General features: G+C 71.6%; 55 protein-coding genes (2 of these 55 only partly in view). 36 read left to right on the forward strand and 19 right to left on the reverse strand.

Annotated features, from left to right (window positions below; genetic code table 11):
• Positions 1-649 carry the 5' portion of a nicotinate-nucleotide--dimethylbenzimidazole phosphoribosyltransferase gene (locus FFT09_RS17100; RefSeq protein WP_138383320.1) on the reverse strand. Its footprint begins 323 nt before the window's first position, so the window shows 649 of its 972 coding nt (coding positions 1-649); its start codon is at positions 647-649; the stop codon falls past the left edge of the window.
• 80 nt (positions 650-729) lie between these two features.
• On the opposite strand from FFT09_RS17100, the gene FFT09_RS17105 reads away from it, so the two are divergent.
• Positions 730-1,452, forward strand: a complete 723-nt coding sequence (locus FFT09_RS17105) for an IspD/TarI family cytidylyltransferase (RefSeq protein WP_138383321.1) — start codon at positions 730-732, stop codon at positions 1,450-1,452.
• 25 nt (positions 1,453-1,477) lie between these two features.
• On the opposite strand, the gene FFT09_RS17110 is transcribed toward FFT09_RS17105, so the two are convergent.
• A complete protein-coding gene (locus FFT09_RS17110) occupies positions 1,478-2,476 on the reverse strand; it encodes an aldo/keto reductase family protein (RefSeq protein ID WP_081194673.1) in 999 nt (332 codons plus the stop codon).
• Between the two features lie 161 nt (positions 2,477-2,637).
• Here FFT09_RS17110 and FFT09_RS17115 point away from each other — a divergent pair, with 161 nt between their 5' ends.
• The gene (locus FFT09_RS17115) at positions 2,638-3,120 is read left to right on the forward strand and encodes a hypothetical protein (protein WP_081194675.1); all 483 of its coding nucleotides are present in this window, start codon (positions 2,638-2,640) and stop codon (positions 3,118-3,120) included.
• 10 nt (positions 3,121-3,130) lie between these two features.
• On the opposite strand, the gene FFT09_RS17120 is transcribed toward FFT09_RS17115, so the two are convergent.
• Positions 3,131-3,802 (reverse strand): DUF3043 domain-containing protein, encoded by a 672-nt coding sequence (locus FFT09_RS17120; RefSeq protein WP_081194677.1) that lies wholly within the window; start codon positions 3,800-3,802, stop codon positions 3,131-3,133.
• A 136-nt stretch (positions 3,803-3,938) separates the two neighbouring features.
• Here FFT09_RS17120 and FFT09_RS17125 point away from each other — a divergent pair, with 136 nt between their 5' ends.
• The 3 genes from FFT09_RS17125 to FFT09_RS17135 all read left to right on the forward strand — a co-directional run bounded on the left by FFT09_RS17125 (position 3,939) and on the right by FFT09_RS17135 (position 6,896).
• Entirely contained in the window at positions 3,939-4,316 is a 378-nt protein-coding gene (locus FFT09_RS17125; RefSeq protein ID WP_024876101.1) for a HesB/IscA family protein, read from the forward strand.
• A 167-nt stretch (positions 4,317-4,483) separates the two neighbouring features.
• Positions 4,484-5,437 carry a carbohydrate kinase family protein gene (locus FFT09_RS17130; protein ID WP_138383563.1) on the forward strand — a complete coding sequence of 318 codons (954 nt, stop codon included), beginning with the start codon at positions 4,484-4,486 and terminating at the stop codon, positions 5,435-5,437.
• Positions 5,438-5,489: 52 nt separating this feature from the next.
• Positions 5,490-6,896 (forward strand): FAD-binding oxidoreductase, encoded by a 1,407-nt coding sequence (locus tag FFT09_RS17135; protein WP_138383322.1) that lies wholly within the window; start codon positions 5,490-5,492, stop codon positions 6,894-6,896.
• Positions 6,897-6,905: 9 nt separating this feature from the next.
• Here the strand turns inward: FFT09_RS17135 and FFT09_RS17140 are convergent, their stop codons facing one another.
• Positions 6,906-7,988 carry an AfsR/SARP family transcriptional regulator gene (locus FFT09_RS17140; RefSeq protein ID WP_138383323.1) on the reverse strand — a complete coding sequence of 361 codons (1,083 nt, stop codon included), beginning with the start codon at positions 7,986-7,988 and terminating at the stop codon, positions 6,906-6,908.
• A 111-nt stretch (positions 7,989-8,099) separates the two neighbouring features.
• Here FFT09_RS17140 and FFT09_RS17145 point away from each other — a divergent pair, with 111 nt between their 5' ends.
• The 3 genes from FFT09_RS17145 to FFT09_RS17155 all read left to right on the forward strand — a co-directional run bounded on the left by FFT09_RS17145 (position 8,100) and on the right by FFT09_RS17155 (position 11,796).
• Entirely contained in the window at positions 8,100-10,496 is a 2,397-nt protein-coding gene (locus FFT09_RS17145) for a helix-turn-helix domain-containing protein (RefSeq protein ID WP_244231400.1), read from the forward strand.
• Between the two features lie 74 nt (positions 10,497-10,570).
• Entirely contained in the window at positions 10,571-11,515 is a 945-nt protein-coding gene (locus FFT09_RS17150; protein ID WP_138383324.1) for a PE-PPE domain-containing protein, read from the forward strand.
• Between the two features lie 29 nt (positions 11,516-11,544).
• Positions 11,545-11,796, forward strand: a complete 252-nt coding sequence (locus tag FFT09_RS17155; RefSeq protein WP_138383325.1) for a hypothetical protein — start codon at positions 11,545-11,547, stop codon at positions 11,794-11,796.
• Here the strand turns inward: FFT09_RS17155 and asnB are convergent.
• Positions 11,793-13,721 (reverse strand): asparagine synthase (glutamine-hydrolyzing), encoded by a 1,929-nt coding sequence (gene asnB / locus FFT09_RS17160; protein ID WP_138383326.1) that lies wholly within the window; start codon positions 13,719-13,721, stop codon positions 11,793-11,795. The two genes, FFT09_RS17155 and asnB, sit on opposite strands and share 4 nt — an antisense overlap.
• 138 nt (positions 13,722-13,859) lie before the next feature.
• Here asnB and ctaC point away from each other — a divergent pair, with 138 nt between their 5' ends.
• Both ctaC and FFT09_RS17170 read left to right on the forward strand, forming a co-directional pair.
• Positions 13,860-14,807 (forward strand): aa3-type cytochrome oxidase subunit II, encoded by a 948-nt coding sequence (gene ctaC, locus FFT09_RS17165; RefSeq protein WP_081194687.1) that lies wholly within the window; start codon positions 13,860-13,862, stop codon positions 14,805-14,807.
• A 48-nt stretch (positions 14,808-14,855) separates the two neighbouring features.
• Positions 14,856-15,275 (forward strand): cytochrome c oxidase subunit 4, encoded by a 420-nt coding sequence (locus FFT09_RS17170; RefSeq protein WP_081194689.1) that lies wholly within the window; start codon positions 14,856-14,858, stop codon positions 15,273-15,275.
• Positions 15,276-15,345: 70 nt separating this feature from the next.
• On the opposite strand, the gene trpD is transcribed toward FFT09_RS17170, so the two are convergent.
• Together trpD and FFT09_RS17180 are read right to left on the reverse strand one after the other, a co-directional pair.
• Entirely contained in the window at positions 15,346-16,371 is a 1,026-nt protein-coding gene (gene trpD, locus FFT09_RS17175; RefSeq protein WP_081194691.1) for an anthranilate phosphoribosyltransferase, read from the reverse strand.
• 116 nt (positions 16,372-16,487) lie between these two features.
• Positions 16,488-16,907 (reverse strand): hypothetical protein, encoded by a 420-nt coding sequence (locus FFT09_RS17180; RefSeq protein WP_024876092.1) that lies wholly within the window; start codon positions 16,905-16,907, stop codon positions 16,488-16,490.
• A gap of 157 nt (positions 16,908-17,064) precedes the next feature.
• Between FFT09_RS17180 and ctaE the strand changes: the two genes are divergently transcribed.
• The 4 genes from ctaE (at position 17,065) to qcrB (ending at position 21,454) form a co-directional block, all read left to right on the forward strand.
• Complete coding sequence (gene ctaE / locus FFT09_RS17185) at positions 17,065-17,694, forward strand: aa3-type cytochrome oxidase subunit III (protein WP_138383327.1); 630 nt, start codon at positions 17,065-17,067, stop codon at positions 17,692-17,694.
• Positions 17,695-17,739: 45 nt separating this feature from the next.
• A complete protein-coding gene (gene qcrC / locus FFT09_RS17190; protein ID WP_081194693.1) occupies positions 17,740-18,567 on the forward strand; it encodes a cytochrome bc1 complex diheme cytochrome c subunit in 828 nt (275 codons plus the stop codon).
• 80 nt (positions 18,568-18,647) lie between these two features.
• Positions 18,648-19,793 carry a cytochrome bc1 complex Rieske iron-sulfur subunit gene (qcrA, locus tag FFT09_RS17195; RefSeq protein WP_081194695.1) on the forward strand — a complete coding sequence of 382 codons (1,146 nt, stop codon included), beginning with the start codon at positions 18,648-18,650 and terminating at the stop codon, positions 19,791-19,793.
• Positions 19,790-21,454, forward strand: a complete 1,665-nt coding sequence (qcrB, locus tag FFT09_RS23075; protein WP_138383328.1) for a cytochrome bc1 complex cytochrome b subunit — start codon at positions 19,790-19,792, stop codon at positions 21,452-21,454. The genes qcrA and qcrB overlap by 4 nt, the downstream gene beginning before the upstream one ends.
• Positions 21,455-21,539: 85 nt before the next feature.
• Here qcrB and FFT09_RS17205 read toward each other — a convergent pair whose 3' ends face one another.
• Positions 21,540-21,824 (reverse strand): Lrp/AsnC family transcriptional regulator, encoded by a 285-nt coding sequence (locus tag FFT09_RS17205; RefSeq protein WP_024876087.1) that lies wholly within the window; start codon positions 21,822-21,824, stop codon positions 21,540-21,542.
• Between the two features lie 73 nt (positions 21,825-21,897).
• Positions 21,898-23,601 (reverse strand): DEDD exonuclease domain-containing protein, encoded by a 1,704-nt coding sequence (locus FFT09_RS17210; protein ID WP_138383329.1) that lies wholly within the window; start codon positions 23,599-23,601, stop codon positions 21,898-21,900.
• 140 nt (positions 23,602-23,741) lie between these two features.
• Between FFT09_RS17210 and FFT09_RS17215 the strand changes: the two genes are divergently transcribed.
• The 5 genes from FFT09_RS17215 to FFT09_RS17235 all read left to right on the forward strand — a co-directional run bounded on the left by FFT09_RS17215 (position 23,742) and on the right by FFT09_RS17235 (position 29,437).
• Entirely contained in the window at positions 23,742-25,136 is a 1,395-nt protein-coding gene (locus FFT09_RS17215; protein WP_138383330.1) for an NYN domain-containing protein, read from the forward strand.
• A 56-nt stretch (positions 25,137-25,192) separates the two neighbouring features.
• Complete coding sequence (locus FFT09_RS17220; RefSeq protein WP_138383331.1) at positions 25,193-26,368, forward strand: M15 family metallopeptidase; 1,176 nt, start codon at positions 25,193-25,195, stop codon at positions 26,366-26,368.
• Between the two features lie 77 nt (positions 26,369-26,445).
• Positions 26,446-26,679 (forward strand): hypothetical protein, encoded by a 234-nt coding sequence (locus tag FFT09_RS17225; RefSeq protein ID WP_138383332.1) that lies wholly within the window; start codon positions 26,446-26,448, stop codon positions 26,677-26,679.
• A gap of 465 nt (positions 26,680-27,144) precedes the next feature.
• Entirely contained in the window at positions 27,145-28,197 is a 1,053-nt protein-coding gene (locus FFT09_RS17230) for a C40 family peptidase (RefSeq protein ID WP_208544447.1), read from the forward strand.
• 43 nt (positions 28,198-28,240) lie between these two features.
• Complete coding sequence (locus FFT09_RS17235; protein WP_138383333.1) at positions 28,241-29,437, forward strand: glycosyltransferase family 4 protein; 1,197 nt, start codon at positions 28,241-28,243, stop codon at positions 29,435-29,437.
• An 18-nt stretch (positions 29,438-29,455) separates the two neighbouring features.
• Here FFT09_RS17235 and FFT09_RS17240 read toward each other — a convergent pair whose 3' ends face one another.
• Positions 29,456-30,100 (reverse strand): nucleoside/nucleotide kinase family protein, encoded by a 645-nt coding sequence (locus FFT09_RS17240; protein ID WP_138383334.1) that lies wholly within the window; start codon positions 30,098-30,100, stop codon positions 29,456-29,458.
• Between the two features lie 37 nt (positions 30,101-30,137).
• Between FFT09_RS17240 and FFT09_RS17245 the strand changes: the two genes are divergently transcribed.
• The 6 genes from FFT09_RS17245 (at position 30,138) to FFT09_RS17270 (ending at position 36,704) form a co-directional block, all read left to right on the forward strand.
• Positions 30,138-31,430 (forward strand): adenosylmethionine--8-amino-7-oxononanoate transaminase, encoded by a 1,293-nt coding sequence (locus tag FFT09_RS17245; protein ID WP_138383335.1) that lies wholly within the window; start codon positions 30,138-30,140, stop codon positions 31,428-31,430.
• Positions 31,431-31,742: 312 nt separating this feature from the next.
• Positions 31,743-34,019: a SulP family inorganic anion transporter gene (locus FFT09_RS17250; protein WP_138383336.1), complete on the forward strand. Its 2,277-nt coding sequence runs from the start codon at positions 31,743-31,745 to the stop codon at positions 34,017-34,019.
• 50 nt (positions 34,020-34,069) lie between these two features.
• Positions 34,070-34,783 (forward strand): dethiobiotin synthase, encoded by a 714-nt coding sequence (gene bioD, locus FFT09_RS17255; RefSeq protein ID WP_176218367.1) that lies wholly within the window; start codon positions 34,070-34,072, stop codon positions 34,781-34,783.
• Between the two features lie 68 nt (positions 34,784-34,851).
• Positions 34,852-35,868 carry a biotin synthase BioB gene (gene bioB, locus FFT09_RS17260; protein WP_024876076.1) on the forward strand — a complete coding sequence of 339 codons (1,017 nt, stop codon included), beginning with the start codon at positions 34,852-34,854 and terminating at the stop codon, positions 35,866-35,868.
• A gap of 7 nt (positions 35,869-35,875) precedes the next feature.
• Positions 35,876-36,085, forward strand: a complete 210-nt coding sequence (gene bsaP / locus FFT09_RS23340) for a biotin synthase auxiliary protein BsaP (RefSeq protein WP_081194714.1) — start codon at positions 35,876-35,878, stop codon at positions 36,083-36,085.
• Positions 36,086-36,131: 46 nt separating this feature from the next.
• Positions 36,132-36,704, forward strand: a complete 573-nt coding sequence (locus FFT09_RS17270; protein ID WP_024876075.1) for a DUF2567 domain-containing protein — start codon at positions 36,132-36,134, stop codon at positions 36,702-36,704.
• Positions 36,705-36,722: 18 nt separating this feature from the next.
• Here FFT09_RS17270 and FFT09_RS17275 read toward each other — a convergent pair whose 3' ends face one another.
• Positions 36,723-37,445 (reverse strand): LON peptidase substrate-binding domain-containing protein, encoded by a 723-nt coding sequence (locus FFT09_RS17275; protein WP_081194716.1) that lies wholly within the window; start codon positions 37,443-37,445, stop codon positions 36,723-36,725.
• 16 nt (positions 37,446-37,461) lie between these two features.
• Positions 37,462-38,172, reverse strand: a complete 711-nt coding sequence (locus tag FFT09_RS17280) for an NUDIX hydrolase (RefSeq protein ID WP_138383565.1) — start codon at positions 38,170-38,172, stop codon at positions 37,462-37,464.
• A 102-nt stretch (positions 38,173-38,274) separates the two neighbouring features.
• On the opposite strand from FFT09_RS17280, the gene nadA reads away from it, so the two are divergent.
• The 3 genes from nadA to nadC are packed head-to-tail and all read left to right on the forward strand — an operon-like array spanning position 38,275 to position 41,776.
• Positions 38,275-39,282, forward strand: coding sequence for a quinolinate synthase NadA (nadA, locus tag FFT09_RS17285; RefSeq protein ID WP_024876073.1), 1,008 nt, complete (start codon positions 38,275-38,277; stop codon positions 39,280-39,282).
• Complete coding sequence (locus FFT09_RS17290) at positions 39,279-40,919, forward strand: L-aspartate oxidase (protein WP_138383337.1); 1,641 nt, start codon at positions 39,279-39,281, stop codon at positions 40,917-40,919. Before nadA ends, FFT09_RS17290 begins: the two co-directional genes overlap by 4 nt.
• Positions 40,916-41,776: a carboxylating nicotinate-nucleotide diphosphorylase gene (gene nadC / locus FFT09_RS17295; protein ID WP_138383338.1), complete on the forward strand. Its 861-nt coding sequence runs from the start codon at positions 40,916-40,918 to the stop codon at positions 41,774-41,776. Before FFT09_RS17290 ends, nadC begins: the two co-directional genes overlap by 4 nt.
• A gap of 22 nt (positions 41,777-41,798) precedes the next feature.
• Here the strand turns inward: nadC and FFT09_RS17300 are convergent, their stop codons facing one another.
• Positions 41,799-42,590, reverse strand: coding sequence for a carbon-nitrogen hydrolase family protein (locus tag FFT09_RS17300; RefSeq protein WP_081194724.1), 792 nt, complete (start codon positions 42,588-42,590; stop codon positions 41,799-41,801).
• A 48-nt stretch (positions 42,591-42,638) separates the two neighbouring features.
• Between FFT09_RS17300 and hisD the strand changes: the two genes are divergently transcribed.
• The 4 genes from hisD to FFT09_RS22965 are packed head-to-tail and all read left to right on the forward strand — an operon-like array spanning position 42,639 to position 45,819.
• Positions 42,639-43,964, forward strand: coding sequence for a histidinol dehydrogenase (gene hisD, locus FFT09_RS17305; protein WP_081194726.1), 1,326 nt, complete (start codon positions 42,639-42,641; stop codon positions 43,962-43,964).
• Positions 43,961-45,067, forward strand: coding sequence for a histidinol-phosphate transaminase (locus FFT09_RS17310; protein WP_138383339.1), 1,107 nt, complete (start codon positions 43,961-43,963; stop codon positions 45,065-45,067). The genes hisD and FFT09_RS17310 overlap by 4 nt, the downstream gene beginning before the upstream one ends.
• Complete coding sequence (hisB, locus tag FFT09_RS17315) at positions 45,064-45,663, forward strand: imidazoleglycerol-phosphate dehydratase HisB (protein ID WP_138383340.1); 600 nt, start codon at positions 45,064-45,066, stop codon at positions 45,661-45,663. The genes FFT09_RS17310 and hisB overlap by 4 nt, the downstream gene beginning before the upstream one ends.
• Complete coding sequence (locus FFT09_RS22965; protein ID WP_167305397.1) at positions 45,664-45,819, forward strand: hypothetical protein; 156 nt, start codon at positions 45,664-45,666, stop codon at positions 45,817-45,819. It abuts the gene before it with no gap.
• A gap of 10 nt (positions 45,820-45,829) precedes the next feature.
• Here the strand turns inward: FFT09_RS22965 and FFT09_RS17320 are convergent, their stop codons facing one another.
• Positions 45,830-47,998 (reverse strand): MMPL family transporter, encoded by a 2,169-nt coding sequence (locus FFT09_RS17320; RefSeq protein ID WP_081194732.1) that lies wholly within the window; start codon positions 47,996-47,998, stop codon positions 45,830-45,832.
• A 185-nt stretch (positions 47,999-48,183) separates the two neighbouring features.
• On the opposite strand from FFT09_RS17320, the gene FFT09_RS17325 reads away from it, so the two are divergent.
• Entirely contained in the window at positions 48,184-48,810 is a 627-nt protein-coding gene (locus FFT09_RS17325; protein ID WP_138383341.1) for a TetR/AcrR family transcriptional regulator, read from the forward strand.
• Positions 48,811-48,846: 36 nt separating this feature from the next.
• On the opposite strand, the gene soxR is transcribed toward FFT09_RS17325, so the two are convergent.
• The 5 genes from soxR to FFT09_RS17350 form a co-directional block, all read right to left on the reverse strand.
• Positions 48,847-49,308: a redox-sensitive transcriptional activator SoxR gene (soxR, locus tag FFT09_RS17330; RefSeq protein ID WP_081194736.1), complete on the reverse strand. Its 462-nt coding sequence runs from the start codon at positions 49,306-49,308 to the stop codon at positions 48,847-48,849.
• Positions 49,309-49,365: 57 nt separating this feature from the next.
• Positions 49,366-50,175: a sugar phosphate isomerase/epimerase family protein gene (locus FFT09_RS17335; RefSeq protein ID WP_081194738.1), complete on the reverse strand. Its 810-nt coding sequence runs from the start codon at positions 50,173-50,175 to the stop codon at positions 49,366-49,368.
• Positions 50,172-51,332 (reverse strand): dihydrodipicolinate synthase family protein, encoded by a 1,161-nt coding sequence (locus FFT09_RS17340; RefSeq protein ID WP_138383342.1) that lies wholly within the window; start codon positions 51,330-51,332, stop codon positions 50,172-50,174. Before FFT09_RS17340 ends, FFT09_RS17335 begins: the two co-directional genes overlap by 4 nt.
• An 81-nt stretch (positions 51,333-51,413) precedes the next feature.
• Positions 51,414-52,556 carry a mandelate racemase/muconate lactonizing enzyme family protein gene (locus FFT09_RS17345; protein WP_138383343.1) on the reverse strand — a complete coding sequence of 381 codons (1,143 nt, stop codon included), beginning with the start codon at positions 52,554-52,556 and terminating at the stop codon, positions 51,414-51,416.
• On the reverse strand, positions 52,553-53,587 hold the full coding sequence (locus tag FFT09_RS17350) for a LacI family DNA-binding transcriptional regulator (RefSeq protein WP_081194744.1): 1,035 nt from the start codon (positions 53,585-53,587) through the stop codon (positions 52,553-52,555). The genes FFT09_RS17345 and FFT09_RS17350 overlap by 4 nt, the downstream gene beginning before the upstream one ends.
• Positions 53,588-53,733: 146 nt before the next feature.
• On the opposite strand from FFT09_RS17350, the gene FFT09_RS17355 reads away from it, so the two are divergent.
• The 3 genes in view from FFT09_RS17355 to FFT09_RS17365 are tightly spaced (at most 46 nt apart) and all read left to right on the forward strand, a layout consistent with a single transcriptional unit that may run on beyond the window.
• Positions 53,734-54,624 (forward strand): ABC transporter permease, encoded by an 891-nt coding sequence (locus FFT09_RS17355; RefSeq protein WP_024876059.1) that lies wholly within the window; start codon positions 53,734-53,736, stop codon positions 54,622-54,624.
• 46 nt (positions 54,625-54,670) lie between these two features.
• Positions 54,671-55,687, forward strand: a complete 1,017-nt coding sequence (locus FFT09_RS17360; RefSeq protein WP_081194746.1) for an ABC transporter substrate-binding protein — start codon at positions 54,671-54,673, stop codon at positions 55,685-55,687.
• Between the two features lie 8 nt (positions 55,688-55,695).
• Positions 55,696-56,466: the 5' portion of an ABC transporter ATP-binding protein gene (locus FFT09_RS17365; protein ID WP_081194748.1), read on the forward strand. 15 nt of this gene lie beyond the right edge of the window; only the first 771 of its 786 coding nucleotides appear in the window; it begins with the start codon at positions 55,696-55,698; the stop codon falls past the right edge of the window.

The following is a 56,466-nucleotide window of genomic DNA, read 5'->3' on the forward strand; positions in this document are numbered from 1 at the left end:
CGGTGAGCACGGGCCGCGCCCGCCGCAGCGCGTCGCGCACCGCGCGGGTCTTGCGCATCCAGGCGTGGTCGTCGATGCCGGAGCCACGGCCGACGACGGCGACGGGCTCGGTGCCCGTCAGCGCGGCCACCAGCACCGAGGCGGGGGTGGTGGCACCGACACCCAGTTCGGCGGGCACGAGCAGGTCGGCGCCCGAGTCCACCTCGTCGTCGGCGACTCGCGCACCCGCCCGCACGGCCCGCTCGGCCTCGTCGCCGGTGAGCGCGTCCTCGGTGTCGATCGCCCCCGAGCCGCGCCGGACCGTGAACTCGCCGGCCTCGGCGGCCTCGGCACTGTCGATGCCGACGTCGACCACCCGGATCGCGGTGCCGCTCACGTCCGCCAGCACACCGAGGGGCGTGCCTCCCTGCTCGAGTGCCGCGGCCAGCGCCGGGGTCTGTCCCGGTGTGCGCGCGGAGACGCCGCGCGCCGCGATGCCGTGGTCGGCGGCGAAGACGACGATCCGGGCGCGGCGCGGCGGGGTGGCGTGAGTGGCTCCCTGGCGGGCGGCGAGCCAGTCCCCGAGCGCGTCGAGCGCGCCGAACCGGGGCCGGGTGGTGCTGCGGGGCGTGTCGTCGGGCTGGGTGATCTCGGCGAACTCGATAGGCACCCGCTCACCGTACCGAGCGCGCCGGGTGCCACCGGTGCCGCGCGGGCACCGAGCCCCGGCGGGAGTTCTAGGATCGCGGGATGGCGGAACGGGTTCCGGGGGCGGCGGGTGTGGTGCTGGCCAGCGGTGCGGGCACGCGTGTGGGTGCCGCGACCAACAAGGTGTACCTCCCGCTGGCGGGACGCGCGGTCGTGTCGTGGTCGCTCCGGGCGTTCGCGCGGGTGGCCGGACTCGACACGCTGGTGCTGGTGACCCGGCCGGACGACGACGACCTCGTGCGGCGGGTGTTGCGCGAGGACTTCGACGGCGACATCGAGGTCGAGGTCGTCCACGGTGGATCGACCCGGCAGCGGTCCGAGCTCGCGGCGCTGCGGCACCTGCGTGGGCGCATCGAGTCGGGCGCGATCGACGTCGTGCTGCTTCACGACGGCGCCCGCCCCCTCGTCGGCACCGGGCTGATCGCGGAGGTACTCCGCGTCGCGCGGGAGCACGGGGGTGCGCTGCCCGCTCTGCGCGACGACGACCTCGTGGCGCTGGCCGGTCAGGGTGGGCAGTCGGTGACGGCGGTGGGCGACGACACCCTGGTGCGGGCACAGACTCCCCAGGGCTTCCGCGCCGCCGCCGTACTGGCCGCCTACGAGCGCGCGGAGGCCGAAGGGTTCGTGGGCACCGACACGGCCTCCTGCATGGAGCGCTTCGGCGGGCTGCCGGTGCGCTGGGTGGCGGGCGAGGAACGCAACATCAAGGTCACCTACCCGCACGACCTGGCGCTGGCGGAGCGCGTCCTCGCCCCGGGGGAGTGAGCGGCGCCCCGGGGCGAGGCGGCACTCAGAGGACCGGGCTCCTGGTCAAACCCGGGTCGCGGGTCACGACACCGTCCAGCGCGTCGTCGATGGCTCGCAGCAGGTCCGCCTCGAGCGTCACCCCGGCGGCCTTGACGTTCTCCTGCACCTGCTCGGGACGGGAGGCGCCGATAATGGCGGAGGCCACGTTGTCGTTCTGCAGCACCCACGCCACCGCGAGCTGGGACAGGCTCAGTCCCGCCTGCTCGGCGAGCGGTCGCAGCGACTCCACGGCCTCCAGCACGGGATCGCGGAAGAACGACGACCGCTCGACCATCCGCGCGCCCGTCTCGTCGGCGGCCCTGGACCCGGCGGGCGGCGGCTGTCCCGGCCGGTACTTGCCGGTGAGCACGCCCTGCGCGATGGGCGACCACACGATCTGGCTGAGGCCCTCCCGCTCGCAGGCCGGCACGACCTGCTCCTCGATGACGCGCCAGAGCATGTTGTACTGCGGCTGGTTCGAGACGAACGGGATACGCAGCTCGCGCGCGAGAGCGGCGCCACGGGCGATCTGCTCGGCGTTCCACTCCGACACTCCGATGTAGAGCACCTTGCCCTGCCGGACCAGGTCGGCGAACGCCGTCATGGTCTCCTCGAGTGGCACGGTGTGGTCGAAGCGGTGGGCCTGGTAGAGGTCGAGGTAGTCGGTGCCGAGCCGGTCCAGCGAGGCGTGCGCGGACTCCATGATGTGTTTGCGCCCGAGGCCCTTGTCGTTCGGGCCGCCCGGCCCGGTGGGCCAGAAGACCTTGGTGAAGATCTCCAGGCTTTCCCTGCGCTGCCCCGCGAGCCCCCGGCCGAGCACCGATTCCGCCGCGGTGTTCGCGTAGACATCGGCCGTGTCGAATGTCGTCACGCCCGCGTCGAGCGCGGCTCTGATGCAGGCGTGGGCCTGCTCCTCCTCCACCTGGGACCCGTGGGTCAGCCAGTTTCCGTACGAGATCTCACTGACGGAGAGGCCACTGCGGCCGAGACGGCGAAACTTCATGCCCGTCAGCCTAACCACGATTCATTTCGCAAAGCTAACGACTTGCCACCCGTTCGATGAGCGCGACCGGCGCGGTGGCCGGGGCCGGTCTACGCTCCGCTGCAAATATATCACGCACAGTGCCCGAACGGTGGCGGTGTGTTCTACGTCAGGAGGTTCACATGACTCGGCTGCGTGCCGCGCTCACCGCCACGGTTCTCACCGCGTCCGCGCTCGCGGGCGGGCTCGGCGTCGCCTCGGCGGCTCCCGAACGGCCCGGTGGCGCCGACGGTTCCCTCACCGCGGCGGGGGAGACGTGCCGGTTCGGCGGTGCGCGCACGAGCGGACGCCCGCCCTCGGCTCTCACCCTCGACGCGGCCAGCGTGAACCGCACGATCCGCTGCAGCGGCGGTGCCAGGGTGCGGCTCGACCGTAGCCCCCGTTTCCTCTTCCACGACGGCTCGGGCAGGGCGACGGTCCGGAACGTGCGGGTGAGCGTGACGGCGATGGGCGTCACCTGCACCTACGCGACACCCCGGCTGACGGCGGGGCGCCAGGGCGGCTCGCGCACCTACGTCGCGCGCGGGGTCAGGGTCGGCAACGTGGGCGGCGGCTTCGTCTGCCCCGGCTCGGCCACCGCCGACGTCCGGTTCAGCTTCCGCTGAGCGGCACCACCTAGTCGATCTTCTCGCCCGGCTTCACCCGCGGCTTGGGGACGCGGAGCTTGCGGAGCTGGCTGGCCCGGACGAAGGAGTACCAGCCGATCGAGGCGCCGCGCACGTTCTCCTTGGGGAACTTCAGCCGCACCTGCTTGGCGATACGCCTGCCGTTGAGGAAGCCCTCCACGATCATGCCGAGCAGCATCACCGTGGTGAGCAGCGTCGCGTACTGCTGCACCGCCACGACCGGGATCAGCAGGGTGATGAACACGAGGATGGCCAGCGGCATGAACAGGCCGAGGACGTTGCGCCGTGAGTCGACCAGGTCGCGCACGTACGCCTTGACCGGCCCCCGGTCCCTCGGCAGGAGGTAACGCTCGTCACCCGCGAGCATGCGTTCCCGGCGTTCGCGCGCGGCGGCGCGGCGCTCGTTCTTGCTCACGGGGTTCTTCTTCCGCAGCTCCCGGCTGCGCCGGATGGCCTCCCTGGTCGTCCGGGGCGGAGGCGCGACCGGGCCGCGCCGCCTGCCCTCGGCCTCCCGCCGCCGCGGCGTGGGGCGGCCCTTGCCCGGGGTGTAGCCCTTGTGGGGCGACGACGCCGAGTCGGTGTCGACGTCAGTGCCGCCACTGTCGCCACCGACCTCGGTGACGTCGGCCTCTTCGGTGCTGGAACGACGCAGGAACCTCACTTCACCAGGGTATTGCAGCGCACACTCCGCATGTTCATCCGGGCGGAAAATGTGTCACCATGGACTGTGGGAACAGAACGGGTGTCCGGTGTGTTGGAGCCGGTACCCGCCTGAACCAAGACCGTGAGGGAGAGTCATGACGACCGCTGAGCAGACCGGCAACACCTCCGCCGACGCCGGCGAGGCCACCCACGGCGTCATCCTGACCGACGCCGCGGCCTCCAAGGCGAAGGCTCTGCTCGACCAGGAGGGCCGGGACGACATGCACCTGCGCATCGCCGTGCAGCCCGGCGGCTGCGCCGGTCTGCGCTACCAGCTCTTCTTCGACGAGCGCACCCTGGACGGCGACCTGTTCCGGGACTTCGGCGGCCTGCAGGTGGCCGTGGACCGGATGAGCGCACCGTATGTCGAGGGCGCGCAGATCGACTTCGTCGACAGCATCGAGAAGCAGGGCTTCACCATCGACAACCCCAACGCGGGCGGCTCGTGCGCCTGCGGTGACTCGTTCCACTGAGCCGGGCCACACCGGTAGTCAACTGATCCTCTCCGCTCCCAGGGGCGTTCCGGCCGGTGCCGGACGACTCTGGGAGCGGTGTGGTGTGGCGTGCGGCACAATCGAGCGTCGTGAACTCTCCCGCCTCCCGCATCGCGGTCTGCGGCAGCATCGCCACCGACCACCTCATGCACTTCCCCGGCCGGTTCGCCGACCAGTTCGTCGCGGATCAACTGCACCGGGTCTCGCTGAGCTTCCTCGCCGACGACCTGGTGGTTCGCAGGGGTGGGGTGGGCGCCAACATCGCTTTCGGCCTCGGCGTGCTCGGAGCTGATCCCGTGCTCGTGGGTGCGGCGGGCCCCGACTTCGCCGACTACGACTCGTGGCTGCGCCGCCACGGCGTCGACACCGCTGGAGTCCATCTCTCCGAGGTCGCGCACACCGCCCGGTTCGTGTGTACCACCGACGACGACCTGTGCCAGATCGCCACCTTCTACGCGGGGGCGATGAGCCAGGCGCGGGAGATCGAACTGGCGCCGGTGGCGGACCGGGTTGGCGGGCTGGGGCTCGTGATGATCAGCCCGGACGACCCCGACGCGATGCTGCGGCACGCGGCGGAGTGCCGCTCGCGCGGCTACCGTTTCGCCGCCGACCCGTCGCAGCAGCTCGCCAGCATGGACGGCGCCCAGACCCGCGCGTTCGTGGCAGGTGCGGCCTACCTGTTCAGCAACGACTACGAGTGGGACCTGCTGCTGCGCAAGACCGGGTGGAGCGAGGACGACGTCCTGGCCCGCGTGGGCCTGCGGATCACCACGCACGGTGCCGACGGCGTCGAGATCGTGGATCGCGACGGTCTCGCGCTGCGGGTGGCCGCCGTACCCGCCCGCGAGACCACGGACCCGACCGGGGTGGGTGACGCCTTCCGCGCCGGGTTCCTCGCGGCGCGGCACCGCGGCCTGTCACTCGAACGGTCGGCGCAGTTCGGCTGCCTCGTCGCGGTCGGTGTGCTGGAGACCGTGGGCACTCAGGAGTGGACGTTCGACCCGGAGGTCGCGTTCGGCCGTCTGCGCGCGGCGTACGGGGCCGGGGCCGAGGCCGAGATCAGGGCCGCGCTCACCCAGCCGGGGGGCCGGCGAGCGTAACGGCGGGCCCGTGCCGCGCGACTTTGCCCCGGATCAGGGGCGAGGAGGCACGATGTCGCATCCGCTCGAACCCGCCGCCGTGGCGCCGCTGCGCGACCGCCTGAGCGGTCCCGTCGTCACTCCGGCCGATGCCGGGTACGAGGACACCCGCGCGGTGTTCAACTCCATGGTCACCGCGCGGCCCCAGGCCATCGCGCGGTGTACGAGTCCTGGCGATGTCACGGAGGCGCTGGCCTTCGCCCGGGAGACCGGCCTTGAGGTCGCGGTCCGCGGCGGCGGGCACAGCGTGTCGGGCGCCAGTCTGGCCGACGGTGGGCTGGTACTCGACCTGCGCCCGCTGAACCGGGTGAGCGTGGATCGCGAGCGTGGTCTCGCCGTGGCGGCCGGGGGCGCGAACTGGGGCGATTTCGACCGGGCGACCCAGCCCGACCACCTCGCCACGACCGGTGGGCGGGTGTCCACCACCGGCGTGGCCGGGCTCACCCTCGGCGGCGGGTCCGGCTGGCTGGAACGCCGGTTCGGCCTCGCCTGCGACAACCTCGTCGCCGCGGAACTGATCACAGCCGACGGCCGCCACGTCCACACCGACGAGCGGAACCGTTCCGAGCTGTTCTGGGCGCTGCACGGAGGCGGGGGCAATTTCGGGGTGGCGACCGAGCTGACCTTCGCGGTGCATCCCCTGCCGGAGTTCGCCATCGCCATGCTGCTGTGGCCCGCCGAGGACGGCCTGGAGATCGCCCAGCGTTACCGGGCCCTGCTGACCGGCGCACCGGACACCGTGGGCGGCGGGCTGGTGTTTCTGACCGGGCCGCCCGAGGATTTCGTGCCGGACGCGCTGGTGGGCAGGCTCTGTTGCATGGCACTGCTCACCTATGCCGGGCCGGAGACCGAGTTGCGGGAGTTCGCCGCGCCCCTGTTCGCCGCCGAGCCACGCGGGCAACTGGTCACCGGCCTGCCCTACGCGGAGTTCCAGCACATGCTCGACGACCCGCCCGGCCAGCGCAACTACTGGTCGGACGAGAACCTGACCTCGCTGCCGGACGAGGCGCTGCGGCGCTTCTGTGACCACGCGAGGGACATGCCGGTGCCGTCGGCGTCGCAGCAGTGGCTCTTCCCGTGGGGCGGAGCCGTGGCACGCGGCCAGGAGTGGCCGGGCTTCGACCGTGGCGCCGCGTGGGCGGTCCACCCCTTCGGCGTCTACGCCGATCCCGCCGACGACGCCAGGGTGCGCGCGTGGTCGCGCGAGCTGTGCGCCGCCGTCCGGCCCTGGGGAACGGGGGATACCTACCTCAACTTCATCGGCGACGAGGGGCAGGACCGGATCGTCGCCGGATACGGTGAGCGCAACTACCGCAGGCTCGCCGAGGTCAAGGCCGAGTACGACCCGGACAACGTCTTCCACCGGTGGCACGCCATCGTGCCCGCCACCGGGGGTACGGCGTTCGCGGGCACGCGGTGAGCCCGCCGTTCATAGGACGCCGCACCGTACGGGGTCTGCTGGACGGGCACGGTCGCGCAGGATCGCCCGGTGTATCCGCCGGGCCGCGGCCCCGGGCTCGACACCGAGGTCCGTCGCCAGCGCGCGGCGCAGGCGGGTGAACGCCGCGAGCGCGTCGGCGCTTCTGCCCTGCTCGTGCAGCGCCCGCATCAGCAGGGTGACCACCGGCTCGCTGTGCGGGAACAACGCCGCCGAGGACTGGAGTTCGTCGACCGCCTCGGCCTGCCTGCCCAGGCTCAGCTGGAGTTCCGCCTTGCGCTGCGACAGCGCACTGCGGCGTTCGGTGAGCCGCAAGCGCTCCAGCTCCGCGAACGGACCGGGCAGCCCGGCCAGCGGCTCACCGCGGAACAGTCCCAGCGCACGGGAGTACTCGGCCACCGCGGTCGCCAGATCACCGGCGCGCAGCGCGGCGCCGGCCTCGGCCACCACCGCGTCGAGCCGCGTGGTGTCCAGCCGGACATCCGCTCCGAGCAGGCGGTAGCCGCAGCGATCCCGCGCGATCACCGACTCCGCCGCCCCGTTCCCGCAGCGCAGGCCACGGCGCAGCCGGTAGACGTAGACCGGCACGACGTTGCCGAGCGGTGGTTCCGTGCCCCAGACGTCGGCGAGCAGCGTTGCGCTGCTGACGGTGTGGTCGCAGCGGGACGCCAGCGCGGCCAGCACCGCCTGCTGCCGCAGCGGGCCGAGATCGAGTGTGACCGAGCCCGACCGCGCGTGCAGCGGGCCGAGCAGCCCGAGTTCGAGGCGGGGCCCCGTGACCTCAGCGGGGCGCGATGACACCGTGTCGCGGGCGAGGGCGGCCCGGTGGCGTGGCGTCACGATCCCGTGGTCGAAGGCGTACACGATGGCGGCACACCGGTCCCGCAGCCCGAGCACGTCGAGAACTGCCCGCACATGCCGGGTGACGGTGTCGCCGGAGAGACCGAGCGCCGAGGCGATCTCCTGATCGTCGAGCCCGCGCCCCACGGCACGCAGCACCGCGAGCTGCCTCGCCGAGAGGGAACGCCGCGCGGGCGATGCTGACGGCGTCGGGCTTGCGAAACTGAGCGACATAGCGGTCTCCCTGCGTCACCGGCCTGCCGTGCCGGACGGTGCGGCACGTGTCACCGAGGGTGGGTCCGCGCCGGGCGGAGGAACAGGCCAGTGACCGGCCATTGGTGGCCGGTGACGCGCTACTCTTCGTTCTCCTCCGGCTACGCGGAACGAAAGGTCGCCTTGTCCAGCAACTTCGGTGCCCAGCTCCGGTCGCGGCGGCGCGAGGCCGGGCTGACCCAGGAACAGTTGTCGGAACGTTCGGGCGTCGGTGTGCGCACGATCCGCAGGCTGGAGACGGGGGAGCGGGCGGCACCGCGCACGAACACCGTCCGGCTGCTCGCCGACGCGCTCGGGCTGCCCGCCGCCGGTCGCGACGCGCTCCTGGCCGCCGCGCTGGGCACCGAAGCCCCCGCTGCGGAGCCCTCTGAGGCACCCCCGGTTCCGGCGGAGCCCGCCCCGGAGCGGGGTGCTCCCACCACCACGCCACACCGACCACGCCCCGCACCGCCCACCGCGCTGGCCGAGGCGCTGAGCGAGCTCGCGGCAGCGGTGGGCAGCCGCTGGCGTCGCGAGGAGGAGCAGCGCCAGGTGCAGGACCCGTTCCCCCTGCCGGTGCGGTGGGAGTCGGCGGCAGAGGATCTCAGCGACCACTCGGCCAACGTCCACCGCGTCCCGCCCGGCGAAACGGCACCGCCCGTGGTGCTGCACGGTGGGCTCGCGGACGTGGCACCGGTCTACCGGGGCCTGCCGTCGGGCAGGCTCGTGGTGCTCGGCCGCGAAGGGTCGGGCAAGACCATCCTCACCCTGCGCCTCGCGCTCGATCTGCTGGCGGCCCGGGAACCCGGCGACCCGGTGCCGGTCGTGGTCGGGATGAGCTCGTGGGACCCGACGGCCCAGGCGCTGCGGGACTGGCTCACCGAGCAGCTGCTCCGGGACTTCCCGGGCCTCGCCGGAAGACACGGTGGGAGCACGCTGGCCGGCGCACTGGTCGAGGCCGATCTCGTGGTGCCCGTGCTCGACGGGTTCGACGAGATCGGGCAGGGCCTGCGCCGGACCGCCCTGCGCGAACTCAACGCCAGCCCGCTGCCACTGCTGCTGACCAGCAGGCCCGCCGAGTACGCCGACGCCGTGGCCGGTACCGACGTGCTCACCTCCGCCGCCGTGATCGAGCTGCGGGACCTCGACGTGGCCGACGTGGCGAACTACCTGCCCCGCACCGCACGTAAGGCCGCCGACGGCGGCACCGTCTGGGAGCCCGTGCTGGGGCGCCTGCGCGAGTCGCCGCCGGATCACGCCGCGGCCACCCTCGCTGCCGTGCTGAGAACGCCACTGATGGTGGGGCTCGCCCGCACCGTCTACAGCGACGGTCCCGGCCGCGACCCGGCGGAGCTGCTGGACAGCACACGCTTTCCCGACGCGGCGACCCTCGAAGCGCACCTGTTCGACAGCTACCTGCCCACCGTGTACCGCGACCGGCCAGAACAGGCGCGGCGGCGGCGCTGGGACGGCCGCCGGGTGCCGTACTGGCTGGGCTACCTCGCGCACCACCTCGACCGGCTCGGCAGGCGGGACCTCGCCTGGTGGCAGCTCGCCGACAGCCTCGGAACGTCGTCGCGCATGTTCGTGATGGGAGTCGTGACCGGTGTCGGCGTGGGGCTGGTGGAGTGGGTGTTGTCGGGCATCATGGGCGTCCTCTATCTCGGCTCGGCCTACACCCCGGCACTGTTCTTCGGCGCCGAGTTCCAGGACGCGGTCCACGTCATGCTGGCCGCCGGACTGACCTTCGCGGTGATCCACGGCCTGGCGGTCGTGTTCGGCCGGGCGAACCTCGCGCCCCACCGTGCGCGCGTGCGCATTCGGGGGGCGCCCGCACGCGACATCGCGACAGTGCTGGCGCGAGTCCGGCTCGGCCTGCTCGCCGGGCTCGCGTTCGGGCTCGGTTCCGGGGTGATCTGGGGCGTCATCACGTGGGTCGGGTCGGGCAGCCGCGAGTCGCTGCTGGCCGGGCTGATCAACGCCGTGGTGATGGCCGTCGCGTTCGCCCCCGCGGCGGGGCTGGCCTTCGGACTGGCCGCGACGCTGGAGAGTCCGCTCGACCTCACCTCCGCGGCCAGGCCGGGGGAACTCCTGCGCACCAACCGCGGCACGGTGCTCGGTCTGGTCGGACTCGTGGCGCCGGTGTTCGGACTGGCCGTGGCGCTGGGAGGCGGAGCCGCGGTGGCCCTGTTGGAAGGCCCGCTCGGCACCTTGAACTACCGGTTCGAGCACGCACTGCTCTGGGGCGTGGTAGGCACCGTCGGCGGGGGCCTCGGCTACGCGCTCTGCCTGACGGCCTGGGGGCAGTGGCTGATCTTCGCGCGGTTCTGGCTGCCCCTGACCGGTCGGCTGCCGTGGGGGCTGTTCGCGTTCCTCGACGACGCCTACCGGCGGGGCGTGCTGCGCCAGGCCGGTGCCGTCCACCAGTTCCGGCACGCCACACTGCACGACCACCTCAGCCGGGTGTACCGGGAGCGAGAACGCTCCTGACGCGCGGGTTCATCGGCATTTCATCGCTCCGGTCTAGCCTCAGCCGCACTCGACCGGGCCTGGGGAGGACGTTCATGCGAACCGTCACCACACGCGCGCTGACCGCGCTCACCGCCGTCCTGCTCGCGGGCCTCGGCGCGGTGGCCGGAGCACCGGGCGCTGGTGCCGCGCCCGTGCCGGACTGCCCGGCCACGATGCTGTTCGAGGTCGGCGGAGCGGGCGACGGGCAGGGACTGGTGTGGGACACCGTCAACGCCGCGCTCCCGGAGGCCGTCGAGGCCGAGAAGATCGTCTACCCGGCCGAGATGGCCCCGTTTCCCGGTCACACCCGGTCGATGGACGAGTCCGTGGCCGAGGGGATGGCGACGCTCGACGCCGCCGTGCGCGACGTCCACGCGCGCTGCGCGGACTCCGACATCCTGGTGACGGGATACTCACTCGGCGCGCTCGTCGCGGGCAACGCACTGGAGGCGCTGGCCACCGACGGCGCCGTCGCCCCCGAGCGGCTGCGGGGCGTGCTCTACGGCGACCCCCGCAGGCCCGGCGATCCGTCGGCGGGGCCCAACGGCAGCGGCGACGGCGGTGCGGGCGGTGTGGCGACCACCATCCCCACGTTCGCCGCCGGCCTGACACTGGAGGGCCCCCGGCCGGACTACGGCGACGTGATCGTGCGGCAGGTGTGCAACCAGAACGACGGCATCTGCACCTCGGCCAACCCGTTCACCAACGCGCTGGCCTTCGCCAACGGCTGGGCCGGATACCTGGGCGGGGACCACCGCTACGACCTCGACCCACTCCGCGACGTGGCCTTGCCGGACCAGTTCCACCGGCAGAGCCCGAAGGTGCCGTACGGCCCACCACTGCCCCTCGACCTGCCCAATCCGCGCGAACTCGCGAACGGGAACCCGGAACTGTCCCGCCAGATCGTCGATCAGCTCCGCGACGGACTGCGGACCGCCCTGGGGCCCGCGTTGTGCGAGCGGCTCGCCGAGCGGCTGCCCTGGCTGGTGCGGCTCTGACGCCTGGCCCGGTGCTGCCGGGAGCGGCCGTGGGCGCCGTGCTGGGAGTGCCGCTGTTCGTCGGCGCCCTGCTCGCGGCCCGGTTCCTGCGGGAGGGCCGCACGGCGCTCGGCCTGCTGTTCCTGCTGGTCGCGCTGGCGCCGCTGGCCTACGTGTGCTGGGATGCGCTCGGCGCGCGCCGACGCTCGCGGGGCGAGCGCACCGCGAGCCCGGCCTGCGTGGTGGCCGCCGTTCTGCTGGCGGCGGCCACCGTCGCGCTCGTCGTCGCGGTGTTGACCTAGAGCTTCACCGGGTAGTGCGGCTCGGGCACGTCCGGCTTGATCCGGTGCTCGATGAAGATGCCGTGCCAGATCATGAACACGAGCAGTGCCCACAGCCTCCTGCTGTGGTCGAGGGTGCCGTCGCGGTGCTCGTCCAGCATGGCCAGCACGGCGCGCTTGTCGAGCAGCTCGTCGGTCTTCGAATCGGTGATGATCCCGCGGGCCCAGTCGTACATGTCGGTGCGCAGCCAGTGCCGGATCGGCACCGGGAAGCCGAGCTTGCGCCGGTTCAGCACGTGCGCGGGCACGATCCCGTCGAGGGCCCGCCGCAGCGCGAACTTGGTGGTCTCCCGCGTGATCTTCTGGTCGAGCGGCACACTCGACGCGACCCGGAACACCTCGGAGTCCAGGAACGGCACCCGCAGCTCCAGCGAGTTGGCCATCGTCATCTTGTCGGCCTTGACGAGGATGTCGCCCCGCAGCCACGTGAAGAGGTCGACGTGCTGCATCCGCGCCACCGGGTCCCAGCCCTGGGAGAGCCGGTACCACGGCTCGGTGACGTCACGGTGCCCGACGCCGTCGCGGAACGTCCGCAGCAGCGGGCGGAGCTGGTCGTCGCGGAACAGCCGGGCGTTGCCGTAGTAGCGCTCCTCCAGCGACAGCGCGCCCCGGCGCAGCAGGTCCTTGCCCCGCGTGCCCTCCGGGATCATCGTCGACGCCTTGCCGATGAGCTTGCGGACCCCGCCCGGCACCTTCTCGAAGGGAGCGAGCGACAGCGGCTCGCGGTAAATGGTGTAGCCGCCGAACAACTCGTCCGAGCCCTCGCCCGACAGCACCACCTTCACGTGCTTGCGGGCCTCGCGCGCGATGAACCACAGCGGGACCAGTGCCGGGTCGGCCACCGGGTCGTCCAGGTACCACACGATGAGCGGAAGTGTGTCCATCATCTCCTCGGCGGAGACGGTGCGGACCACGTGCTTGACGCCGATCGCGGCGGCGGACTCGGCCGCGACGTCCACCTCGGAGTAGCCCTCGCGCTCGAACCCGGTGGTGAAGGTGATCAGGTTCGGGTTGTGCTCCTTGGCCAGCGCGGCGATGGCGGTGGAGTCGATGCCGCCGGACAGGAACGCGCCCACCGTCACGTCCGCGCGCATGTGCTTGGCCACGGAGTCGCGCATCACCTCCGCGATCCGCTCGTGCAGACCGGCCACCTGCGCGGGGCCCGACACCGGCTCGGCGCGGAACTCGGGGGAGAAGTACCGCTCGGTCTTCAGCTCGCCGCCGGGCGCGACGGTGAACGACGTGCCCGACTCGATGCGGCGCACGCCCTGGTGCAGTGACTCGGGCTCCGGCACGTACTGCAGCGTCAGGTAGTGCTGCAACGCCGTGCGGTCCAGCTCCTCGGCCACTCCGAGCGTGGCCGACAGCTCCAGCAGGCTCTTCTTCTCGCTGGCGAACGCCACGCCGTTCGGGCCGGTCGAGTAGAACAGCGGCTTGATGCCGAACGGGTCGCGCGCGCCGAACAGCACGCCGCGTTCCGAGTCCCAGATCAGGAACGCGAACATGCCGCGCAGCCTGCCGACGGCGGCGGGGCCCATGTGGTGATAGGCCGCGACGATCGCCTCGGTGTCCCCCTCGGTGGTGAAGGTCGCACCGTGCTCGCGCGCCAGCTCCTCGCGCAGTTCGAGGTAGTTGTAGATCTCACCGTTGAAGTTGATGGTGTAGCGGGTGGGGTTGTCCTCGGGACCCCACGTCAGCGGCTGGTGGGAGTGTTCGAGGTCGATGATGGCCAGCCGGTTGAAGCCGTAGACGATCTCGCCCGAGGCCCAGGTGTCGGTCTCGTCGGGACCACGATGCCGCTGGCAGCGCAGCGCTCGACCCACGGCGTCCCTGGCGTTCGCCGCGTCTTGTTCACTGCCACAGACCAGTCCAAGCAGGCCGCACACGCCTTCTCACACACCTTTTGTTCGTCAACGCCGGAGTCCTCAGTCGCAAAGTATGCCGGGGAAGGCGGTGACGCCGCCGTCCCGGGTCTGGGCTAGAGTCCCATGCGTTGGAAGGATCGGGCGAGGAGGCATCACGGAGTGGGCGTTCCACAGCGCACCCGGGGCACACGACGGGGCAGGGCAGGCAAAATCGCCGCGCTCGGTGGCCTCGTCGCACTGACGGCGACCGGTTGTTCGGGCGAGGAGATCCTGCGATTCGGCTGGCCCGGCGGGGTGACGCCGGAAGCCGAGCAGATGCGCAACCTCTGGACCTGGTCGGTCGTGGCCGCGCTGGTCGTCGGCGTGATCGTGTGGGGCCTCATCTTCTGGACGATGGCGTTCCACCGCAGGAAGAAGGGCTCGACCGAGGCGCTGCCGAGGCAGTTCCAGTACAACGTGCCGCTCGAACTCTTCGTCGTCGTGCTGCCGATCGTCATGGTCTGCGTTCTCTTCTTCTTCACCGTGGTCACCGAACAGTCGGTGCTCGCGGAGGAGGAGGACCCGGACGTGGTCGTCGACGTGACGGCGTTCCAGTGGAACTGGGAGTTCGCCTACCCCGACGCGGAGACGCCCGACGGGCAGCCCGTCAACACGGTCGGCAGCTCCAGCGAGATCCCGCTGCTCGTGCTGCCCACCGACCGGCGGATCCAGTACAACCTGGAGTCCACCGACGTCATTCACTCCTTCTGGGTGCCGGAGTTCCACTTCAAGCGTGACGTGATGCCGCACCCGGACAAGAACAACCAGGACAACACCTTCCAGAACACCATCGACAGGGAAGGTGCCTTCGTCGGCCGCTGCGCCGAGCTGTGCGGCAGCTACCACTCGATGATGAACTTCGAGGTCAGGGCGTTGTCCCCGGACAAGTTCGACCGCTACCTCGAACTGCGCACGCAGGTGAACCCCGAGACGGGCCAGCCGAACTCGGCGGCGCAGGCGCTGAGCATCATGCAGGGCGAGGGTTGCGACGAGCAGCTGTGCGACCCGTTCGCGACGACCACGAGCCCGTTCTCGACGGACCGCACGGCGCGCACCGCGTCCGGCTGAGCGGCGTCGAGAAGTGACCCAGCGATCGAGTAAGAAGGACACACGCTCATGAAGGTCGAAGCCCGGGTTTTCGACATCGTCGCGATCTTCGGTTTCGTCGTCGCGATCATCTATGCGGTGCTCACCGGCAACATGACCGAGGACGGGGTCGAACCCATCGGTACGGTGGCGCTCATCCTGTCGGGTGGGCTGGCGCTGCTGGTCGGGAGTTACTTCCGGTTCGTCGCCCGGCGCATCGAGCCCCGGCCCGAGGACCACGAGGACGCCGAGATCAGCGACGGCGCCGGGGACCTGGGTTTCTTCAGCCCCGGTAGCTACTGGCCGGTCGGGGTCGCCGCCGCCGCCGCGCTGGCCGGTGTCGCACTGGCGTTCTTCCAGGTGTGGCTGATCATCGTCAGCGGTGTCGCGCTGCTCATCGCCATCGGCGGCCTGGTGTTCGAGTACCACACCGGGCCAGGCCACCACTGACCGTCGTTTTCCGCACGAAGGGCGGGGTTTCCGGTTCGCCGGTCCCCGCCCTTCGTGCGTCGTGCCAGGGTCAGGCGCGTGCGATCCAGCGGCCGAGCAGCTCGGCGGTGGCTCCGGAGTCGACGGCCGTTGTGGCCAGCTGTAGCCCCGCACGCAGGTCCTCGGTGAGGTCACCGGAGAACCCCGCGTACGCGGCGAGGGCGCCTGCGGCGTTGAGCAGGACGGCATCCCGAACCGGGCCCGGCTTGCCGTGGACCAGGTCCCTGACGACCTCGGCGTTGGCCGCCGCGTCGCCACCACGTAGTGCGTCGGGGTCGGCCGCCGGGATACCCAGGGCGGCGGGATCGACGGTCTCGGTGCGGATCTCACCGCCGGAGACGAGCCAGGCGGTGCTCGTGGTGGTCGTGGTGAGCTCGTCGAGGCCGTCGTCGCCCCGCACCAGCAGCACGCTGTGGCCGCGCCGGGCGTAGACCTCGGCCAGCACCGGCGCCTTGTCCGCGTAGGCGCACCCGATGAGGCCCGCGGTGGGTTGCGCGGGGTTGGTCAGCGGACCGAGCAGGTTGAACGCCGTCGGTACGCCCAGCTCGCGGCGAGGTGGCCCGGTGTGCCGGTAGGCCGGGTGGAAGGCGGGCGCGAAGCAGAACCCGATGCCGAGTTCCTCGACACAGCGCCGCACTTCCTCGGGCGTGGCCTCGATGGTGACGCCGAGTTCCTCCAGCACGTCGGCGGCGCCGGACTTCGACGAGGCGGCCCGGTTCCCGTGCTTCACCACAGGGGTTCCGGCGGCGGCGACCACCAGCGACGTCATGGTGGAGATGTTCACCGAGCCCTTGCGGTCGCCGCCGGTTCCCACGATGTCGACCGTGCGTACGGCCAGCTCGACCCGGTTCGCGTGCGCCAGCATGGCGCGTGCCATCCCCGAGATCTCGGCGGCGGTCTCGCCCTTGGCGCGCAACGCCACCGCGAACCCCGCGATCTGGGCCGGGGTGGCCTCGCCGGACATCACCCGGTCCATGGCCCACGCCGTGGCGTCCTCGGACAGGTCGGTGCGCTCGATGAGCTGGTTGAGGACGGTGGGCCAGGTGTGTTCAGCCATGGTGGTCTCCGGGCCGCCGGGCGAGCGGCTCGTCCGGCGGGTCGTCTGCCGGGGCGCTGGGGCTCCGGTGAGTCGTGATCGTCACAGTTCGGGGCTTGTCGGGCCCCGGTTCGCGCTCAGCGGCCGAGCCCGCCCGGCACGGCGACGCCGGTGTTGCGCAACACGTCCGCCACCGTCTCGGCTGCGGTCAGCGGGTCGAGCGGGTGAACCAGCACGGCCTCGGCCTGTGACCAGGTGGCGAGCCACTGGTCGTCCCTGCGCCGTACGGCCACCACGATAGGCGGGCAGTCGTCCAGTTCGTGCTTGAGCTGGCGGGTGAGACCCATGCCACCCGTGGGCTGCGCCTCACCGTCGAAGATCCCGAGGTCGATCTCGCCCGAGTCCATCTCGGCGATCACGTCGGCCACGTTGTCGGCCTCGACATAGGTGACTTTTCCCAGGTCGGTGGCGGGTCGCCTGCCGACCGCGTTGATGATCGAGTCGCGCACCGCCGCCTTGTGGCTGAAAACGAGGATCTTCTTCGCCTGCCCGGTCATCTCCGCGTCCTTTGCCTCGGGGGTGGTGACGCGCTTCATGCTATCGGGCGGAAGGGCCCGGTACCCAGCGGGTTCAGGTGCCTTTCGGTAGCGTTTTCGCTTCGTGCACGACCGTCCGTAGGACCCGATCTGCGACGCCCGGTCGAGGGGAGACATAATGCGAGCCGTGACAACGGCAGCTCCTTCCATCAGCCAGCGAGTGCACTCGCTCAACCGGCCGAACATGGTCAGCGTCGGCACGATCGTGTGGCTGTCCAGCGAGCTCATGTTCTTCGCTGGGCTGTTCGCGATGTTCTTCACGGTCAAGGCGCAGAACGAGTCCGGCATCTGGCCCCCGGCCAACCCGGCGACCGGCGAGCCGATCCACCTCGACATCGCGTACGCGCTGCCGTTCACCATCATCCTGGTGGCGTCGTCGTTCACCTGCCAGTTCGGCGTGTTCGCCGCCGAGCGCGGTGACGTCTTCGGGCTCCGCCGCTGGTATCTCATCACCCTGCTCATGGGCACGGTCTTCGTCGCCGGTCAGGTCGGTGAGTACATCACGCTGATCAGCGAGGGCGTGACGATCCCGTCCGGCGCCTACGGCACGGTGTTCTACATGACCACCGGCTTCCACGGGCTGCATGTCATCGGCGGTCTGATCGCGTTCGTCTTCCTGCTGGTCAGGACGAAGCTGAGTAAGTTCACGCCGGCGCAGGCGACGTCGGCGATCGTGGTCTCCTACTACTGGCACTTCGTCGACATCGTGTGGATCGGGCTGTTCGCGGTGATCTACATCGTTCCCTGACCTCGAAGTATCCGGCCGAACTGACAGCAAGGGTTGCCGCAGAAGATGATCTTCAAGAAGAAGCCCGGCGCCGCCGAGGAGAGGCGGGCTGGCCGCCGTACGAAATTCCGCCGCAGGATGGCCGGAACGTTGGCGCTCGGGGTCGCGCTACTGAGCGCGGGCGGCCTCTATGCCGTGTTCGCGCCCGAGCCGCAGACCGCGCAGGCGCAGGAGGATCCCGCCCTGATCCGTAAGGGTGAGCAGATCTACAACAACACCTGCATCTCCTGCCACGGCGAGAACCTGCAGGGCGTCGAGAACCGTGGGCCGAGCCTGATCGGTGTCGGCGAGGCGTCCGTGTACTTCCAGACCTCCAGTGGCCGGATGCCGATGGCCCGCCAGGAGGCGCAGGCGTCGCGCAAGCCCGCCAGGCTGTCGCCGGAGGAGATCGACGCGCTGGGCGCCTACATCCAGGCCAACGGCGGTGGCCCGCAGCGGCCCGAGGAGTCGGGTGCCGCGCTGCGCGGCTCCAACCCCGCGCGGGGGGCGGAACTCTTCCGGCTCAACTGCGCCTCCTGCCACAACTTCACGGGGCAGGGTGGCGCGCTGTCCGCGGGCAAGTACGCCCCGGCGCTCGGCCCCGCGTCGGAGGAGGAGATCTACACCGCGATGCAGAGCGGGCCGCAGAACATGCCGAAGTTCTCGGACCGCCAGATCTCCCCCGAGGAGAAGCAGGACATCATCGCGTACGTGAAGTCGGTCGCCGACGGCAACAACTCGCCCGGCGGTAACGGTCTGGGCGGGCTCGGGCCCGCCTCGGAGGGCGTCATCGCCTGGGTTGTCGGCATCGGCGCGCTGGTGGGTGCCACCCTCTGGATCGGATCGAGGGCTTAGCGCATGCGGACGGCCGAGGACAAGGGGCTGACGGGGCTGACGCCCGGCACGCGGAGTACAGCGAGGCAGGTTCACACAACATGAGTAGCGGTAACGGGCCGGAGCAGCGGCCGAGCGACGAGCAACTCGCGGGCATGAGCCGCGAGGAACTCGTGCGGCTCGGTGCGAGGCTGGACGGGGTCGAGATCGTCAACTACCCCGAGCCGTGGCCGGTCAAGGACACGAAGGCCGAGAAGCGGGCCCAGCGCGTGATCGCGTTGTGGTTCGTCCTCGCGACCCTGGCGGGACTGGCGTTTCTGGGCGCCCTGATCTGGTGGCCCTCGGAGTACGTCCCGCCGTCGGACGAGGGACATTCCCTCTACAGCCTGTACACGCCCGCCCTCGGGATCACGCTGGGTGTGTCGGTGCTCGCCCTGTCGATCGGCATCCTGCTCTACACGAAGCGGTTCGTGCCCAACGAGCTGGCCGTGCAGCAGCGCACCGACAACATGGGCGAGGGTTCGGCCGAGATCGACCGCAAGACGATCGTGGCACAGCTGGCCGACTCCGGCGAGCGCAGCACCATCGCCCGCCGTTCGATGATCAAGCGCACGGCCGGTCTCGGCGCGGGTGTGCTCGGTCTCGGCACCGTGGCACTGCCCGTGGCCGGGTTCATCAAGGACCCGTGGGACGACCCCAACAGCCCGGATTCGCTGCTGCACACCGGCTGGATGCAGGAGTATCCCGGCGAGATCGTCTACCTGCGGCGCAACACCGGCAACTCCGAGGAGATCTCCCTCGTCCGCCCGGAGGACCTCGACGCGGGCGCGATGGAGACGGTGTTCCCGTTCCGGGAGTCGGAGCGCGACGACCCGCACGCCCTGTCGGTCGCGTTGAAGCGCGGCGACAACCCCGTGATGTTGATCCGCCTGCGCACCAACGACGCCGAGGCCGTCGTGAAGCGGCAGGGCCAGGAGGACTTCAACTACGGCACCTACTACGCCTACTCGAAGATCTGCACGCACGTCGGCTGCCCGGCGTCGCTCTACGAGCAGCAGACGAACCGGCTGCTGTGCCCGTGTCACCAGTCGCAGTTCGACATGCTGCAGTACGCGAAGCCCGTGTTCGGACCCGCGACGCGCGCGCTGCCGCAGCTACCCATCACGGTGCACACTGATGGGTACTTCATCGCTCGGCACGACTTCGTCGAGCCGATCGGACCGGCTTATTGGGAGCGCAAGTCATGAGCTCACTCACCACGCCGACGAAGGGCTCCGGCTTGCTCTCGAAGCACGCCGCCCAGGCCGCGACCAACGCGGACCAGCGCTACTTCATGGCCAAGGGGCTGCGGCACCAGCTGAACAAGGTCTTCCCGACCCACTGGTCGTTCCTGCTCGGTGAGCTCGCCCTCTACAGCTTCATCATCCTGATCCTGTCCGGGGTCTACCTGACGCTGTTCTTCGACCCCTCGATGGCGGAGGTCGTCTACGACGGCCCGTACCGCAACCTTCAGGGCGTCGAGATGACGCGGGCGTTCGAGTCGACGCTGGAGATCTCGTTCGAGGTCCGGGGCGGCCTGTTCATCCGCCAGGTTCACCACTGGGCCGCGTTGATCTTCGTCGCGGCGATGTTCGTGCACATGTTCCGGGTGTTCTTCACCGGCGCGTTCCGCAGGCCGCGTGAGGCCAACTGGGTCATCGGCGCGCTGCTGCTGATCCTGGGTATGTTCGAGGGCTTCTTCGGCTACTCGCTGCCGGACGACCTGCTCTCGGGCACGGGCATCCGCGCGACGCTGTCGGGCATCACGCTGTCGGTTCCGGTGATCGGCACCTGGGCGCACTGGGCGCTGTTCGGCGGGGAGTTCCCCGGCACGGTGATCGTGCCGAGGATGTACGCCCTGCACATCCTGATCGTCCCGGGCATCATGCTGGCGCTCGTGGCCGTCCACCTCGCGCTGGTGTGGTACCAGAAGCACACGCAGTTCCCCGGCGTGCGCCGCAAGGAGTCCAACGTCGTCGGCGTGCGCATCATGCCGGTCTTCGCCCTCAAGGGCGGTGCCTGGTTCGCCGTGGTGGCGGGCTTCACCGCGCTGATGTCCGGTGTGTTCCAGATCAACGCGGTGTGGAACCTCGGGCCGTACAACCCGTCGCAGGTGTCCGCGGGATCACAACCCGACTGGTATCTGGCCTGGGCCGACGGCATCCTCCGGATCTATCCGGCGTGGGAGCTGTACCTGGGCAACTACACGGTGCCGCCCGTGTTCTTCGCGGGCGCCATCGGCATGGGACTGTTGTTCGGCCTGCTGATCCTGTATCCGTTCATCGAACGGAAGCTGTCGAAGGACACGGCTCACCACAACCTGTTGCAACGGCCCCGTGACGCGCCGGTGAGGACCAGCCTCGGCGTGATGGCGCTGACGTTCTTCATGGTGCTGGAGCTGTCGGGCTTCAACGACATCATCGCGTTCAAGTACGACATCTCGCTGAACGCGATGACGTGGGCGGGCCGGATCGGGCTGCTGGTGCTGCCGCCGCTGGCGTACTTCATCACCTACCGGATTTGCCTGGGTCTTCAGCGATCCGACCGGGAGGTGCTGGAGCACGGTGTGGAGACCGGCATCATCAAGCGCCTGCCGCACGGTGAGTTCATCGAGGTCCACCAGCCGCTCGGCCCGGTCGACGGGCACGGCCACCCGGTGCCACTGGAGTACCAGGGTGCGGCGGTGCCGAAGAAGATGAACGAGCTCGGCACCGCGGGCAAGCCGGTCGCGGGCTCGATGTGGTCGCCGGACCCGCCGGAGGAGACGGCGGCGCTGGAGCGCGCGAAGACCGCTCACGGTGACTACCCCGAGGGCGGTGAGCTGGAGGCTCCGCAGCCCGAGGAGGCGGGGTCGCCGAGGCGGCGCTGAACGTCGTCGGCCGCACGACACCGGAGAAGGGCCCTCGCCGACCGTCTGCGAAGGACGGCGGCGGGGGCCCTTTCCCGTGCGCGGGTCAGTCGTCGTCGAGTCCGATGTCGAACGCCGACTCGGTGTCGGCGCTGGAGTAGGACCGGAACGCGATGTGGGTGACGGTGTCGAGGACACCGGAGACCTTGCCGATGCGGCCGGGGATGACGTCGGCGAGCTGTTCGTGACTCGACACCCGGAGTACCGCGACGAGGTCGACGTCTCCGGCGCACGAGTAGACCTCGGACACGCCGTCGATGTCCGCGATCGCCTGCGCGGTCTCGGGGATGGTGTCCGTCGCGGCGTGGATGAGCACGATCGCGGTAACCAACGGGGCCTCCTTGCAGTCGCTGCTGTCGAGCGGGTCGCTTCCGTGCGCTGAGAGTACGGGGTGGTGAGGGTACTCACCCCAGGGCGTCGGCGGTGCGTTCCAGGTCGGTGGCGGTGTCGGCGGTGCCGAGCCAGTCGCGCCACGGGCCCGCGCCGTGGCCGGGTTCCGCCCACGGTTGCGACGTGCGGACCAGCCGGACTCCGGGCCGGGTGAGCCACCGCCACAGCAACGCCGTCTCCTCGGCGTTGGCGCCGCGCAACGGCCCCGTGCCCGGCAGCACGGTCTCGGCCGAGGCGACGAGGGCGTCCACGACGGGCAGCGGTGGAGTCCCGCGACGTGCGACACCGGCCGAGGCGAGCCTGCCGTGGCGCACCACGGCGAACTCCCAGCCGCCCGCGCCGTCGGGTGCCGCTCCGACGAGTTCGGCGACCGAGGCCAGCGCGGCGAGCCGATGCCGTTTGGCGACGGCCCGCAGCAGCGCCACCAGCTCGTCGCGCCTGCGAGCGGCGCGCTCGAAGTGCTGTGCCGCCGCGAGCTCGCCGAGCTGGTCGTGACCCCGATGCAGGAGTGTGGTGTCCCGTCCCTCCACGAGCCCGGTGACGAGCCGCACCGAGGGCGCGTAGTCCACGGTCGTCTGGGCACCGGAGCAGGGTGCGCCGCAGCGGCCGAGTTCCGCCAGCACGCAGGGGGCCTCCGCGCTGCCTGCGGCGGGGATGCGGCGGGTGCAGGTGCGAAGCCGGGCCAGGCCGGCGAGCGTGTCGGCGACGGTCGTCGCGCGGTTGCGCGACGAGAACGGGCCCAGTGCGCCGTCGCGGGGTCGTCGCACCACCGAAAGCCGGGGGAACGGCTCGTCGGTGAGTGCCACCCACCAGACCTTGCCCGGGTTTCGCGACCGCCGGTTGTAGGCGGGCCGGTGCGCGGCGAGCAGCCGCAGCTCCCGCACGCCCGCCTCCAGCGAGTGCGCGCACTCGACCGCCTCGACCCGCTCGGCCACCGACACCATCTCCTTCATCCGGCCCCGGCCCTCGGACGCCGTGAAGTACTGCCGTACGCGGCGGCGCAGGTCGCTCGCGGTGCCGACGTAGAGCACCTCGTCGGACGGGCCGCGAAACAGGTAGACACCCGGAGCCCCGGGCAGGTGTGCGGCGAGGTGGCGCTTGCGGCGCTGCGTGGGCGTGACGTCGGGCAGGTAGCCGAGCAGTTCCTCCAGCGACTGCACTCCGAGCGAGCCGATCCGCTCCAGCAGACCGTGCAGCACGTCCACGGTGGCCTTGGCGTCGTCGAGCGCGCGGTGGGTGGGTGTGGTCCGCGCGCCGAACAGTGTCGCGAGCGCGGACAGCCGGTGGCTCCGGGTCTCGTGGCGGCCGAGGACGCGCCGGGACAGCGTGAGCGTGCAGACCACGGCGGGGTTCGGCCACGGGTAGCCGTGCGTCTCGCAGGCGGCCCGGAGGAACGCCGTGTCGAACCGGGCGTTGTGGGCGACCAGGACCGCCCCGGCGGCGAACTCCAGGAACGCGGGCAGCACGCGGCCGAGACGGGGAGCGGCACGCACCATCGCCGTTGTGATGCCGGTCAGGGCCACCACCTGCGGCGGGACCGGCCCACCGGGGTCGACCAGGGTCGCGAACTCGCCCACCACCTCGCCGCCGCGCACCTTGACCGCGCCGATCTCGGTGATGCCCGCGTCGCTGGGCGCTCCACCGGTGGTCTCCAGATCGACGACGACGAACGTGACGTCACGCAGGAGAGTCCCCAGCTCGTCGAACGCCAGTTGCATGAGCGGACACCCTAGGCAGCGCTACCGACAGTTCCGGACGCGGTGGGCCCGCGACGTGATCACGGCCGCGCTCATCATCGACGCCACTCCGTGACGACCACGGGGGCGCGGTTCGCCGATGGAGAACCTAAGCTGGACCGATGCTGTCGTCGTCCGCGCACCCCGAGCCGCCCGAGGAGCCGTCCGAACCGGCTCCCGGCGAGCCCGTCGGTGCGCCCGGCGAGGGGGAAGCCGCGAGCGGTCCGGTCGCCGAACCCGTCGACTGGCTCGGCCTTCCCGAGCCGGTGCGGGAGCGGGTGGCGGAACTCGCCGCCGCGGCCGTGGGCAAGCTCTCCGGTGAGGACGTGCCGCGCCAGCTGCGCCCGGTGGCGCGGTTCGCCCCGGCCAAGCGCGCCAAGCTCGGCGGCACGGCGTTGCTGAGCGCGTTGCGGGATTCCGCCCGGTTCCGTACCGCCGTGCTGGAATGGCTGCGCGGGCACCGGGTGGACGCGCTCAACCCGAACGACGACGACCCGGTCGCCGCCGCCGCTGCCGCGGTGTTGCTCGGCGAGTCGAGCGCGTCGAGCCGCGTGCGGCTCGTGGCCCGCAACGCCGAGGAGGCCACGCTTCGGGCCGAGCGCGACGCGGCCGTGGCCCGGGTGCGCAGGCTGGAGGCGGAGGTCGACCGGCTTCGAGCGGAGCTGGAGGACGCGCAGGACCGGGTCGAGCGCTCGCGCACCGAGCGCGAGGACGAGCTCGTCCGGTTGCGGGGCAGGTTGCGCGAGCAGGGCGTGGTGGTTCGGCGCGCGAAGGACACCGCCGACGAGGCCGTCGCGGCCCGCGAGCGCGCCGAAGCGGAGCGCGACGGCGAGATCCGCGCGATGACGGTCCGGATGGAGCGCGAGCGGCAGAAGACGGAGTCGGAGCGCGCGAGGGCCGAGCGCGCCGTCGCCGAGGCCGAGGCGGCCCGGCAGTCCGCGCGCGAGGCGCGAGCGGCCGACGAGGTGCGGCTCACCACGTTGCTCGACACCATCAGCGGAGCGGTCGACGGCCTGCGCCGGGACCTGCTGGTCGAGTCCAGCCCGCGCAGGCCCGCCGACACGGTGGCCGGCGCGAGCCCCGGCCGCCGAGGAGGCCGCGTGTCCGAGCCCACCGCGCTCGACACCCTGCTCCAGCTGCCGAACGTGCACGTGGTGGTCGACGGTTACAACGTCACCAAGACCGGATACCCGGAGCTGGCGCTGGTGGAGCAACGGCAGCGGCTCGTGCGGCAGCTCGGCGCACTCGCCTCCCGCACGCGCGCCGAGATCACGGTGGTCTTCGACGGCGCGGACGTGACGTCCATCCCGGCGGCGGGCCCTCGCGGCGTCCGGGTGTTGTTCTCGGACCCCGGCGTGCTCGCCGACGACGTCATCCGCTCACTCGTGCGTTCGGAACCGCAGGGCCGCCCCGTGGTGGTGGCGACCTCGGACCAGGCCGTGGTGACCTCGGTGTGCGCGTCGGGAGCCCATGCCGTTCCCGCCGCGGTGCTACTGACTCGGCTCGGTCGCGTCTAGGCGGCGTCCGGGGTGGTATTCCCGCTCTCGAACGGACGCGCTCGGACGGAGGCGGGATGCGCGCATTCGGGCTGTCGACGTTGTTGTTGATCACGTTGTTGCTGTGGAGTGCGACCGGTGCACACGGCTCGCTGGCGGAGCAGCGCCGGCACGACTCGCCGTCGGACGCGGCGTGGTCGGCGCGGCTCGACGCGCTGGCCGGGGCGGGTATCCGGCCGCCTCCGGCGCGGGCACTGCGGGACCCGTCGCGGTTGCCGCCGGGGCTGCGCCCGGTGCCTGCCGCGGACGGCGGTCTCCAGCGGGGTGTCGCCTCGGCGGCCGGGGTGCCGGAGCCGGTGCTGCCCCGGGAGGTGGTGGCCGTGGTGTCGGCGGCCCTGCGGACCGTGGGAGCGCCGTACGAGCACGGCGGTGACGGGCCCGGCGCGTTCTCGTGCGCCGGGCTGGTGAGCGGCCTCTACGACAGGGTCGGCATCACGGTGCCCGCGACCGCCGAACGGCAGTGGGCGTCGGGCCACCGGGTGCGGCAGGCCGATGCCGTCGCGGGAGACCTCGTGATCGTCGGTTCGGACCGGTACGGCGTGCAGTCCGTGGGCCTGATCGTCGGGCCCGGGACGATGGTGGTGGCCGACGCGACGGCGGCGGCCGTGGTGACCGCGCGAGTCCCGGATCCGCGGGGAGTGCTCGGAGTGGTGCGGCCGAGCCTCGGCCCGCACACGCGGGGCGAGGCGCTGGGGGCCTCGGCGGCCGGGTCGGCGCCGACGTGGCGCTGCGGCGGCATCCTCCCGTCGAGTGCCGCGGGCCAGGGCGGGGCCGAGCCCTCCCCGTTCGCGTGGGGCGGGTATCCGAACGGCCTCATCCCGGACGGCGTGCTGTGCCCGCTGCGAACGGAACCGCACGCGCTGCGTTGTGACGCCGCACGGGATCTCGCCGCGCTGGACGCGGCCTACACCGGCGCGCTCGGGGAGCGGCTGTGCCTGACCGACTCCTACCGGACGTTGGAGATGCAGCTGGAACTGCACCAGCGCAAACCGGAGCTCGCCGCCGAACCGGGAACGAGTGCCCACGGCTGGGGTGTGGCCGTCGATCTGTGCGGTGGGGCGGAGACGTTCGGCACCGCCGAGCACGACTGGTTGCGAGCCCATGCCGCCGATTTCGGATGGACACATCCGCGCTGGGCGCGGGAAGGCAGTGATCGGGAGGAACCGTGGCACTGGGAATACCGCCGCCCGTGACTCGGGTGAACGGAACCGTTCGCGGGCTTCATCGGCGGCGGGCGGGAATTGTCGGTGGCATTCGTACCGTGTCACTCATGGATGAGATCGAGAACTCCGAGGTCACGGGCACGGCCGATGTCGCGCCGGAAAGCGCGGCGGTGACGGTCGACTGCGCGCGGTGTCTGTTCCGGGAATCGCACTGCGCCCGCTGTGTGGTCTCCGTCGTGGTGGCCGGTTCGCGACCGTTGCGGTGGAATCGGGAGGAAGTGCGGGCGATCGGACTACTGGCCGACGCGGGAATGGTGCCGCCGCTGCGGCACGCGGCCTGAGCGGAAATCCCGGGTTCTTCTCGCGGCCCGGGAAGCGGCAGTCGCAACGCGCGTCCGCCACGCTCCGGAGGGGATTTTCGCTGAGCGGTCCATCCGATCGGGTGAACGGTTGGTGTCATGATCAGGTGAACATGTTGCCCTGATCACAGCAGGCGACAAACCGCTGGTCCGAACACCGCTCCACGCACGGTCACCGATTCCCTTCGCTCGGTTGGTGGACGCCATGAACACTCTTTCGTAATCTGGCCGAGATCTCGCGCCAGTCAGCCGTTCCACCAGGGTCGGCGACGCGGGATCGCCGCCGGGAACAGCTTGTCGGGGAGCTGGGCCGGACGCGGACGCGGGTGTGCTCGGCACCGGATGTCGGAACTCCATCGGCAGATGTTGTGTGATGCCCGAGGTCGTGATCACCGCGGTGTTGTCCGTACCGGCAGGCGGCCGGAGAGCAAAGGAGACCCACGCGACGTGCAGTCGCATCCCGTGAAACGCGTGGTGTCAGGAGCGCTGGCGGCGTGCGCCGTGATCGCGGTCGTCACCTTCACCCAGGCGCCCGCGACAGCGACACCGGCGCTCCCCGCACCGCAACAGCCCCAGAGCACGTCCGACGCTCTGGAGGAGTACCAGGAGATCGCCGCCAAGGCCGAGCGGCTCAACGAGGACTACCTCAAGGCCCAGGAGGATCTGGAAGCCAAGCAGGACGAACTCGACAAGTTGTCCAAGAAGCTCGGCAAGGCCAAGGACGCCGAGCGGGACGCTCGCGCGGACGAGGAGGAGTTCCGGGAGGAGGTCGACAAGTTCGCCGGTGCGTCGTTCACCAGCGGCGCGCAGCTGAGCAAGTTGTCGGCCCTGCTCACGGTCGACTCGCCGAGCGACTTCCTCGACCGGTCGTCGGCCATCGACCTGCTGGCGGCCGATCAGAACCGGGCGCTGTCCGCGCTGCGGGACGCCGTCGAGCGGGCCGAGGGCAGCCGCAGCGAGGCGGCGACCGCGCAGCAGAAGGCGAAGAAGGCCAAGGACAAGGCCGCCGAGATCGCCGCCGATCTCAAGGTCCGCAAGGACAAGCTGGAGGACCAGAAGGCCGAACTGGCCGCGCAGGCCAACCAGCTGAGTGCGGCGGACCAGGCGGCCCAGCAGGACACCGGTCCCGACGTGGGGCCCATCACCGCGCCCGGCCCCGCCGCGCAGACGGCGATCGACGCGGCGATGAGCAAGCTGGGCAGCCCGTACGTGTACGGCGCGACGGGCCCGAGCCAGTTCGACTGCTCGGGGCTGACCTCGTGGGCCTACGCACAGGCGGGGATCAACATCCCGCGTACCAGCTCGTCGCAGTCGACCTACGGCACCCCGGTGTCGCGGTCGCAGCTGCAGCCGGGCGATCTGGTGTTCTTCTACTCGCCGGTGTCGCACGTCGGGATCTACATCGGCGGCGGCAACATGGTGCACGCCCCCACGACGGGTGACGTGGTCAAGGTGGCACCGCTTCAGGACCAGTTCAGCGGCGCACGCCGCGTGGCCTGACCGGCACACGGACGCCCCCACCGGGGCGGGATAGTCTCGCACCATGCCTCGCACGCTGCTGGTGACCAACGACTTCCCGCCCCGGCCCGGGGGCATCCAGTCGTATCTGCACGCGCTGGCCACCCGGCTGCCGGCCGACGACCTCGTGGTCTACGCGCCGTCCTGGCAGCGGGAGTCGGGCTCGCACACCGAGTTCGACGCCGACCAGCCGTTCGAGGTGGTGCGCCATCCCACGTCGCTGATGCTGCCGACCCCGGACGTGCTCCGGCGGGCGAGCGGCCTGCTCCGGTCGCGGGGCTGCGAGACGGTGTGGTTCGGTGCCGCCGCGCCGCTGGCCCTGCTCGGCCCGTCCCTGCGCCGGGCCGGCGCGGGCCGGATCGTCGCTTCCACGCACGGCCACGAGGTCGGCTGGTCGATGCTGCCGCTGTCCCGTCAGGCCCTGCGCCGGATCGGCGACACCACCGACGTCGTCACGTTCGTCAGCCGCTACACGCGCCACCGCTTCGCCTCCGCCTTCGGGCCGGGTGCCGGTCTGGAGCACCTTCCGTCCGGAGTGGACACCGAGGTGTTCCGTCCCGACGACGCGGCGCGGGCGCGGCTGCGGCGCCGCTACCGGCTCGGAGACCGCCCCACCGTCGTGTGCGTGTCCCGGCTCGTGCCCCGGAAAGGGCAGGACGCGCTGGTCACGGCGCTGCCCGAACTACGCCGCAGGGTGCCGGGCGCGACCCTGCTGCTCGTCGGCGGCGGACCCTACCGCGCGAAACTCACGGCGCTCGCGCAGCGCTGCGGTGTGGCCGAGCACGTGGTCTTCACCGGGTCGGTGCCCTCCTCGGAGCTGCCCGCGCACTATACCGCGGGCGACGTCTTCGCCATGCCGGCCCGCACCCGGGGCGCCGGGTTGGACGTCGAGGGGCTCGGCATCGTCTACCTGGAGGCGTCGGCGGCGGGGCTGCCGGTGGTGGCCGGGCACTCCGGTGGCGCTCCGGAGACCGTGCTCGACGAGGTCACCGGGCACGTCGTGGACGGCAGGCAACGCCACCAGCTCGTCGAGACACTCGCCGCGCTGCTCGCCGATCCCGTGCGGGCCCGGCGCATGGGACAGGCCGGGCGCCGCTGGGTCGGCGAGCACTGGCGCTGGGACGTGCTGGCCGCCCGGATGGCCGCCCTGCTGAGCGGCGAGCGCCTCCCGGCTCCCGCGGCCGTGCCACCGTCCCCCCGCGGTGGCCGGACGCGCGGCTGAGCGCCGGCACGGGAAGGCTCAGCCCTCGCGTAACGCGGGCCTGCGCGGATCGTCCACCCGCACCACCACGTCCGCGGTCGTGGCGGGCCGGACCTCCCGCTCGTAACGCGCGTAAGCGGGCAGCGCCCACCGCGTGTCCTCGGGAACCCTCCGCCGCAGGGCACCGGGTGACAACCACAGGTGAACGCTGAGCTCGGCCGGAAGTCGCCTGCCCAGCAGCAGCTCGCCGTCGAGCAGCACCACGCCCCCGTCCGCCAGCGGGGTGCGGGAGCGGCGGAACGCGCGGTCGCGGCCCGCGTCCCACAGCGCGGGCAGCACCATGCCGGTGCCCGAGGGCTCCACCGGTGTCAGCACCTCCCGCCGCAGGGCCGCCACGTCGAGCCAGTCGTCGTAGCGGGAGTCCGGGTCGGTCCTGCCGCGTTCGAGCCGGAGTGACGCGGGTCGCAGGAAGTCCGAGGCCGCCACGCGCAGCACCTCGTGCCCCCGCACCCGCACGGGATCGACCAGCGCGTCCGCCAGTGACCCCGCTCCGGCGGCCCCGTCGGCGCCGTCGACGAGCACCCGGGTCCACCGGCGGCCCGCCGCGAGAGCGGCGACGCGATCGGCGAGTTCGTCCACCAGGCGCTCGACGGTGATCGGCCGGTAGCGGGCGCTGGTCGGCATGTCACCACCGTAGCCGGGACGTCGTAGGGTGCCTGGCATGACGCCCGACTCCACCCGCCGCGAGCTGCTCGACCTCGACACCCGCCACGTGTGGCACCCCTACGGCCCGATGCCGGCCACGGTGCCCCCACTTCTCGTCGAGGAGGCGTCGGGAGTGCGGTTGCGGCTGGCCGACGGCAGCGAACTGGTCGACGGCATGTCGTCGTGGTGGGCCGCCATCCACGGCTACCGCCACCCCGCCCTGGACGCGGCGCTGACGGGGCAGGCGGCCCGGATGAGCCACGTCATGTTCGGCGGGCTGACGCACGAGCCCGCGATCCGGCTGGCCACCACGCTGGTGGACATCACCCCGGAGGGGCTGGAGCACGTCTTCCTCTGCGATTCGGGCTCGGTCTCGGTCGAGGTGGCCCTCAAGATGTGCCTGCAGTACTGGCGCTCGACGGGACGCGAGAACAAGCGAAGGGTGCTCACGTGGCGCGGCGGATACCACGGTGACACGTTCCACCCGATGAGTGTCTGCGATCCCGAGGGCGGGATGCACTCGCTGTGGCGCGGGGTGCTGCCCGAGCAGGTGTTCGTGCCCGCGCCACCCGCGGGATACGGCGCGCCCGTCGACCAGTCCTATGTGGATGAACTGGTGCGGGCGGTGGAGGAGCACGCCGACGAGCTGGCCGCCGTCGTGGTGGAGCCCGTGGTACAGGGTGCGGGCGGGATGCGGTTCCACAACCCGGAGTACCTGCGCGTGCTGCGGGAGGTCACGGAGCGGTGCGGGGTGCTGCTCGTGTTCGACGAGATCGCCACCGGGTTCGGCCGCACCGGCGCACTGTTCGCCGCGGAGCATGCCGGGGTGACGCCGGACGTGCTGTGCCTGGGCAAGGCGCTGACCGGCGGATACCTCACGATGGCTGCCACCCTGTGTACGGCCTCGGTGGCCGACGGCATCTCGCGGGGCGAGGTTCCGGTCCTGGCGCACGGGCCGACCTTCATGGGAAATCCCCTGTCGGCGGCCGTGGCCAGCGCTTCCGTCGGCCTGTTGGCGGACGGGACATGGCGTTCGGACGTCTCCCGCATCGAGCGCGGGTTGCGGGACGGTCTGGCCGGCGCGACACAGGTGCCGGGTGTGGTGGACGTCCGCGTGCTGGGCGCGATCGGGGTCGTCCAGCTCGATCACCCCGTCGACATGGCGGCGGCCACGGCGTCGCTCACGTCGCGCGGAGTGTGGCTGCGGCCGTTCCGGGACCTGATCTACACGATGCCGCCGTACGTGAGCTCCGACGCGGATGTGGCGCTCGTCGCCGAGGCGATGGTCGCGACGGCCCGGGTTGCCTGACCCGGCGGCGTGGGTGCGCCAACGGTGCTGTTCGCGCTGCGAGTGGACTGAACCCGGGAAACCACTCGTTCAGGTCGATCGGCGGCTCGGTGGAGGGAAAGTCGCCACGGTCAGCCACGCCCGGACCGGAAACCTTCTCGGATCGGGTGAGAGCTGAACCACTCGCGCGCGATCGCTCCGGCGGTGTGCGGCTCCCGTCGTGACGTTGGGGAACGGCGAAGAACATGAACGTCCTTGTCGATAGCGGACTTTTCGCCGGATCTGCTGTTACCTGGTCTCGCGGCCAACCCGACGGGAACCAGGAGGTTGACCATGACCGGCACCCCCCGCACCACCGAGCGATCCGCCGACGAACCCGCGGACAAAGTCCGAAGTAGAACGTCGTGGAAGAGCGTCGTCCGCCACGACTTCCCCGCGTCGCTCGTCGTCTTCCTCGTCGCCGTCCCACTGTCGCTCGGGATCGCGCTGGCCTCCGGCGCGCCGATCGTGGCCGGCATCATCGCCGCCGTCGTGGGCGGCATCGTGGTCGGCGTCCTCGGTGGCTCGCCGCTTCAGGTCAGTGGCCCCGCCGCCGGACTGACCGTCGTGATGGCCGAGACCATCGAGCAGTTCGGCTGGGTCGTCACCTGTGCCATCACCGTGTGCGCGGGGGCCTTGCAGATCGTGCTCGGGCTGAGCCGGATCGCGCGTGGGGCGCTGGCGATCGCACCGGCCATCGTCCACGGGATGCTCGCGGGCATCGGCGTCACGCTCGTGCTCGGCCAGCTCCACATCGTGCTCGGCGGCGAACCGCAGAGCTCCGCGGTGGCCAACGTCGCCGAGCTGCCGGGCCAGCTGGTGGGTCACCACGACGCCGCCGCGATCATCGGGGTGAGCACCATCGCGTTGCTGCTGCTGTGGCCTCGCCTGCCCGCACCGCTGTCCACCGTGCCCGCTCCACTGGCCGCGATCACGGCGGTCACCGCGGTCTCGGTGCTCCTGCCGATGCCGCTCGACCGGGTCGAGCTGCCGTCCGACATCCTGGCCGTCGATCTCGTCCCGTCGCTGCCCTCGGGCGGCTGGTTCGAGTTCGGGCTCGCCGTGGTCACCGTCGCACTGATCGCGAGCGTCGAGACCCTGCTCTCGGCCGTCGCCGTCGACCGGTTGCACAGCGGGCCGCGCGCGAACCTCAACCGGGAGCTGGTCGGGCAGGGTGCCGCGAACATCACGTCCGGCGCGCTGGGTGGACTGCCCGTCACCGGTGTGATCGTGCGCAGCTCGACCAACGTCGCGGCCGGAGCCCGGTCGCGAGCGTCGACCGTGCTGCACGGTGTCTGGGTTCTGCTCTTCACGGTCGTGCTGGCGGGGCTGATCCAGAGCATTCCGCTGGCGGCGCTGGCCGGGCTGCTGGTGTATGTCGGTGCCAAGCTGGTGGACGTGCGCACCATCCGGCAGGTCCGGGGCCACGGCGACCTGTCGCTGTACCTCGTCACGCTCTCGGGCGTGGTGGTCATCGACCTGCTGACCGGTGTCCTGCTCGGCGTGGCGTTGTCGCTGGCCCTCATGCTGCGCCGCACGATGTGGTCGGGTATCCACGTCGTCGGGCAGGGAGAACAGCGGCGCATCGTCGTGGAGGGTGTGCTCACCTTCCTCTCCGTGCCGCGTCTGTCCGCCGTGCTCGGAGCGATCCCGCCCGAGCGCACCGTGCGGCTGGAACTGGTGGTGGACTATCTCGACCACGCCGCGTTCGAGTGCCTGTCGAGCTGGCAGCACGGTTACGAGCGCGGCGGTGGCACCGTCGAGGTCGACGAGGTGGGACATCCCTGGTACGGCAACGGCAAGTCGCGTGCTCCGACCGTGCGCAGGCAGGAGGCGGGCCGGGTGCTGCCCCGGTGGCTCGCACCGTGGTCGGAGTGGATGGCCGAGGAGGCCGGGGTGACGATCCCCGAACAGCGCCACGGACCGGTGCACCGCGGCGTGTCGGAGTTCCAGTGGCGGACCGCCCCGCTGGTGAGGGACACACTGCTGCGGTTGGCGTCGAATCAACGGCCCCACACGCTGTTTCTCACCTGCAGCGACGCCAGGCTGGTCCCCAACGTGATCACGACGAGTGGTCCCGGTGACCTGTTCACCGTGCGCAACATCGGCAATCTGGTTCCGGTCCCAGGCGGGGGAGGGGACCGGGACGCGCCGGACCCCTCGGTGGGGGCGGCCGTGGAGTACGCGGTGGCCGTGCTGAAGGTGCGCGAGATCGTGGTGTGCGGGCACTCCTCCTGCGGGGCGATGAACGCGTTGCTGTCCGGCGAGGCGGGGCGCTTGCCCGCGTTGGGGCGGTGGTTGCGGCACGGTGCGGCCACCCTCCGCCGTTCGCGGGACGCGCCACCGGTCACGTTGGGTGCCACACCGCCCGCCGACGCCGCCGACGCGCTCGCCCTGCACAACGTCCTGCAGCAACTCGATCACCTGCGGGACGACCCGCTGGTGGCGGGTGCCCAACGCCGGGGAGAGCTGACGTTGACCGGCATGTACTTCGACGTCGGGGCCGCCCAGGTGTACCTGCTCGACGGCGCGACCACGGTGTTCCAGCCAGCCGGTGTGAAGACCGGGTGACACGGCGTGGTGGCCGCGGTATTAGTGTCGCTGCCGTGACCGTGCTGGTGATGTCCGGAACCGGTACCGGCGTCGGCAAGACTGTGGTGACGGCGGCGGTGGCCTCGCTGGCTGTCGACCGTGGTCAGCGGGTCGCCGTGCTGAAACCCGCCCAGACCGGTGTCGCGCCGGGAGAGCCGGGAGACCTCGCCGACGTGCGTCGGCTGGCCGGTGAGGTGACCACCTGTGAACTGCGCCGCTACCCCGATCCGCTGTCGCCGGAGGCGGCGGCGCGGCGCAGCGGGCTTGCCGAGCTCACCCCGGCGCAGGCGGCGACCGCCGCCAGCCGGCTGCTCTCCGACCACGACCTCGTCCTCGTGGAGGGTGCGGGCGGTCTGCTCGTGCGGTTCGACTCCGGTGGGGGCACCCTCGCCGACGTGGCCTGGGCGCTCGGCGCGCCGGTCGTCGTCGTGGCCGAGGCGGGACTGGGCACGCTCAACGCCACGGCCCTCACCGCCGAGGTGGCGACTCGACGCGGTCTCGACGTGCTCGGCGTCGTGATCGGCGCCTGGCCGGACAAGCCTGATCTCGCCGCACGCAGCAACGTCACCGATCTTCCGGTGGCGGCCGGCGCACCCCTGCTCGGGGCGCTGGCGGCGGGACTGGCCTCCGCGAGCAGGCAGGAGTTCGTGGACGAGGCCCGTCGCGGGCTCTCCCCGTGGCTGGGTGGCACCTTCGATCCCGACGTGTTCGCACGGGACGAGGCCGTGACGGACGTGACGTAGGTCGCTGTGCCACCCCGCCACTGTCCGTCAGACTCACCCCACACCCCAGCAAGCCCGAAGGAGATGCCGTGACGGCCGCAACCACGGAGTCGGAGATCCTCGCGATCGCGCGCGAGCAGGTGCTCGAACAGGGCATCGGGTTGTCGCAGCAGCAGGTACTCGACGTGCTCCGGCTCGAAGACGAGCACGTTCCCGACCTGCTGGCCCTCGCCCACGACGTGCGGATGCGGTGGTGCGGGCCCGAGGTGGAGGTCGAGGGCATCGTCAGCGTCAAGACGGGCGGCTGCCCCGAGGACTGCCACTTCTGCTCGCAGTCGGGTCGCTTCCCGACGCCGGTGCGCGCGGCCTGGCTCGACATCCCGGGGCTGGTGAAGGCCGCGGCCGAGACCGCGGCCACGGGCGCGACGGAGTTCTGCATCGTGGCGGCCGTGCGCGGGCCGGACGCGCGGCTGATGTCGCAGGTGCGCGACGGGATCAAAGCCATCCGCGACTCGGGCAACGACATCCAGATCGCGTGCTCGCTCGGAATGCTGACCCAGGAGCAGGTCGACGAGCTCGTCGACATGGGAGTGCATCGGTACAACCACAACCTGGAGACCGCGCGCTCGCACTTCCCCGACGTCGTGACCACGCACTCGTGGGAGGAACGGTGGGAGACCCTCACCATGGTGCGCGAAGCGGGGATGGAGGTGTGCTGCGGCGGCATCATCGGGATGGGTGAGAGCCAGGAGCAGCGCGCCGAGTTCGCGGTGCAGCTCGCCGAGCTGGACCCGCACGAGGTGCCGATGAACTTCCTCGTCCCGCAACCCGGAACCCCGTACGAGTCCTACGACGTCGTGGCGGGCAGGGACGCGCTGCGCGTGGTCGCGGCGTTCCGGCTGGCCATGCCGCGGACCATGCTCCGCTTCGCGGGCGGCCGGGAGCTGACGCTCGGTGACCTCGGTGCCGAGCAGGGAATGCTCGGCGGCGTCAACGCCATCATCGTCGGCAACTACCTGACCAATCTGGGCAGGCCCGCCGAGCAGGACCTGACCATGCTGAGCGGCCTCAAAATGCCGATCAAGGCACTGAGCGACACCCTGTGAGGACGGCGTGAACACCGCCTACTGCAGCCACTGCGGGCAACCGCGGTCGGCGGAGTGTCACGCGCAGTGCGACACTCCGCGTACGGTCCTCGAACCGCCTCGCTACTGCGTGGAGTGCGCGCGCCGCATGGTGGTGCAGGTGACTCCGAGCGGATGGACGGCGCGGTGCAGCAGGCACGGGGAAACCTCCTCCGCCGGCTCCTCCTCGACCGGCTAGGCTCGCGCACGAGACAGGGGCTCCGTCGTGCGGGGAAGGGTGTGGAGTGTCCGATCAGGCAGGCACCGGGTGGTCACCGACGCTTGCGGGTCCGGCTCCCCGGCCTCCCCGGATCGTGGCGAAGGCCGATCTGCTGCCCGCCTTCAGCGCCGCTTCGCTGATCAGCCTGGCCGGGCTGTTCGTGGGGTGGGTGTGGGCACAGCTCGCACCGCCGCAGCGGGTGCGGGTCGTCACGCGCGACGGGGCCCAGGCGCCGTTGACCGCGGAGAGCTGGCACCGGTTCGACGGCCTGGCGATATTCGTGTTGCTGGGTTTGGTGACCGGTGTGCTCGTGGGTGTCGTGGTGTGGTTGCTGCGGGCGCGCCGGGGTCCGGTGATGGTGGTCGGTGCCGTGCTCGGCTCGCTGCTCGGCGCGTGGCTGGCGATGCGGATGGGGCTGGCTTTCGCGCAGGCCCGGGTCGCCGCCATCGAGTCGCCCGAACTGGGCGCGGTGGTGGAGCGGGCGCCGGTGCTGGAGTCGGCCTGGGTCCTGCTCGCTCAGCCGCTCACGACCGCGTTCGCCTACGGCACGCTGGCCGCCTGGAACGCGCGCGACGATCTGGGCAGACGGCTGGGGTGAGAGCTGAGCGCGGGAGCCTCAGTTCAGGCTCGGCCGGGACAGGGCCTCGTCGACGTCGTGGTGCGGGGCGGGCACGGCACTGAGTTCCGACACGAACGCGGCCTCCCGAGCCAGTAACCGGTAGGTCAGCCGCAGTCTGCGGAGTGGGTGCCGCTCCTCCAGCAGCTCCTGGCGATCTGGCAGGGGGAGGATGCAGTCGGAAGCCAGCCGGTAGGCGAGGGCGTCGTATCCGAGATCGCCGGGCGGGGAGCGCCAGCCGTCGGATTCCCAGGCTACGGTGCAGTAACGGCGGTGCGCGGCGCGGCAGATGTCCGAGAGCCGCGCCGCAGCCTCGTCGGCGCCGTCGGGCAGCGGCTCGTCGTCGACCCATTCGACGGTGCCGCACAGGTACGGAGCCGACGCGGTGTCGATGTCCAGCAACCGGAACCGCCGGTGGCCGGTACCGATGATGTCGAACCGCCCGTCGGGCAGGCGCCGCGCTTCCCGGAGCGTGACGGCGCAGCCGGTCGCGTGCACGTGCTCGGTTCGCTCGACCTCCCCCACCGACGGGTTGGTGATGGCCACCACGCCGAAGCTGCGGTCGGGCACGACCTCGGTGACCAGGTCGACGGTGAGCTGGCGGTATCTCGGCTCGAAGATGTGCAGCGGAAGGTGCACGCCGGGTAGTGCCACGGTGTGCAGCGGGAACAGGGGCAGGGTGGTGGGCGAGGGCGCGCTGTCGTGTCCTTCCGAGTGAGTCACGATCTCACGTTACGGGCTAGGCCGTGCCCCCGCGCGTTCGCGAGCCACGGCCTGCGGCAGGAGCGGGCGGCCGGAACACGGCGAACGGGTCGGTGACCCGCATGTCCCGGTGCGCGAAGCGGTACAGGGCGGCCGGTCTGCCGCCGGACCGGCCGGGCGAGGCGGTGCGCCCGGTCGGCACGAGCGCGCCGCGCCGGGTGAGTACCCGTTGCAGATTGGTCGCGGCGACCCGGTAGCCCAGTGCGGCGGAGTAGAACTGGCGCAGCGCGGACACGGTGAACTCGGCGGGGGCGAGCGCGAATCCGACGTTCGTGTAGCTCAGCTTGGCCCGCAGCCGATCGCGTGCGTGCAGCACGATCTCCCGGTGGTCGAAGGCGGTGCGGGGCAGGTCCCCGACGTCGTGCCAGGACGTGTCCTCCGGGACGACGGGGTCCACGTCGGACGGGATCAGTCCGAGGAAGGCGGTGGCCACCACCCGGGGACCGGGAACGCGGGCGGGTGCGCTGAACACGCCGAGTTGCTCGACGTGAGCGAGCGTCTTGACGTCGACCTTCTCGGCGAGCTGGCGGCGGATCGAGTGCTCCACGTCCTCGTCGGGCCGCAGCCTGCCGCCGGGCAGGGACCAGCGTCCGATGTGGGGGTCGAGCGCGCGGCGCCACAGCAGTACCCGCAACGTGGCGGGTTCGTCACCCGAGGCGACCACACCGGGGTGTGTGGCGCAGCGCACCTGGAGTACGGCACACAGAACCTCGTGTGCGAGGGGGTTGGTGCTGTTAATATGAGAACGCACGGTTTTCGATTCTAAGACGAAAACTACCGGAGGACCAACATGACGGCACACGTGGACGAGCTCACCCCGTACGGTGGGGTCACGGCGGACGCGGCCTGGGCCGAGGAGGTGCGCAGGCTCGCGCGGGAGCGCGACGCCGTCCTGCTCGCGCACAACTACCAGCTGCCGGAGATCCAGGAGATCGCCGACCACACCGGGGACTCGTTGGCGCTGAGCCGGATCGCGGCGTCGAGTGACGCTTCGACGATCGTCTTCTGTGGAGTCCACTTCATGGCGGAGACCGCCAAGATTCTGTCGCCGGACAAGACCGTGCTGATCCCGGACGCCAGGGCCGGCTGCTCGCTGGCTGACTCCATCACGGCCGAGCAGCTCAGGGAGTGGAAGGCGCAGCATCCCGGCGCGGTGGTGGTGTCCTATGTGAACACCACCGCCGAGGTGAAGGCCGAGACCGACATCTGCTGCACCTCGTCGAACGCGGTCGACGTCGTGGCCTCGATCCCTCCGGAGACCGAGGTGCTGTTCTGCCCGGACCAGTTCCTCGGCGCCCATGTCAAGCGTGTGACGGGAAGGGACAACCTGCACATCTGGGCGGGCGAGTGCCACGTGCATGCCGGGATCAACGGGCCGGAACTGGCCGAGCGTGCCGCCGCCGACCCGGACGCCGACCTGTTCATCCACCCCGAGTGTGGCTGCGCGACGTCGGCGCTCTACCTCGCGGGTGAGGGCGCGGTCCCGGCTGAGAAGGTCAAGATCCTGTCGACCGGGGACATGCTGACGGCCGCGCGGCAGACACAGGCGGAGTCCGTGCTGGTCGCGACCGAGGTCGGGATGCTGCACCAGTTGCGCAAGGCGGCACCGGAGATCGACTTCCGCGCCGTCAACGACCGCGCGTCCTGCCGCTACATGAAGATGATCACACCGGCGGCGCTGTTGCGCTCCCTGCGGGAGGGTGCCGACGAGGTTCACGTGGCGCCGGAGACCGCGGCCAAAGCGCGCGACTCGGTGCGCCGGATGGTCGAGATCGGTACGCCGGGCGGTGGAGAGTGACCGGCCCGGTTTCCGCCTCGCAGGCGCAAACCGGGTGGGAGGCCGAGGCCGACCTGGTGGTCGTCGGCAGCGGTGTCGCCGGGCTGACGGCCGCGTTGCGGGCCATGCGGCTCGGGCTGCGCGTGCTGGTGGTGACCAAGGGCGGCATCGGCGACGGCAACACGCGGTGGGCCCAGGGCGGCGTGGCCGTGGTGCTCGGTGACTCGGTCGCCCCGGATGACTCGGTGGCCGCCCACGTGGCCGACACGGTCGCGGCGGGAGCGGGTCTGTGTGACACCGCCGCCGCGCGTTCGGTGATCGGGGCCGGTCCCGAGGCCGTCGGGTTGCTGCGCCGCGAGGGCGCGCGCTTCGACGACGACGCCTCCGGACGGCTCGCGCGCACCAGGGAGGGCGGGCACGGCGCGCTGCGGGTGATCCACGCGGGCGGCGACGCCACCGGAGCGGAGGTACAGCGCTGCCTGGTCGCCGCAGCGAACGATCACACGCTGCCGGTGCTGGAGCACCACGTCGCGGTGGACGCCGTCACGACGGTGACAGGTGAGGTCTGCGGGCTGCGCGTGCTCGCGCCCGACGCGACTCCCGGGCTCGTGCGGACGCGGGCGGTGCTGCTGGCCACCGGGGGGCTCGGGCAGCTGTACCAGGCCACGTCCAACCCCGAACTCGCCACGGGCGACGGGCTGGCGCTGGCGCTGCGCGCGGGTGCGAGTGCGGCCGACGTGGAGTTCGTCCAGTTCCATCCCACCGTGCTGTACACGCCGGGGGCGCGCGGGCGCTGCCCGCTGGTGACCGAGGCCGTGCGCGGCGAGGGAGCCGTGCTGGTGGACGGCGCGGGGGAGCGGATCATGCCGGGCGTCCACCCGCTGGCGGATCTGGCGCCCCGCGACGTCGTCTCGGCCGCGATCACCCGGCGGCTGGCGACCGCGCCGGGGGGTGTCGACGATCATGCCTTTCTTGACGCGACCGGCATCGCGGGGTTCGCGCGACGGTTCCCGACCGTGCGGGCCGCGTGCGAGGCGGTCGGCGTGGACCCGGCTCGCGAGGCGATCCCGGTCGCGCCCGCGGCGCACTTCGCGTGTGGCGGCGTGGTGACCGACGCGCACGGTCGCACCGAGGTGACCGGCCTCTACGCGGCGGGGGAGGTGGCGCGTACGGGGTTGCACGGCGCGAACCGGCTGGCCTCGAACAGCCTGCTCGAAGGGCTGGTGCTGGGGCGAAGGGCGGCCGAGGCGGTCCGGGCGGACCTCGCGGGCGCCCGGCGCGCGGTCTCGTCCCCGCCGGCCGACGTTCCCGCGCCGGTCGCTCCGGTGGCACAGCGCCCCGCACTGCAACGGTTGATGAGCCGGTTCGCGGGGATCGGGCGCGACGCGGAGGGCCTGGCCGTGGCAGGGTCAGTGCTGGACGTCTCCATCGTGCCCACTCCGCTGTGGACGGTGGAGGCGGTCGAGGACGCGGCGCTCACCCTGGTGGCGCGCGCCCTGCTCGCCGCGGCGGCGGCCCGGACCGAGTCACGCGGCTGCCATGTGCGCACCGATCACCCGGAGCGGGACGAGCGGCGCTGGCGGCGCAGCCAGTCGGTCCGGCTGAACCCGTCGGGCCAGCCCGTGCTGGCCCATTCGATCCTGGAGGGCGTGGCGTGAGCGAGCTGGACGCCGCCGAGGTGCGCAGGGTGGTCACCACGGCGCTGGAGGAGGATCTGCGGTACGGCCCCGACGTGACCACCGGGGCCACGGTGCCCGCCGGGGCGGTGGCCACGGCGGAACTGACCCCGCGGGTCGCCGGTGTCGTGGCGGGAGTGGGAGTGGCCCGTGCGGTGTTCGACGCCGTGCTCGGCGCCGAGGGCTACGAGGTGCGTGGCGAGCGAGCCGACGGCAGCCGGGTGGCGGCGGGCGAGCCCGTGCTCGTCGTGCGCGGTGCCACGCGCGACCTGCTGACCGCGGAGCGGACGGCGCTGAACCTGCTGTCGCACCTGTCCGGCGTCGCGACGGTGACCGCGGCGTGGGTCGACGCGGTGACGGGGACCGGGTGCGCCGTACGGGACTCCCGCAAGACGCTGCCCGGGCTGCGGGTGCTGCAGAAGTACGCCGTGCGCTGCGGCGGCGGCGTGAACCACCGGATGGGCCTCGGTGACGCCGTGCTGATCAAGGACAACCACGTCGTCGCGGCGGGGTCGGTCACCGACGCGCTGCGGCTGGCCCGTGAGTACGCGCCCACGGTGCCGTGCGAGGTGGAGGTCGACGACCTCGACCAGCTCGCGGAGGCGCTACGGGCCGGGGCCGACGAGGTCCTGCTCGACAACCTGGAACCGGCCGACTGCGTACGGGCCGTCGAGCTGCGTGACGAGCTGTCGGCCAAGACCCGCCTCGGGGCGTCGGGTGGGCTGGCACTGCACAACGCGCGCCGCTACGCCGAGACGGGGGTCGACTACCTCGCGGTGGGCGCGCTGACCCACTCGGCCCCGACCCTGGACGTCGGCATGGACCTGCGGGCGGCGTGACCTCGGCGAGGTGCCCCGGCAATCAGAGCCGCCGGTTGGCGAGTACGGCGGTGGCCGCGCGTGAGCGGTCCGCGGCGGCCGGGTCGAGGTCGGTGAGCAGCAGTTCGGGGGCGGCACCCGCCTGGGCGGCGACCCCGCCGAACGGGTCGGCCACCAGGGAGTACCCGATACCGGTGGGAGCCTTGGGGTTCACCTCGACGCCGGTGGCCGAGGGGTCGGCCTGCCCGCAGGCCAGCACCCAGCTGCCGGAGTCGAGTGCCCTGGCGCGCACCAGCAGGTCCCACTGCGCGCGTTTGCCCCGGCCCGCTCCCCACGACGCGGGCAGCGCGACGGCGTGGGCGCCCTGCTCGGCCAGCGCCTGGAACAGTTCGGGAAACCGCACGTCGTAACAGGTGGCGAAGCCGAGCGTCACGTCGTCGACGGTCACGGTGACCTGGTGGTGCCCCGCCGCGACGGTGTCGGACTCGCGGAAGCCGAAGGCGTCGTACAGGTGGAGCTTGTCGTAGCCGAGGTGGCGGCCGAGTCCGGTGATGAGCAGCGTGTTGCGCACTCGCTCGCCGTCGGGCGTGAACATCCCCGCGACCACCAGCACTCCGGCCTCGTCGGCGATCTCGCGGACGGCCCCGGCCCACGGCCCGTCGAGCGATTGGGCGACCGGGGCGAGCGGGCCGCCGAACCGGGCGAGAGTGGCTTCGGGGAACACGACGACGCGGGCACCGCGTTCGGCGGCGGAGCGTGTCCACTCGCGCACGGACCGGAGGTTCGTCTCCGGGTCGGCACTGGATGTGAGCTGGCACAAGGCCACTCGGAGCACGGCTACCTCCCGGTCGCGGACGCGGTCCCGCCTCGTACCCTAGACCGTATGTTGAACCGCACCGACCTGCGAGGTCGCGTCCCGGCCCCGGCACAGTTGCGCGCGTTGCTGCCGCGCGCGGAGATGGACGTGGACGCGGTGCTGCATCAGGTGCGCCCGGTCGTGGAGGACGTCCGCGACCGCGGGGTGGCCGCGGTGCTCGACTACACCGAGCGGTTCGACCACGTCCGCCCCGCCCGGGTTCGCGTGCCGGCGGCGGAGCTGGCGAGCGCGCTCGGTAACCTCGACCCGGCCGTGCGTGCGGCGCTGGAGAAGTCGATCGCGCGGGCCCGCGCCGTCCACGCCGACCAGCGTCGTGCGGACGTCACCACCGAGGTCGCCGACGGCGCCACCGTGACCGAGCGCTGGGTGCCGGTGCGCCGGGTCGGCCTGTACGCGCCGGGCGGGCTCGCCGTGTACCCGTCGAGCGTGGTGATGAACGTGGTGCCCGCCCAGGTCGCGGGGGTCGGCTCGCTGGTGGTGTGCTCGCCGCCGCAGGCGGAGTTCGGCGGGCTGCCGCACCCGACGATCCTCGCGGCGGCGGAACTGCTCGGCGTCGACGAGGTCTGGGCGGCGGGTGGTGCGCAGGCCGTGGCACTGCTCGCGTACGGCGGCACCGATACCGAGGGAACCGACCTGGAGCCCGTCGACCTGGTGACCGGGCCGGGCAACCTCTACCTCACGGCGGCCAAGCGCATGCTGCGCGGCGTGATCGGCATCGACTCGGAGGCCGGGCCCACCGAGATCGCGGTGCTGGCCGACGGCAGTGCCGATCCCGCGCATGTGGCGGCCGATCTGGTGAGCCAGGCCGAGCACGACACGCTGGCCGCGAGCGTGCTGGTGACGACGTCGGAGGAACTGGCTGACGCGGTGGACACCGAACTGGTGCGCCGTGTCGCCGCCACGAAGCACAGCGAGCGCGTGGAGCAGGCGCTGCGGGGCTCGCAGTCGGGCACGGTACTGGTGTCCACACTGGACGACGGGGTGCGGGTGGTGGACGCCTACGCCGCCGAACACCTGGAAATCCAGACCGAGAACGCGCGTGAGGTGGCCGCTCGGGTGCGCAACGCCGGTGCGGTCTTCGTCGGCCCGTACACGCCCGTGTCGCTCGGGGACTACTGCGCGGGGTCGAACCACGTGCTGCCGACGGGCGGTTCCGCGCGGCACTCGTCGGGGCTGTCGGTGCAGAGCTTCCTGCGCGGCATCCACGTCGTCGACTACAGCGCCGATGCGCTGCGCGCCGTGGCGGGCAGTGTGGTGTCGCTGTCCCAGGCCGAGGACCTGCCCGCGCACGGCGAGGCCGTGACCGCACGCCTGCCGGAGGGAGCCGCGTGAGCGCGGGCGAGACGACCGACGTGACCCTCGCCGACCTGCCGCTACGCGACGACCTGCGTGGCCGCAGCCCGTACGGCGCGCCACAGCTGGACGTCCCGGTGCGCCTCAACACCAACGAGAACCCGTACCCGCCACCGGCCGCGCTGGTGGACGACGTCACCGACGCGGTCCGGGAGGCGGCGCGCGACCTGCACCGGTATCCCGACCGCGACGCCGTCGCGCTGCGGCGGGACCTCGCCGCCTACCTCACCACCGCCACCGGGGTGCCGCTGACCGAAGGGCACCTGTGGGCGGCCAACGGGTCCAACGAGATCCTGCAGCAGTTGTTGCAGGCATTCGGTGGGCCGGGGCGCTCGGCGCTGGGCTTCGAACCGTCGTACTCGATGCACCCGATCATCTCGGCCGGAACGCGGACGGAGTGGGTTCCCGCGCCGCGCCGCGACGACTTCTCGCTCGACGCCGTCGCGGCTGCCGAGCTGGTGGCCGAACGCGCGCCCGACGTCGTCTTCGTGACCAGTCCCAACAATCCGACGGGCGGGTCGGTCCCGCTGGCGGATCTCGAACACATCCTGCGGGCCGCACCGGGGCTCGTGGTGGTCGACGAGGCGTACGCGGAGTTCTCGTCGCAGCCCAGCGCCGTGCGTCTGCTGGCGAAGTACCCGGCGACGCTGGTGGTCTCGCGCACCATGAGCAAGGCGTTCGCGTTCGCGGGCGGGCGGCTGGGTTACCTGGCCGCCGCACCGGCCGTGGTGGACGCGCTGCAGTTGGTGCGGTTGCCCTACCACCTGTCCGTGGTGACGCAGGCCGCGGCCAGGGCCGCGCTGCGGCACGCGGACGCCACGCTGGGCTCCGTGGCCACACTCGCCGCCGAACGCGACCGGGTGGCGGAGGCGTTGCGTGGCCTCGGTTTCGCCCCGGTGCCGAGCGACGCGAACTTCATCCTGTTCGGACGCTTCACCGACGCGGCGACGGCCTGGCGGTCCTACGTCGAATCCGGGGTGCTGATCCGTGACGTCGGCATTCCCGGCCACCTGCGCGTGTCGATCGGCACGCCCGACGAGAACGACGCCTTCCTGGCGGCGAGCAAGGAGGTCCCGCGGTGAGCCGGATCGGAAAGATCGAACGCACCACCAAGGAGTCGGCCATCCGGGTCGAGGTGGACCTGGACGGCAGCGGGCAGGTGGAGGTGTCCACCGGAATTCCGTTCTACGACCACATGCTCCACTCGTTCGGCGTCCACGGCAGCCTCGACCTGCGGATCGAGGCGCAGGGCGACGTCCACATCGACGCGCATCACACGGTGGAGGACACCGCCATCGTGCTGGGGCAGGCGCTGCGCGAGGCGCTCGGGGACAAGAAGGGCATCCGCCGGTTCGGTGACTGCTGGATCCCGATGGACGAGACGCTGGCCCACGCCGCCATTGATGTTTCGGGGCGGCCGTACTGCGTCCACACCGGGGAACCCGAGCAGTTCAACGCCTTCACCATCGGTGGCAACTACCCGTTCGTGCTGACGCGGCACGTGTTCGACTCGCTGTCGTTCCACGCGCAGCTGGCGCTGCACGTCCGTGTCGTCCACGGCCGGGACCCGCACCACATCGCGGAGGCGCAGTACAAGGCGGTCGCCCGGGCGCTGCGCGCGGCCACGGAGCCGGACCCGAGGGCCGGGGGCATTCCGTCCACGAAGGGAGTGCTCTAGGTGTCGCGGGACATTGTCGCCCTGCTGCTGTTCGCGGTGGCGGGTTTTCTGGTCGGCGGTGCCATCAGCACCGTGAAGAAGTCCCGCGGCCTCGCGGTGGCACTCGGCGCCGCCGCCCTGGTCGCGGGCGGCGGCGCCGTGCTCTGGCTGTCCTAGCGGGCCGGCGTCACCGGTTCACCGGCTCGCGCTCGTCGGCCCTGCCCGCACCGCCGGTCAGCTTCTCTCCCTCGACGTCGACGTCGGGCAGGGCGCGGTCCAGCCAGCGCGGCAGCCACCAGGCGCTGCGCCCGAGCAGCGACATCACGGCGGGAACGATGGTCATGCGCACCACGAAGGCGTCCACGGCCACGCCGAACGCGAGCGCGAAGCCGATCGACTGGATCAGGGTGGCTTCGGCGAGGACGAACCCGGCGAACACGCTGATCATGATCAGCGCGGCGGCCACCACGACCCGGGAGCCGTGCTGGAATCCGGTGACCATCGCGCGGTCGGGGGCACTGCCGTGGACGTACTCCTCCCGCATCCGGGTGACCAGGAAGACCTGGTAGTCCATCGCGAGCCCGAACAGCACGCCGATGAGCAGCACCGGTAGCACACTCATGATCGGTCCGGTGGCCTCGACGCCGAGCAGGTCGCCGAGCCAGCCCCACTGGAACACGGCCACCACCGCGCCGAACGTGGCACCGACCGAGCCGAGGAAGCCCAGCGTGGCCTTCAGCGGCACGAGCACCGAGCGGAACACGAGCATGAGCAGGAGGAAGGCCAGCCCCACGATCAGCGACAGGTACGGCAGCAGGGCGTCGGACATCGTGCGCGAGATGTCGATGTTCATCGCGGTGGCGCCGGTCACCGACGTGGTGGCGCCCGTGTCGGCCTCAATGCGGTCGCCCTCGGCACGCAGCGCGGTGACGAGGTCCTCGGTCTCCTGGGTGTCGGGACCGCTCCGGGGGATCACGGTGAGCAGTGCGGTGTCGCCGGCGCGGTTGAACTGAGGCGGGGTGACCATCGCGACGTCGTCGAGGGTGCCGATGCGCTCCATCGCGGTTCGCGCGGTGGCCTGCGGGTCCCGCTCGACGTCGAGCACGACGACGAGCGGGCCGTTGGTTCCGGGACCGAATCCCTGGCTGATCAGCTCGTAGGCGCGGTGCTGGGTCGAGTCGGGTGCCGCCGTCGCGTCCGTGGGCAGGCCGAGCCGCATGTCCGCGGCCGGGACGGCCACCACGGCCAGGCCCGCGACCGACAGCAGCAGGACCGCGATACGGCGACGGGCGAGCAGCCGCGCCCAGCGCTCGCCCAGCGTGGGGCCGGACGACCGGGTGCGTCGCAGCCCCGGCACCCGCCCGGCGAGCACCTTGGTTCCCGCGAAGCCGAGCACGGCGGGCAGCAGCGTGACGGCGATCAGCACCGCGACGGCGACCGTCGCCGACGCGGCGAGGCCCATCTGGCCGAGAATCGGGATGCCGACCACGGTCAGGCCCGCCAGCGCGATGATGACGGTGAGTCCCGCGAAGACGACGGCGGAGCCCGCGGTGCCCACGGCGTGGGCCGCGGCGTCCTCCGGATCGGCGCCCCCGTCGAGTTCCGCTCGGTGCCGCGACACGATGAACAGCGCGTAGTCGATGCCCACGGCCAGCCCGATCATGAGGGCGAGCACCGGGGTGTTGGAGTTCAGGTCGACCACGCCGGAGAGTGCGGTGATGGCCGCCATGCCGATGCCGACGCCGATCAGCGCGGTCAGCAGCGGCAGGCCCGCCGCCACCAGGGAACCGAACGTCATCACCAGCACCAGCGCGGCGACGATCACACCGACGCCCTCGGTCGCCTGTGTCACCGGGATGCCCTGCATGGCGTCGCCGCCGAACTCGACCGTCCAGCCCTGGTCGCGGAACGGTTCGGCCGTGGCCTGCAGCGCGTCGCGGTCGGCGTCGGTGACCTCCGGCGACGGCACCTGGTACACGACTTTGACCAGCGCGAGGGTGCCGTCGGGGGCGACGGATCGCGCCTGGAACGGATCGGCCACGGCCGCGACGTTCGGGGCCTGGCCGAGCGCGTCGACGAGGTCGCCCACAACGGCGGGGTCCAGCGGGCCGCCTCCGGGAGCGGCGACGGCGACGTTGGCGTTCGCCTTGCCGACCCCGGCCTCCGGGAACCGCTCCTCCAGGTGGTCGATCGCCTGCTGCGCCTCCGTGCCGGGGATCGTCACGGCGTTGGTCGTGGGGCCGGACAGGGTGAGCGCGCCGACGCCGACGACCGCGAGCAGCAGCACCCAGAGACTGGCGACGAGGCGCCGCCGCCGGAACGACGCACGACCGAGTCGGGCGAGAAAGGTGGCCAAGACGCACGCTCCCAACGCGAACGAGTTTCGGAGAACCGTGCGCCACGCTAGCCGATCGGCAAGGGCCTTTTAAGCCGATCGGCAAGTATGTGATCCGGGAAACAACACCGGTGGCCGGGTCCCGTGCTCGGTTGGCCGCCGCATCGGGTCGGCGTAAGGTCGTAGGGCCGCTCCAGGAGGGACCCATGACTGTCGAGACTGCCGAGGACACCCGATCCCGCCTGCTCGCGACGGCTTTGACGCTGTTCAGCACACACGGCGTCGGCGGCACGTCGCTGCAGATGATCGCGGACGAACTCGGGGTGACCAAGGCGGCGGTCTACTACCACTTCAAGACCAAGGACCAGATCACCGAGGCGGTCGCCGCGCCCGCTCTCCAGGAACTGATCGAGCGCATGGCCGAGGCGGGCGCGCGGCGCACGCGGGGCGCGCAGATCGACCACGCACTGTCGGGATTCGTCGACATCGTGGTGCGGTACCGATCACTGATCGCGCTGTTCAACAGTGACCCGGGCATCATGCGGGCCATAGACCGGTCACTCGACGGGGTGGAGAATCTCGCCGCGCGGATGCGGGCGCTGCTGGTGGGGCCCGATGCCGAGCTGGCAGCCGCGCTCACCGCGAACGTGGCGCTCGCGGGCATCGCACTGGCAGGCGGCGCGCCCGAGCAGGCGGACCTCGACGACGACGTCCTGCGGGAGCACCTGATCGACATCGGCAGGCGGCTGCTGGGCAGGCCGAAGCGGCGCGCCAGGTCCGTCGCGCCGCGCGACGGCGGTCAGCCTTCGCGAGCTGCGGACACGACTACGTAGCCTGCGGACACGGCTACGCGGGCTGCGGACACGGCGTCAGATGCCGCCTTCGGACTTCGGTTTGAGGCCCGGGGCACCCGGGCCGTACGCGGCGATCTGGTCGTCCGGGTTGTTCAGGGTGCAGGTGCGCAGCGACAGGCAGCCGCAGCCGACGCAGCCGGTGAGGTCGTCCCGCAGCCTGCGCAGGGCGTCGATCCGGGCGTCCAGTTCGTCCCGCCAGTCGCGGGACAGCCGGGCCCAGTCGGCCTTGGTGGGCGCGTGGTCACGGGGCAGGGTGGCCAGCGCCTCGCCCACCTGTTCCAGAGTGAGCCCGACCCGCTGTGCCGCGCGGATGAACGCGATCCGGCGCAGCACCGAGCGGGCGTAGCGCCGCTGGTTTCCCGCGGAACGCTCGGCGGAGATCAGGCCGCGGTCCTCGTAGAACCGGAGGGCGGTGTGCGGCACACCACTGCGCTGGGCCACCTGCCCGATGGTGAGATGGTCGGCGAGCTTCGACACACCGCCACAGTACCGGTAGCTCCACCTTGGTCGAGCTACGTCGGGCAGGGCTTCGGGTCACAGCACGTGTCGCCGGTACGCCCCGATCATGTCACGCAACACGACGTCACCGGGTGTGCGCCACACCTCGGCGTTGAAGACCTCGACCTCGATCGGCCCGTGGTAGCCCGCCGCCTCCACGCACTCCCGCAGTCTGCGGTGATCGATGGGGCCCCTGCCGGGCAGCGCGCGGCCGAGCAGCGTGTCGGTCAGCGGCACGAGCTGGTCGCAGACGTGGAACCCCAGGATGCGGCCCGCCGAGCGGGCGATCGAGTGCTCCACCTCGGGGTCCCACCACACGTGGAACTCGTCCACCACCACGCCCACGGCGTCGGCCGGATGGTCCTCGGCCAGCGCGAGCGCCTGCCCCAGCGTCGACAGCACGGACCGCTCCGCGCACTGCATGGGGTGCAGCGGTTCCAGCCCCAGCCGGACGCCGCGCTCCCGCGCGTACGGGGCCAGCTCGCCCAGCGCGTCGGCCACGCGCTGCCGCGATCCGGCGAGGTCGTGGTCCGCGACCCCGCCGACCACGAGCACGAGCACGTCGGTGCCCAGGGCGACGGCCTCGTCGATGGCCTCGCGGGTCATCGCGATGCCGTCGACGGGCTCGCCCTCCGGTGTCACGCCGGTGAAGAAGCCGCCACGGCACAGCGAGGAGACCCGGACGCCGTGCCGCCGGAGCAGCCGGGCCGACTCCTCGACGCCCACCTCGGCGACCTTGTCGCGCCAGAGGCCGATCCACTCGATTCCTGCCGCCGCGCAGCCCTCGACCGCCTCGGGCAGCGACCACGACTTCGTGGTGATCTGGTTGAGGCTCAGGCGGTTCACAGGCTCACCCCCGCCGCGGCCAGCAGCGGGCGCATCCGGGTCACGGCCAGGTCGGGGTCGGGCAGCACACCCGCGACGTCGGCCAGCCGGAGCAGGTCGGACAGGTGCGTGATCGTGCGCGCCGACTCCAGCCCGCCGACCATGCGAAAGTGCGGCTGGTGTCCGGCGAGGTAGGCCAGGAACACCACGCCCACCTTGTAGTGCGGGGTGGGGGAGCGGAAGATCTCGCGCGAGAGCGCGACGGTGGGGTCCAGCAGCGCGCGGAAGCCGTCCGCGTCTCCCGCGTCGAGCCGGGCCAGCGCGGCACCCGCGACCGGGGCGATGGGGTCGAAGATGCCGAGCAGTGCCTCGCTGTGCCCGGAGTCGTCCCCCGCGATCAGTTCGGGGTAGTGGAAGTCGTCGCCGGTGTAGCAGGCGACGCCGCCCGGCAGCGCGTCGCGGAACCGCCGCTCGACGTCGGCGTCGAGGACCGACACCTTCACCCCGGCGACCACGGACTCGTGCTCGGCGCACAGCGCGGCCAGTTCCGCCGCGGCGGCGTCGACGTCGGTGTGCCCCCAGTAGCCGCGCAGCGCCGGGTCGAACTGCTCGCCGAGCCAGTGCAGCAACACCGGTCCGTCGGCCTGGGACAGCAGGGCGCCGTACGCGCGGTGGTAGTCGTCCGGGCCGCTCGCGGTGGCGGCGAGCGCGCGGCTGGCCATGACGACCGGCACGGCGCCCTCGCCGCTGACGAGTGCGAGCTGTTCACCCCACGCCGTCACGATCTGGTCCACGGTGGACGGACCGGCCGGGAGCTGGTCGGTGCCGACCCCGGCGACCCACCGTCCACCGCAGGCCCTCGCCTCGGCGCCGGTGCGGCGCACCAGCTCCCTCGTGGTCGCCCAGTCGAGCCCCATGCCGCGCTGTGCGGTGTCCATGGCCTCGGCGACACCCAGGCCGCACGACCACAGGTGCCTGCGAAACGCCAGCGTGGTGTCCCAGTCGAGTGCCACGGTGTCGGTGGGGTCGTGCCCGGCGAAGGGATCGGCGACCACGTGCGCCGCGGCGTAGGCGACGCGCGAGGCCGGCGGGCTCGCCGGAGTGCCGGGAGTGCCCCGGCCCGAGGGCGACCACGGGGCGATCCCGCCCTCGGCCGTCGGCAGCGGTAGTGCGGCCATGGTACCTCCGCTCTCGTTGAAAGCGTTTTCTTGAAAGCGTTTTCAGTGACCTTAGGTCACGGGTCACCACGCGACAAGAGGTCAGTCGAGGACGTTCACCGCGAGTGTGCGCACCACGGACTCGTCCACCTCGACGCCGAGGCCCGGCCCCGTGGGCACGTGGGCCGTCCCACCGTCCACTCGCACCCCGTCGGCGTAGACGGAATCGACGAACTGCCTGCCGTTGAGGTCCACCGGCGTGTCGATCCCGAACGCGCCGAACAGGTGCAGCGACGCGGCCAGCCCGAGATCGGAGTCGGTGAGCCCCGAACCCATGAGCCGGACCCCGCAGTCCTGCGCCAGCGCGCAGAGCCGCCGCGACAGCGTCAGCCCGCCGCTGCGCTGGACCTTCGCGATGGCGACGGCCACCGCGTCGAGCCGGACGAACGTGGCCAGATCGCTCGGGTGCCGCAGGCTCTCGTCCAGCGCGACGGGAACGGGGCAGGAGTCCCTGAGCCGCCGCAACCCGACGATGTCGTTGGCAGGCAGCGGCTGCTCGAACGCGGTCACGCCGAGGTGCTCCAGTTCCCTGCCCACGCGCAGCGCGGCGTCGGCACTGTAACCCTGGTTCGCGTCCACCCACAGCGGCGCGTCGTCCCCTGCGGCCTCCCGCACCGCCGCGACCACGGCCAGATCCTCCCGCTCCCCGTGCAGCCCGATCTTCACCTTGAACGCGCCGTAGCCCGCGTCCCGGCCCTCGGCGACGTGCTCGGCGACCTGGGACGGTGTCTGGCCCGACACCATCCAGCCGAGCGTCAGTTCGTCGCGCCTGCGCTGTCCCCACAACGTGCTGACGGGCACCCCCAGCGCCCTGCCGAGCAGGTCGTGCAGTGCCGTGTCGACAGCCGCCTTCGCGAGCGGGGCGCCGATCGTGAAGCCGCGGTTGACGGCCCGGTCGAAGGCGCTGGTGACGCCGTCGAGATCCCAGCACGCCGTGCCGAGCACCGCCGGAGCCAGGTACCGGTCGATGGTCGTGACGATCGACTCCGCGGTCTCGTAGGTCCACGCGGGAATCGGTGTGGCCTCGCCCCAGCCGCAGACACCGTCGGCGCTGACCTTCACCAGGACCCGGATGCTGGGTTGGCCCACCGTGGCCACGGCTCCGCCCGACACGCCGAACGACCGCAGTGTCGGCAGTGCCACCGCGAACGTCTCGATCCGTTCGATCCTCAGCTCACCGATCATGCCCGAACCTCCTTCGTGCTGTCGCGCACCACGACCTCCCCGGGAACCCGCACCACGCGACTGCGGGAACCGCGGTTGCCCCGGAACGCCAGCTCCATCGCTCGTTCTCCGAGTTCCTCCAGCGGCAGCGCGACCGTGGTGAGACTCGGGGTCAGGTCCCGCACCACCGGAATGTCGTCGAACCCGGCCAGTGACACCTCGTCCGGCACGCTGATCCCGGCCTCCCGCATGGCGGTCAGCGCGCCGATCGCCATCACGTCGGTGACGGCGAAGACACAGGTCGACTCCAGCCCCCGTTCGATCGCGGTGCGCATGGCCGCGTAACCGCCGTCGCGGGTGAACGGGGCCTCGACGATGTCGTCGTCCGCGAGCTCCACCCCCGCCTCGGCCAGCGACTGCCGGAATCCCGCGATGCGGTCGACCACGGTGGTGAGACTGCGGGGCCCGGCCAGCACGGTGAACCGCCGGTGTCCCAGGTCGAGCAGACGCCGCGCCAGCACCGCCGCGCCCTGCTTGTTCTCCGGCTGCACGCAGTCGGCCCGCAGGCTCCGGTGCCGTGAGACCACGGCGACCTGTCCGCCGCCCCGCTGGTAGGGCTCCAGTTCGGCCGCCAGCGCCCGGTTCCACTCGCGGTCCTCGAACCCCGACCCGACCAGCAGGATCGCCGACGCGCGCTGGGCGCGGAGCATGGAGACGTAGGCGATCTCCTTCTGCGGGTCGCGGAACGTGCTCGCCAGCATCACCAGCAGCCCGCCCTCGCCCGCGGCCCGCATGACCCCGCGGGCGATGGCGGCGAAGTACGGGTCGCTCACGTCGTGGCAGACGACGCCGACCGTGCGGTGGGTGGCTCCGGCCAGTGCCTGCGCGTGGGCGTTGGGGGTGTAGGCCAGCTCCTGGGCCGCCGCGAGCACGCGCTCGCGCAGGTCGGACCGCACCCGGGTGGTGCCGTTCAGCGCACGGGACGCGGTGGCCAGGGACACCTCCGCGGCGCGGGCGACGTCTTCCAGGGTGACGTGGGGGTGAGCGTCCATTCACAACTCCTGACCACAGAACGCTTGACCGGGTATCGCTGGCTGCCTACTCTACCGGAAAGCGCATTCAGAAAGCGCATTCAGGTTCGGAGCATCCCGGTCCTGAGCGGGTGTAGTCCGACGCGTTCACCGCCGAACGGAGGACCATGGTCACGCCAAGTCCGTCGCCGGGCCAGGAGTCCGGCGCCCGGCCGTCCGAGACCACCGCGCCCACCGCCGTGGTGGAGCGGACGAAACCCTCGACGGCACAGCAACTCGCCGCCTTCCTCGAACAGTCGTGGCGACCCATCGCGTTGCTGGTGGCACTGTTCGTAGCGTGGTGGGTGGTCACGGCGGCCGAACTCGTCGAACCGTACCTCGTTCCCTCGCCCGGCGACACGATCGCGGCCATCACGGCCAATCCGGACTACTTCTGGCAGCACACGTGGACCACGACGTACGAGACGCTGCTCGGCTTCGTCATCGCCACGGTGATCGGCGTGTTCGCCGCGCTGGTGATGGTGCAGTCGGCCACCGTCGAGAAGACGCTGTATCCACTGCTGCTGTTCGCCCAGGTCATTCCCAAGATCGCCATCGCGCCGCTGTTCGTCGTGTGGCTCGGGTTCGGACTCGGCCCCAAGATCGTCGTGGCGGTGCTCATGGCGTTCTTCCCCGTCGTGATCTCGATGGTCACCGGACTCAAGTCCGTGGACCCGGAGATGCTGGAGCTGTCCTCGACGATGGGCGCCAAACCGGCCCAGACGTTCTGGAAGATCCGCTTCCCGGCCTCGCTGCCGCACCTGTTCTCCGGGCTGAAGGTGGCCGCCACGATGGCCGTGACCGGAGCGGTGGTCGGCGAGTTCGTCGGAGCCGACGCCGGGCTCGGGTTCGTGATCCTCCAGGCCAACGGGAACCTCGACACCCCGGTGCTGTTCGCCGGGCTGCTGATCATGTCGCTGATGGGCGTGCTGCTGTTCGTGCTCGTCGAATGGCTGGAGCGGCTCGTGCTTCCGTGGCACGCGAGCCGTCGCGGCGACAACGTCACCACGACTTTCTGACAGGGCACCTCGACACCAGGCTTTCGACCCAGGCAAAGGAAGGGCCATGAAACGACTGTCCGCACTCGTCGCAGGCGCCGCGCTCCTGCTGGCCGCCGGTTGCGGCGGCTCCGGTCCCGAGACCACCACCAACGCGGAGGGCCAGGAGGTCACCAAGGTGACCCTGACCCTCAACTGGTACCCGTACGGCGAGCACGCGCCGTTCTACTACGGCAAAGAGCAGGGGATCTACGAGGAACACGGCATCGACCTGGAGATCAGGGCGGGGCAGGGCTCGCAGAAGACCGTGCAGGCCACGGCCGCGGGCCAGACCGACTTCGGCTGGGCCGACACGCCCGCCCTGCTGGCCGGTGTGTCGCAGGGTCTGGACGTCAAGAGCGTCGGGGTGTTCCTCCAGACCACGCCGTCCTCGGTGCAGTTCTTCTCCGAGCAGGGCATCTCCTCGGTCGACGACCTCAAGGGCAAGACGATCGCGACCACGGCGGGTGACGCGCTGAGCGCCACGTTCCCGGCGTTCCTCGCGGCGAACGGGCTGAGCGAGGACGACGTCGACACCCAGAACACCGACGCCGCGGGCAAGATGGCCGCCGTCATGTCGGAGCAGACCGACGCCCTGCTGGGCTACGCCACCGATCAGGGGCCGACCATGCAGGAGAAGGCGGGCAAGGAGGTCTCCTACCTCCGCTTCGCCGACCACGGTCTCAACTTCTTCAGCAACGGGCTGCTGACCTCGCAGGACATGCTCGGTGAGCACCGGGACCTGGTGCAGCGCATGGTGGACGCCACCAGCGAGTCGTGGGCCGCGGCCCGGGACGACCAGGAGACCGCCGTCGCGGCGATGGAGGGCGCCTCCGAACAGCTGCCGTCGCAGGAGGTGCTGGCCGAGCAACTCGCCTCCACGCTGGAGCTGCTGCACACCGAGAACACCGAGGGGCAGCGTCCCGGCGTGAACGTCGAGGACGACTGGCGCGACACCATTGGCGTGTTCCACGACGCGGGCGTCATCGAGTCGGCCGAGGAACCCAGCACCTACTGGGAAGCCGACCTGAGCCCCAAGGAATGAGTGGGTCCATGTCCAGCTACGCGGTCGAGATCGCCGGAGTCTCGGTGCGGTTCCGCACGAAGAAGCGGGACGTCACGGCGTTGCACGACGTCACGATGCACGTCGAGCCCGGTGAGTTCATCGCCATCGTCGGTCCGTCGGGGTGCGGCAAGTCGACCCTGCTCAAGCTCGCGTCGGGCCTGCTCGCGCCGTCGGCGGGCCACGTGAGGTTGCAGGGCGAGGACGTCACGGGCGCGCGCAAGGACGTGGGCTACGTGTTCCAGAAGGCGGCGCTGCTGGAGTGGCGCACGGCGCGCAAGAACATCCTGCTGCAGGCCGAGATGCGCCACATGCCGGCTCGGCAGGCGCGGGAACGGACCGACGAGCTCATCGCGATGACCGGGCTCACCGGGTTCGAGGACGCCTACCCGCACGAGCTGTCGGGCGGCATGCAGCAGCGTGTCGCGCTGTGCCGGGCGCTGCTGCACCGGCCGCCGGTACTGCTCATGGACGAGCCGTTCGGTGCGCTCGACGCGCTGACGCGGGAGCAGATGAACGTCGAGCTGCGGCGGATCTGGCAGGAGACGGGCACGACCGTGCTGCTGGTGACGCACTCGATCTCGGAGGCGGTGTACCTCGCCGACCGCGTCGTGATGATCACCGCGCGGCCCGGAACCGTGGCCGGGACCGTCGACATCGAGCTTCCGGCGGAGCGCGACTACGGCCGGACGATGTCCGCGCCGGAGTTCACCGACGCCACCCGCCGCATCCGTGAGCATCTCGGCGCGGCCCAGGCGGAG

Origin of the sequence: Saccharomonospora piscinae (assembly GCF_005862235.1) — a bacterium.
GTDB classification, from domain to species: Bacteria; Actinomycetota; Actinomycetes; order Mycobacteriales; family Pseudonocardiaceae; genus Saccharomonospora; species Saccharomonospora piscinae.

Coding starts and splice junctions, on each gene's coding strand:
- FFT09_RS17180 (WP_024876092.1), bottom strand. CDS start 16,907: ATGACCGGGCAGGCGAAGAAGATCCTCGTTTTCAGCCACAAGGCGGCG.
- FFT09_RS17325 (WP_138383341.1), top strand. CDS start 48,184: ATGACTGTCGAGACTGCCGAGGACACCCGATCCCGCCTGCTCGCGACG.
- FFT09_RS17235 (WP_138383333.1), top strand. CDS start 28,241: ATGCCTCGCACGCTGCTGGTGACCAACGACTTCCCGCCCCGGCCCGGG.
- FFT09_RS17345 (WP_138383343.1), bottom strand. CDS start 52,556: ATGATCGGTGAGCTGAGGATCGAACGGATCGAGACGTTCGCGGTGGCA.
- hisD (WP_081194726.1), top strand. CDS start 42,639: ATGTTGAACCGCACCGACCTGCGAGGTCGCGTCCCGGCCCCGGCACAG.
- FFT09_RS17140 (WP_138383323.1), bottom strand. CDS start 7,988: ATGTCGCTCAGTTTCGCAAGCCCGACGCCGTCAGCATCGCCCGCGCGG.
- FFT09_RS17110 (WP_081194673.1), bottom strand. CDS start 2,476: ATGAAGTTTCGCCGTCTCGGCCGCAGTGGCCTCTCCGTCAGTGAGATC.
- ctaE (WP_138383327.1), top strand. CDS start 17,065: ATGCGAGCCGTGACAACGGCAGCTCCTTCCATCAGCCAGCGAGTGCAC.
- FFT09_RS17210 (WP_138383329.1), bottom strand. CDS start 23,601: ATGCAACTGGCGTTCGACGAGCTGGGGACTCTCCTGCGTGACGTCACG.
- FFT09_RS17215 (WP_138383330.1), top strand. CDS start 23,742: ATGCTGTCGTCGTCCGCGCACCCCGAGCCGCCCGAGGAGCCGTCCGAA.
- trpD (WP_081194691.1), bottom strand. CDS start 16,371: ATGGCTGAACACACCTGGCCCACCGTCCTCAACCAGCTCATCGAGCGC.
- qcrA (WP_081194695.1), top strand. CDS start 18,648: ATGAGTAGCGGTAACGGGCCGGAGCAGCGGCCGAGCGACGAGCAACTC.
- FFT09_RS17250 (WP_138383336.1), top strand. CDS start 31,743: ATGACCGGCACCCCCCGCACCACCGAGCGATCCGCCGACGAACCCGCG.
- nadA (WP_024876073.1), top strand. CDS start 38,275: ATGACGGCACACGTGGACGAGCTCACCCCGTACGGTGGGGTCACGGCG.
- qcrC (WP_081194693.1), top strand. CDS start 17,740: ATGATCTTCAAGAAGAAGCCCGGCGCCGCCGAGGAGAGGCGGGCTGGC.
- FFT09_RS17360 (WP_081194746.1), top strand. CDS start 54,671: ATGAAACGACTGTCCGCACTCGTCGCAGGCGCCGCGCTCCTGCTGGCC.
- bioD (WP_176218367.1), top strand. CDS start 34,070: ATGTCCGGAACCGGTACCGGCGTCGGCAAGACTGTGGTGACGGCGGCG.
- FFT09_RS17135 (WP_138383322.1), top strand. CDS start 5,490: ATGTCGCATCCGCTCGAACCCGCCGCCGTGGCGCCGCTGCGCGACCGC.
- FFT09_RS17150 (WP_138383324.1), top strand. CDS start 10,571: ATGCGAACCGTCACCACACGCGCGCTGACCGCGCTCACCGCCGTCCTG.
- FFT09_RS17225 (WP_138383332.1), top strand. CDS start 26,446: ATGGATGAGATCGAGAACTCCGAGGTCACGGGCACGGCCGATGTCGCG.
- FFT09_RS17220 (WP_138383331.1), top strand. CDS start 25,193: ATGCGCGCATTCGGGCTGTCGACGTTGTTGTTGATCACGTTGTTGCTG.
- qcrB (WP_138383328.1), top strand. CDS start 19,790: ATGAGCTCACTCACCACGCCGACGAAGGGCTCCGGCTTGCTCTCGAAG.
- FFT09_RS17125 (WP_024876101.1), top strand. CDS start 3,939: ATGACGACCGCTGAGCAGACCGGCAACACCTCCGCCGACGCCGGCGAG.
- FFT09_RS17240 (WP_138383334.1), bottom strand. CDS start 30,100: ATGCCGACCAGCGCCCGCTACCGGCCGATCACCGTCGAGCGCCTGGTG.
- FFT09_RS17115 (WP_081194675.1), top strand. CDS start 2,638: ATGACTCGGCTGCGTGCCGCGCTCACCGCCACGGTTCTCACCGCGTCC.
- FFT09_RS17355 (WP_024876059.1), top strand. CDS start 53,734: ATGGTCACGCCAAGTCCGTCGCCGGGCCAGGAGTCCGGCGCCCGGCCG.
- FFT09_RS17245 (WP_138383335.1), top strand. CDS start 30,138: ATGACGCCCGACTCCACCCGCCGCGAGCTGCTCGACCTCGACACCCGC.
- FFT09_RS17130 (WP_138383563.1), top strand. CDS start 4,484: ATGCACTTCCCCGGCCGGTTCGCCGACCAGTTCGTCGCGGATCAACTG.
- FFT09_RS17340 (WP_138383342.1), bottom strand. CDS start 51,332: ATGGCCGCACTACCGCTGCCGACGGCCGAGGGCGGGATCGCCCCGTGG.
- FFT09_RS17350 (WP_081194744.1), bottom strand. CDS start 53,587: ATGGACGCTCACCCCCACGTCACCCTGGAAGACGTCGCCCGCGCCGCG.
- FFT09_RS17105 (WP_138383321.1), top strand. CDS start 730: ATGGCGGAACGGGTTCCGGGGGCGGCGGGTGTGGTGCTGGCCAGCGGT.
- FFT09_RS17170 (WP_081194689.1), top strand. CDS start 14,856: ATGAAGGTCGAAGCCCGGGTTTTCGACATCGTCGCGATCTTCGGTTTC.